This window comes from Novosphingobium sp. (assembly GCF_024642085.1).
GTDB lineage: Bacteria > Pseudomonadota > Alphaproteobacteria > Sphingomonadales > Sphingomonadaceae > Novosphingobium.
The window spans coordinates 1-54,583 of record NZ_JAHEBV010000001.1; the positions used below are offsets into that span (position 1 = coordinate 1).

General features: G+C 62.8%; 56 protein-coding genes, 2 tRNA genes and 1 pseudogene (1 of these 59 cut by a window edge). 27 read left to right on the top strand and 32 right to left on the bottom strand.

What is annotated here, in order from left to right:
- Positions 1-44 precede the first annotated feature (44 nt).
- Positions 45-120: transfer RNA gene (locus Q0L62_RS00005), tRNA-Lys, on the top strand.
- Positions 121-184: 64 nt separating this feature from the next.
- Here Q0L62_RS00005 and Q0L62_RS00010 read toward each other — a convergent pair.
- Entirely contained in the window at positions 185-571 is a 387-nt protein-coding gene (locus Q0L62_RS00010) for a response regulator (protein WP_296674601.1), read from the bottom strand.
- 27 nt (positions 572-598) lie between these two features.
- Positions 599-1,252: a sigma-70 family RNA polymerase sigma factor gene (locus Q0L62_RS00015; protein ID WP_296674603.1), complete on the bottom strand. Its 654-nt coding sequence runs from the start codon at positions 1,250-1,252 to the stop codon at positions 599-601.
- Positions 1,253-1,683: 431 nt separating this feature from the next.
- Here Q0L62_RS00015 and Q0L62_RS00020 point away from each other — a divergent pair, with 431 nt between their 5' ends.
- Positions 1,684-2,478 (top strand): response regulator, encoded by a 795-nt coding sequence (locus tag Q0L62_RS00020; RefSeq protein WP_296674605.1) that lies wholly within the window; start codon positions 1,684-1,686, stop codon positions 2,476-2,478.
- 5 nt (positions 2,479-2,483) lie between these two features.
- Here the strand turns inward: Q0L62_RS00020 and Q0L62_RS00025 are convergent, their stop codons facing one another.
- Positions 2,484-4,166: a CHASE domain-containing protein gene (locus Q0L62_RS00025; protein WP_296674608.1), complete on the bottom strand. Its 1,683-nt coding sequence runs from the start codon at positions 4,164-4,166 to the stop codon at positions 2,484-2,486.
- 176 nt (positions 4,167-4,342) lie between these two features.
- Between Q0L62_RS00025 and Q0L62_RS00030 the strand changes: the two genes are divergently transcribed.
- Both Q0L62_RS00030 and Q0L62_RS00035 read left to right on the top strand, forming a co-directional pair.
- Positions 4,343-4,531, top strand: coding sequence for a NepR family anti-sigma factor (locus tag Q0L62_RS00030; protein WP_296675098.1), 189 nt, complete (start codon positions 4,343-4,345; stop codon positions 4,529-4,531).
- A complete protein-coding gene (locus tag Q0L62_RS00035; RefSeq protein WP_296674610.1) occupies positions 4,524-5,072 on the top strand; it encodes a sigma-70 family RNA polymerase sigma factor in 549 nt (182 codons plus the stop codon). Before Q0L62_RS00030 ends, Q0L62_RS00035 begins: the two co-directional genes overlap by 8 nt.
- 49 nt (positions 5,073-5,121) lie before the next feature.
- Here Q0L62_RS00035 and Q0L62_RS00040 read toward each other — a convergent pair whose 3' ends face one another.
- Both Q0L62_RS00040 and Q0L62_RS00045 read right to left on the bottom strand, forming a co-directional pair.
- A complete protein-coding gene (locus Q0L62_RS00040; RefSeq protein WP_296674613.1) occupies positions 5,122-5,733 on the bottom strand; it encodes a superoxide dismutase in 612 nt (203 codons plus the stop codon).
- Positions 5,734-5,864: 131 nt separating this feature from the next.
- Complete coding sequence (locus tag Q0L62_RS00045) at positions 5,865-6,134, bottom strand: GlsB/YeaQ/YmgE family stress response membrane protein (protein ID WP_296674616.1); 270 nt, start codon at positions 6,132-6,134, stop codon at positions 5,865-5,867.
- Positions 6,135-6,731: 597 nt separating this feature from the next.
- Here Q0L62_RS00045 and Q0L62_RS00050 point away from each other — a divergent pair.
- Together Q0L62_RS00050 and Q0L62_RS00055 are read left to right on the top strand one after the other, a co-directional pair.
- Complete coding sequence (locus Q0L62_RS00050) at positions 6,732-7,037, top strand: hypothetical protein (protein WP_296674618.1); 306 nt, start codon at positions 6,732-6,734, stop codon at positions 7,035-7,037.
- Positions 7,038-7,058: 21 nt separating this feature from the next.
- Positions 7,059-7,370: a hypothetical protein gene (locus Q0L62_RS00055; protein ID WP_296674620.1), complete on the top strand. Its 312-nt coding sequence runs from the start codon at positions 7,059-7,061 to the stop codon at positions 7,368-7,370.
- A gap of 326 nt (positions 7,371-7,696) precedes the next feature.
- Here Q0L62_RS00055 and acs read toward each other — a convergent pair whose 3' ends face one another.
- The 11 genes from acs to Q0L62_RS00110 form a co-directional block, all read right to left on the bottom strand.
- Entirely contained in the window at positions 7,697-9,637 is a 1,941-nt protein-coding gene (acs, locus tag Q0L62_RS00060) for an acetate--CoA ligase (protein ID WP_296675100.1), read from the bottom strand.
- Positions 9,638-9,703: 66 nt separating this feature from the next.
- A complete protein-coding gene (locus Q0L62_RS00065; protein ID WP_296674623.1) occupies positions 9,704-11,083 on the bottom strand; it encodes an aspartate aminotransferase family protein in 1,380 nt (459 codons plus the stop codon).
- 107 nt (positions 11,084-11,190) lie between these two features.
- Positions 11,191-11,931, bottom strand: coding sequence for a gamma-glutamyl-gamma-aminobutyrate hydrolase family protein (locus tag Q0L62_RS00070; RefSeq protein WP_296674626.1), 741 nt, complete (start codon positions 11,929-11,931; stop codon positions 11,191-11,193).
- Position 11,932: 1 nt separating this feature from the next.
- Positions 11,933-13,063: an ABC transporter ATP-binding protein gene (locus Q0L62_RS00075; protein ID WP_296674629.1), complete on the bottom strand. Its 1,131-nt coding sequence runs from the start codon at positions 13,061-13,063 to the stop codon at positions 11,933-11,935.
- Entirely contained in the window at positions 13,063-13,905 is an 843-nt protein-coding gene (locus Q0L62_RS00080; RefSeq protein ID WP_296674631.1) for an ABC transporter permease, read from the bottom strand. The genes Q0L62_RS00075 and Q0L62_RS00080 overlap by 1 nt, the downstream gene beginning before the upstream one ends.
- On the bottom strand, positions 13,905-14,816 hold the full coding sequence (locus Q0L62_RS00085) for an ABC transporter permease (RefSeq protein WP_296674634.1): 912 nt from the start codon (positions 14,814-14,816) through the stop codon (positions 13,905-13,907). The genes Q0L62_RS00080 and Q0L62_RS00085 overlap by 1 nt, the downstream gene beginning before the upstream one ends.
- A 9-nt stretch (positions 14,817-14,825) precedes the next feature.
- Positions 14,826-15,950: a spermidine/putrescine ABC transporter substrate-binding protein gene (locus Q0L62_RS00090; protein WP_296674638.1), complete on the bottom strand. Its 1,125-nt coding sequence runs from the start codon at positions 15,948-15,950 to the stop codon at positions 14,826-14,828.
- Between the two features lie 88 nt (positions 15,951-16,038).
- Positions 16,039-17,427, bottom strand: a complete 1,389-nt coding sequence (locus Q0L62_RS00095) for a glutamine synthetase family protein (RefSeq protein WP_296674641.1) — start codon at positions 17,425-17,427, stop codon at positions 16,039-16,041.
- Positions 17,424-18,779, bottom strand: coding sequence for an aspartate aminotransferase family protein (locus Q0L62_RS00100; protein ID WP_296674644.1), 1,356 nt, complete (start codon positions 18,777-18,779; stop codon positions 17,424-17,426). Before Q0L62_RS00100 ends, Q0L62_RS00095 begins: the two co-directional genes overlap by 4 nt.
- Positions 18,776-20,047, bottom strand: coding sequence for an FAD-binding oxidoreductase (locus Q0L62_RS00105; protein ID WP_296674648.1), 1,272 nt, complete (start codon positions 20,045-20,047; stop codon positions 18,776-18,778). Before Q0L62_RS00105 ends, Q0L62_RS00100 begins: the two co-directional genes overlap by 4 nt.
- A 1-nt stretch (position 20,048) precedes the next feature.
- Positions 20,049-21,398, bottom strand: a complete 1,350-nt coding sequence (locus Q0L62_RS00110; RefSeq protein ID WP_296674651.1) for a glutamine synthetase family protein — start codon at positions 21,396-21,398, stop codon at positions 20,049-20,051.
- A gap of 165 nt (positions 21,399-21,563) precedes the next feature.
- Here Q0L62_RS00110 and Q0L62_RS00115 point away from each other — a divergent pair, with 165 nt between their 5' ends.
- The 5 genes from Q0L62_RS00115 to Q0L62_RS00135 all read left to right on the top strand — a co-directional run bounded on the left by Q0L62_RS00115 (position 21,564) and on the right by Q0L62_RS00135 (position 27,297).
- Complete coding sequence (locus Q0L62_RS00115; RefSeq protein ID WP_296674654.1) at positions 21,564-22,883, top strand: aspartate aminotransferase family protein; 1,320 nt, start codon at positions 21,564-21,566, stop codon at positions 22,881-22,883.
- Between the two features lie 77 nt (positions 22,884-22,960).
- A complete protein-coding gene (gene cysD, locus Q0L62_RS00120; RefSeq protein ID WP_296674656.1) occupies positions 22,961-23,866 on the top strand; it encodes a sulfate adenylyltransferase subunit CysD in 906 nt (301 codons plus the stop codon).
- A gap of 2 nt (positions 23,867-23,868) precedes the next feature.
- Positions 23,869-25,800, top strand: coding sequence for a sulfate adenylyltransferase subunit CysN (cysN, locus tag Q0L62_RS00125; RefSeq protein ID WP_296674659.1), 1,932 nt, complete (start codon positions 23,869-23,871; stop codon positions 25,798-25,800).
- On the top strand, positions 25,797-26,525 hold the full coding sequence (locus Q0L62_RS00130) for a 3'(2'),5'-bisphosphate nucleotidase CysQ (protein WP_296674662.1): 729 nt from the start codon (positions 25,797-25,799) through the stop codon (positions 26,523-26,525). The genes cysN and Q0L62_RS00130 overlap by 4 nt, the downstream gene beginning before the upstream one ends.
- Positions 26,526-26,562: 37 nt before the next feature.
- Positions 26,563-27,297 (top strand): hypothetical protein, encoded by a 735-nt coding sequence (locus tag Q0L62_RS00135; protein WP_296674666.1) that lies wholly within the window; start codon positions 26,563-26,565, stop codon positions 27,295-27,297.
- A gap of 6 nt (positions 27,298-27,303) precedes the next feature.
- Here the strand turns inward: Q0L62_RS00135 and Q0L62_RS00140 are convergent, their stop codons facing one another.
- Positions 27,304-27,855: a lipocalin family protein gene (locus Q0L62_RS00140; protein WP_296674668.1), complete on the bottom strand. Its 552-nt coding sequence runs from the start codon at positions 27,853-27,855 to the stop codon at positions 27,304-27,306.
- A 75-nt stretch (positions 27,856-27,930) separates the two neighbouring features.
- Between Q0L62_RS00140 and Q0L62_RS00145 the strand changes: the two genes are divergently transcribed.
- The gene (locus tag Q0L62_RS00145; RefSeq protein ID WP_296674670.1) at positions 27,931-28,371 is read left to right on the top strand and encodes a DUF2721 domain-containing protein; all 441 of its coding nucleotides are present in this window, start codon (positions 27,931-27,933) and stop codon (positions 28,369-28,371) included.
- Positions 28,372-28,382: 11 nt separating this feature from the next.
- Here Q0L62_RS00145 and Q0L62_RS00150 read toward each other — a convergent pair whose 3' ends face one another.
- From Q0L62_RS00150 to Q0L62_RS00170, 5 genes are all read right to left on the bottom strand, one after another.
- Positions 28,383-28,679, bottom strand: coding sequence for a polyhydroxyalkanoic acid system family protein (locus Q0L62_RS00150; protein ID WP_296674673.1), 297 nt, complete (start codon positions 28,677-28,679; stop codon positions 28,383-28,385).
- On the bottom strand, positions 28,679-29,422 hold the full coding sequence (locus tag Q0L62_RS00155) for a hypothetical protein (RefSeq protein ID WP_296674676.1): 744 nt from the start codon (positions 29,420-29,422) through the stop codon (positions 28,679-28,681). The genes Q0L62_RS00150 and Q0L62_RS00155 overlap by 1 nt, the downstream gene beginning before the upstream one ends.
- A gap of 7 nt (positions 29,423-29,429) precedes the next feature.
- The gene (locus Q0L62_RS00160) at positions 29,430-30,638 is read right to left on the bottom strand and encodes a toxic anion resistance protein (RefSeq protein WP_296674679.1); all 1,209 of its coding nucleotides are present in this window, start codon (positions 30,636-30,638) and stop codon (positions 29,430-29,432) included.
- Between the two features lie 103 nt (positions 30,639-30,741).
- A complete protein-coding gene (locus Q0L62_RS00165; protein ID WP_296674683.1) occupies positions 30,742-30,987 on the bottom strand; it encodes a hypothetical protein in 246 nt (81 codons plus the stop codon).
- Positions 30,988-31,095: 108 nt separating this feature from the next.
- Positions 31,096-32,856 carry a fatty acyl-AMP ligase gene (locus tag Q0L62_RS00170; RefSeq protein ID WP_296674685.1) on the bottom strand — a complete coding sequence of 587 codons (1,761 nt, stop codon included), beginning with the start codon at positions 32,854-32,856 and terminating at the stop codon, positions 31,096-31,098.
- Positions 32,857-33,009: 153 nt separating this feature from the next.
- Between Q0L62_RS00170 and Q0L62_RS00175 the strand changes: the two genes are divergently transcribed.
- The 4 genes and pseudogenes from Q0L62_RS00175 to Q0L62_RS00190 all read left to right on the top strand — a co-directional run.
- The gene (locus tag Q0L62_RS00175) at positions 33,010-33,558 is read left to right on the top strand and encodes a regulatory protein RecX (RefSeq protein ID WP_296674687.1); all 549 of its coding nucleotides are present in this window, start codon (positions 33,010-33,012) and stop codon (positions 33,556-33,558) included.
- Positions 33,558-34,037 (top strand): DUF192 domain-containing protein, encoded by a 480-nt coding sequence (locus Q0L62_RS00180; protein WP_296674691.1) that lies wholly within the window; start codon positions 33,558-33,560, stop codon positions 34,035-34,037. Before Q0L62_RS00175 ends, Q0L62_RS00180 begins: the two co-directional genes overlap by 1 nt.
- Before the next feature lie 50 nt (positions 34,038-34,087).
- On the top strand, positions 34,088-34,501 hold the full coding sequence (locus Q0L62_RS00185) for an NADH:ubiquinone oxidoreductase subunit NDUFA12 (RefSeq protein WP_296674694.1): 414 nt from the start codon (positions 34,088-34,090) through the stop codon (positions 34,499-34,501).
- A gap of 140 nt (positions 34,502-34,641) precedes the next feature.
- Positions 34,642-34,914, top strand: a pseudogene (locus tag Q0L62_RS00190) (DUF2155 domain-containing protein); the annotation flags it as partial.
- Between the two features lie 35 nt (positions 34,915-34,949).
- Here the strand turns inward: Q0L62_RS00190 and aat are convergent.
- Positions 34,950-35,738 (bottom strand): leucyl/phenylalanyl-tRNA--protein transferase, encoded by a 789-nt coding sequence (gene aat / locus Q0L62_RS00195; protein ID WP_296675102.1) that lies wholly within the window; start codon positions 35,736-35,738, stop codon positions 34,950-34,952.
- Between the two features lie 88 nt (positions 35,739-35,826).
- Between aat and Q0L62_RS00200 the strand changes: the two genes are divergently transcribed.
- The 5 genes from Q0L62_RS00200 (at position 35,827) to Q0L62_RS00220 (ending at position 39,482) form a co-directional block, all read left to right on the top strand.
- A tRNA-Trp gene (locus tag Q0L62_RS00200) sits at positions 35,827-35,902 on the top strand.
- A gap of 36 nt (positions 35,903-35,938) precedes the next feature.
- The gene (locus Q0L62_RS00205; protein WP_296674697.1) at positions 35,939-37,447 is read left to right on the top strand and encodes a hypothetical protein; all 1,509 of its coding nucleotides are present in this window, start codon (positions 35,939-35,941) and stop codon (positions 37,445-37,447) included.
- 138 nt (positions 37,448-37,585) lie between these two features.
- Positions 37,586-37,780, top strand: a complete 195-nt coding sequence (gene secE, locus Q0L62_RS00210; protein ID WP_296674701.1) for a preprotein translocase subunit SecE — start codon at positions 37,586-37,588, stop codon at positions 37,778-37,780.
- Between the two features lie 24 nt (positions 37,781-37,804).
- The gene (gene nusG, locus Q0L62_RS00215) at positions 37,805-38,341 is read left to right on the top strand and encodes a transcription termination/antitermination protein NusG (protein ID WP_296674705.1); all 537 of its coding nucleotides are present in this window, start codon (positions 37,805-37,807) and stop codon (positions 38,339-38,341) included.
- 64 nt (positions 38,342-38,405) lie between these two features.
- On the top strand, positions 38,406-39,482 hold the full coding sequence (locus Q0L62_RS00220) for an acyltransferase (RefSeq protein ID WP_296674709.1): 1,077 nt from the start codon (positions 38,406-38,408) through the stop codon (positions 39,480-39,482).
- 59 nt (positions 39,483-39,541) lie between these two features.
- Here the strand turns inward: Q0L62_RS00220 and Q0L62_RS00225 are convergent, their stop codons facing one another.
- Positions 39,542-40,585: a retroviral-like aspartic protease family protein gene (locus Q0L62_RS00225; RefSeq protein ID WP_296674712.1), complete on the bottom strand. Its 1,044-nt coding sequence runs from the start codon at positions 40,583-40,585 to the stop codon at positions 39,542-39,544.
- A 225-nt stretch (positions 40,586-40,810) separates the two neighbouring features.
- Here Q0L62_RS00225 and rplK point away from each other — a divergent pair, with 225 nt between their 5' ends.
- From rplK to Q0L62_RS00240, 3 genes are all read left to right on the top strand, one after another.
- A complete protein-coding gene (gene rplK / locus Q0L62_RS00230; protein ID WP_296674716.1) occupies positions 40,811-41,242 on the top strand; it encodes a 50S ribosomal protein L11 in 432 nt (143 codons plus the stop codon).
- Positions 41,243-41,246: 4 nt separating this feature from the next.
- Positions 41,247-41,945 carry a 50S ribosomal protein L1 gene (gene rplA, locus Q0L62_RS00235; RefSeq protein ID WP_296674720.1) on the top strand — a complete coding sequence of 233 codons (699 nt, stop codon included), beginning with the start codon at positions 41,247-41,249 and terminating at the stop codon, positions 41,943-41,945.
- Positions 41,946-42,048: 103 nt separating this feature from the next.
- On the top strand, positions 42,049-42,699 hold the full coding sequence (locus Q0L62_RS00240) for a hypothetical protein (protein WP_296674724.1): 651 nt from the start codon (positions 42,049-42,051) through the stop codon (positions 42,697-42,699).
- A 1-nt stretch (position 42,700) separates the two neighbouring features.
- Here Q0L62_RS00240 and Q0L62_RS00245 read toward each other — a convergent pair whose 3' ends face one another.
- Genes Q0L62_RS00245 through Q0L62_RS00255 form a run of 3 tightly spaced genes read right to left on the bottom strand, consistent with a single transcriptional unit; the run spans position 42,701 to position 45,541 of the window.
- Positions 42,701-43,240, bottom strand: coding sequence for a hypothetical protein (locus tag Q0L62_RS00245; protein WP_296674728.1), 540 nt, complete (start codon positions 43,238-43,240; stop codon positions 42,701-42,703).
- A gap of 10 nt (positions 43,241-43,250) precedes the next feature.
- Complete coding sequence (locus Q0L62_RS00250) at positions 43,251-44,012, bottom strand: molybdopterin-binding protein (protein WP_296674730.1); 762 nt, start codon at positions 44,010-44,012, stop codon at positions 43,251-43,253.
- A gap of 38 nt (positions 44,013-44,050) precedes the next feature.
- The gene (locus Q0L62_RS00255; protein WP_296674733.1) at positions 44,051-45,541 is read right to left on the bottom strand and encodes an NAD(P)/FAD-dependent oxidoreductase; all 1,491 of its coding nucleotides are present in this window, start codon (positions 45,539-45,541) and stop codon (positions 44,051-44,053) included.
- Positions 45,542-45,640: 99 nt separating this feature from the next.
- On the opposite strand from Q0L62_RS00255, the gene Q0L62_RS00260 reads away from it, so the two are divergent.
- Positions 45,641-46,615, top strand: coding sequence for a magnesium and cobalt transport protein CorA (locus Q0L62_RS00260; RefSeq protein ID WP_296674737.1), 975 nt, complete (start codon positions 45,641-45,643; stop codon positions 46,613-46,615).
- Between the two features lies 1 nt (position 46,616).
- Here the strand turns inward: Q0L62_RS00260 and Q0L62_RS00265 are convergent, their stop codons facing one another.
- Entirely contained in the window at positions 46,617-48,014 is a 1,398-nt protein-coding gene (locus Q0L62_RS00265) for a serine hydrolase (protein WP_296674740.1), read from the bottom strand.
- A gap of 163 nt (positions 48,015-48,177) precedes the next feature.
- Here Q0L62_RS00265 and Q0L62_RS00270 point away from each other — a divergent pair, with 163 nt between their 5' ends.
- Positions 48,178-49,116, top strand: coding sequence for a cation diffusion facilitator family transporter (locus tag Q0L62_RS00270; protein ID WP_296674742.1), 939 nt, complete (start codon positions 48,178-48,180; stop codon positions 49,114-49,116).
- Positions 49,117-49,162: 46 nt separating this feature from the next.
- Here the strand turns inward: Q0L62_RS00270 and Q0L62_RS00275 are convergent, their stop codons facing one another.
- Positions 49,163-50,830: a DEAD/DEAH box helicase gene (locus Q0L62_RS00275; protein WP_296674745.1), complete on the bottom strand. Its 1,668-nt coding sequence runs from the start codon at positions 50,828-50,830 to the stop codon at positions 49,163-49,165.
- Between the two features lie 621 nt (positions 50,831-51,451).
- Positions 51,452-52,834 (bottom strand): 30S ribosomal protein S12 methylthiotransferase RimO, encoded by a 1,383-nt coding sequence (gene rimO / locus Q0L62_RS00280; RefSeq protein ID WP_296674749.1) that lies wholly within the window; start codon positions 52,832-52,834, stop codon positions 51,452-51,454.
- A 74-nt stretch (positions 52,835-52,908) separates the two neighbouring features.
- On the opposite strand from rimO, the gene Q0L62_RS00285 reads away from it, so the two are divergent.
- A complete protein-coding gene (locus Q0L62_RS00285; RefSeq protein ID WP_296674752.1) occupies positions 52,909-53,304 on the top strand; it encodes a DUF1761 domain-containing protein in 396 nt (131 codons plus the stop codon).
- Positions 53,305-53,331: 27 nt separating this feature from the next.
- Here Q0L62_RS00285 and Q0L62_RS00290 read toward each other — a convergent pair whose 3' ends face one another.
- Both Q0L62_RS00290 and Q0L62_RS00295 read right to left on the bottom strand, forming a co-directional pair.
- The gene (locus Q0L62_RS00290; protein WP_296674756.1) at positions 53,332-54,357 is read right to left on the bottom strand and encodes a TrkA family potassium uptake protein; all 1,026 of its coding nucleotides are present in this window, start codon (positions 54,355-54,357) and stop codon (positions 53,332-53,334) included.
- Positions 54,354-54,583 carry the 3' portion of a M23 family metallopeptidase gene (locus tag Q0L62_RS00295; RefSeq protein WP_296674761.1) on the bottom strand. 625 nt of this gene lie beyond the right edge of the window, so the window shows 230 of its 855 coding nt (coding positions 626-855); the start codon falls outside the window, past its right edge — the gene reads right to left on this strand; its stop codon occupies positions 54,354-54,356. The genes Q0L62_RS00290 and Q0L62_RS00295 overlap by 4 nt, the downstream gene beginning before the upstream one ends.

The following is a 54,583-nucleotide window of genomic DNA, read 5'->3' on the forward strand; positions in this document are numbered from 1 at the left end:
CCTTGACCGCGCCCGCCGCGCCGCTTAGGGCACGGCGCGTGGTCGGGCCCTTAGCTCAGTCGGTAGAGCAACTGACTTTTAATCAGTAGGTCGCTGGTTCGAACCCAGCAGGGCTCACCACGTTTTCATTGGCAATTTGCGCCGCCCGCTTGATCGGGCAGCCCAGGCCCTACTGGCTCAGGTGCTACTGGATAGAGTGCAGACCCTTGGGCCGCACTGCGGCGCCTTCGCCCATTGCCAATTTCACCGCGCCGACAATGTCGTCTGGCTGAAACGGTTTGCGAATATAGCCGATCGCGGTTTCCGGGGGACTGTCGATCTGATCGGGATTGGCAGTCACGAATATGATCGTGGTTCCGTACCGTTCCGCCAATCGCCGCGCGATTTCAGGTCCGGTCGGGCCGTCACGCAGATTGAGGTCCACCAAAGCAACCTTTGGTGCGCGCTCTATCCCGTCAATCCCGCCGCGATCAGCAACTATACCGACAAGGTCGTGCCCTGCCTGGAGAATAATATCCTCCAGATCCAGAGCGACGAGAAACTCGTCTTCGACAATAAGAACCCCTGACATGACTTTTTACCCGTATGAAGGTTGGCTTCAGGCGGCAGCGCGCTGCGCGCTGTTATTGTTTGAAACGCGGCGCAATTCGCTGAACATCAGTTCGATTGCATCGCCTTCCATGACGAAATCGTGCCGCGCGTCCGGCAGCTGGCCGCTTTCCAGTACGTTGGCAAGCATGGCGCGCGCCCGGCAAATGCGGCTTTTTACGGTGCCCAAGGCAATACCGCACACATCTGCGATCGATTCGTATGACATGTCACCGATTGCCACCAGGATGAGCGCGTCCCGGTGCGTATCGGGCAAGGTTTGCAATGCACGCGCCACGTCGGCAAGTTCAAGCGAGTCTTCCTGATTGCCAAAGGTCTTGAGCGTGCGTTCAGCCATGTCCTGGTCGTATTCGCCGGTGAACCGGGCGCGGCGCGCTTCGCTGTAGAAATGGTTGCGCAGGATAGTGAAGGTCCAGGCCTTGAAATTGGTGCCCGCGCGGTAGCTTTCGCGCGCCGACCAGGCCTTCAGCAACGTCTCCTGGGCCAGATCGTCAGCACGTTCGCGGCATCCGGAAAGGGTGCGGGCAAACGCGCGCAGATGCGGGGTGACGGAGCTGAGCGCTGCGTGAAAGTCTGCATCGTTCAACGTCTCATACGGCTCACGCAGGTCGGCAGTGGCGGTGACGGTTTCAGGCTTGTTCACGGATGTTCCAATCGGCAGTAATGTTCACAAGTGGAACACCGCTCGATTGCCAACAGTTCCCCAATTGTGTGCTGCTCTGACCACTTTTTGCGTTTTATGTGCATTTTCATGCACTTCTCAACGCACCTTTTTGACGTACAGGGCCGGAACAAGCCTGTCGTCACCGCGTTTTACGTAGTGGATTTAAGTGCAGGGGCCATTGTCGCAGTAATGCCGAACCTTCCAAGCTTTTCTGCGGGATCCGCCCTTCGGTGCGTCCGTGGTCAATCTGCGCCGCCCATGCACGGCAGCATAATCGCCAAATCATCACCGCCCACCGCGCCGCGTCCACGCTGCCCTGACTGGGCCGAGGGCGGTTGCTCTTGTGCGCTGGACGCATTACCAATCCACCTGCCGATGGCCCTGGGCCGTCCTATCTAGCGAGAACACCAATGGACTTCAGACAAGCTCTTTCCGAAAGGCTGCCTTTGCTGCGCCGTTATGCGCGTGCGCTGTCGGGATCACAGCATTCGGGCGATGCCTATGTGCGCGAGCTGCTGGAAGCTGCAATTGCGGACAACGACCTGCGTAACGAGATTGCCGATGGCCGCGTGGCGCTGTATCGCGCTTTCACGCGAGTATGGTCACTAGGCCACGTTGAACTGGCGCATCAGGGCGGCCCCGCCGACGCCACCGATGCCGAGGCGACCGCCCAGGCGCGGCTTGACCGGATTCCGCCCGAACACCGGCAGGCGCTGCTGCTGACCACGATGGAAGAGTTTTCCGAACGCGAAGCCGGAGAAATCCTTGGTCTTGAGGCCGAAGAAGTCGCCGCGCTGGTCGCCCGCGCAGTTTCTGAAATTGACGAAGAAACGGCAACTCAGGTCCTGATCATCGAGGATGAGCCCCTGATTGCGATGCAGCTGGAAGCCTTGGTCAGCGATCTTGGCCATACGGTTGTGGCCACTGCTTCGACCCGCACCCAGGCGGTCGATGCCTTTGCGCGCACTTCGCCCGGTCTGGTGCTGGCAGATATTCAGCTCGCTGATCAGAGCAGCGGAATCGATGCGGTCGAAGATATCCTCAAGATGGGTGCGGTGCCCGTCGTATTTGTGACCGCCTATCCCGAACGGCTGCTGACCGGCGAACGGCCCGAACCGACTTACCTGGTGACCAAGCCGTTTCGCGAAGACACGCTGCGCGCGGCAATCAGCCAGGCGCTGTTCTTCGGTTCAACAGCGCAATAAGTCAGTCAAGCGCCGGTGGTGGCCGAGCCCCTGAGCGAGAACTCGCTCAGGGTGCGCACCGGCACTTTGAGAATGCAAGTCACCCCTTCTGCATTGAACTTCAGATCGACGGGTGACCGCAGTTCGTGGCTGACGATCTTTTCGATCAGGTCCAGGCCAAAGCCGCGCCGCTTGGGCTCGGCAACAGGCGGCCCGCCATGCTCGCGCCAGGAAACTTCGCAGATTTCGGGCGTTAGCAGCTGCCATGTGATCGAAACGCGGCCCTGCGGCACACTGAGCGCACCGTACTTGGCGGCATTGGTCGCCAGTTCGTGCAAGGCCAGACCCAAGGACATCGCATCGTTGGGACCCAAGGCTGTATCCGGGCCTTCAACGGTGACGTGGGTATCGGCAACATCGAGATAGGGGGCCAGTTCCGAGGTCACGACTTCGCGTACCGGCGCATCTTTCCAGTCCCGCTGCGACAGCAAATCGTGCGTTGCCGACAGCGCGCGCAGGCGGCCGTTGAGCCCTTCGGCAAAATCATCAAGCGACTGTGACCGCCGGCGCGTGAGCGCGACGATTGACAGCACATTGGCCAGCGTATTCTTGACCCGGTGGTTAAGCTCGCGCGTAAGCGAGTTGCGGATCGCTTCCTGCGAAGCCAATGACTCCAGCACTTTGCGATCATCAGCGGCGCGGTTGATTATCAGCGTGGCGATGATCAGCAGCAGAAGACTAACCACCGTGCCGGCGATCAGAACGCTGACCGACGCAAGCGTCAGCCCGGGCCGTTCATTGGACGTTGCAACCAGGGTCCAGGTATGATCGCCAAAAGTGACATTGCGTTCCATCCGGGCGCGTTCGCGGAAGGTTCGGTCTACTTTTGCCAGGATATTTTCGGGTGTCGGAGGACCATCGTAAAGCGCGATGGCAGCGCGCCCGCTGTAAAAGCTGGTCTCAACCGCATCAAGGAACTCTTGTGCGCGGATCGGAGAGTAGACAAACCCCTTGAGCTGATCGCGCAGTTCTTCACCATCCGCGCCCCGGGCAAAAACAGGGACATAGATCAGAACCCCGGCACTATCAGCGCGGCCCTCGTCCTGGATCAGGTGGACTTTGCCAGTCACGGTGGGCCGCCCAGTCTTGAACGCTTTCAGCAATGCAGTGCGCCGAACCGGTTCTGAAGCCATGTCGAAACCTACAGCGCGCATGTTCGCAGCCGTCTGCGGCTCGATTAGTCCGATGATTGCCATATCGGTTTGCGGGCTGGCCGGTGCAGGCCGTACCGCTACCTTCGCGCGCGGAAACCGGACCCGCAAGTCCTTGGCGACACGAGACGCGTCGCTGCCTTTGGCCCACTGTGCCCAGCCCATGCCCAAGGTACCCTTGGATTGGTTGTCCGCACTCATATCTTCGACGAACTGGGCAAAATCACCGTCGTTGACAGACGAACGCACCGACAGCACCGATGCGGCAGCGCTGAGGTAGGCGATGTTCTCGTTCGCTTTGCGGCGCAGTTCGCTGGCCAGCGTGGTGGTGTCGCGATCAAGCTCGAGACGCCGCGCCTCGCTGTCGGCCATCTCTATGTTGAACACAAATAGCAGCGTGATCACGATCCCCAGCCCGAACAAGGCGAACGGAAGACCGCGCGGATAGCGCAGAAACCATGCCTGACCCTGAACCCGTTTTTCGAGCTGCTGTTCCATATTCCCAAACCGGCAGCCGCTGGGCCGCCTAATCACCAAAAATCACGAATGAGGCAGCCAAGATGATCCCCACGAGATGGAACCATAGCCCAGATCGATTGTTCCCTGTCTAGGACATTGCGAGCAAGCATTTTAATCAAACCGGTGCTAAGGAGGCACAACGCCTCGTGGAGTTGATGTTGACACAGCGAAAACCAGGATCGGCCATTCCCGGCACCGAAGGCTTTTCTTCGCGCGGCCCGGACAATCGGCCGCCGGGTTGGGCAGACGGTCTGCGCAAACTTTATGACAGCGTCGTGAGCGAACCTTTGCCTGACAGCTTCGACGACCTGTTGAAGAAGCTTGATCAGGCCGACGATGCCTGATCGGCAGTCCCGCGCACCAGGCGCAGCACCCGTCGCCGATGCTTTCCGCAGCGATCTTCTGGCCCTGCTGCCGCATATGCGCGCCTTTGCGCGCGGGTTGTGCGGCCGGCCCGAGCAGGCCGACGATCTGGTCCAGGAAACCGTGATGCGGGCGTGGACCGCGCGCGATAGCTTCACCCCCGGCACATCGATGAAGGCGTGGACTTTTACAATCATGCGCAACCATTTTCTGAATGACCTGCGCAAGAATCGCCGGCAGACCCAGCTCGATCCCGAGGTGGCAGAAACAACGTTGATCGCCAGGGCCACGCAGGAAGAAGGTGTCCATATAAACGATCTTCAACGCGCGTTGGACAAACTGCCCGATGAACGGCGCGAGGCGCTTCTGCTGGTTGGGGCAGGCGGCTTTTCCTATGAAGAAGCAGCCAACATCTGCGGCGTTCCCATTGGCACGATGAAAAGCCGGGTCGCACGCGGCCGCTCACAACTTTACGCCATACTTGAACCGGAAGAAGGCAGCCCGGCTTACAGCATTGCCTGATCAGCAGAAGTGATCGGGCCCGAGCGGTAGTCCGCCCGGACCCGGCCTGTTATTCCGGATAAACCCAGAAATCAGGGTCGGCGAACCGTTCATCGGCAAAGTTCCAGTTCAGCAGCCCGGCCGCGGCGGTCAGATAGGCTTTGCGATCGTTCTGCCGGTCCAGATAATAGGCATGCTCCCACACGTCGACCACCAGCAACGGGCGCGCTGTTCCGGTGAGCGGGCAACCGGCATCGTGCGTTGTTGCGATGCTGAGGGCATCGCCGTCCGCTAGTAGCCAGGCCCAGCCGGATCCAAAGTGCCCTTCAGCTTCGGTCAGCAATTTCTCTGTCATGGCGGCGAAAGACCCGAATGATGCGTCGATCGCTGCGGCAAGCGCGGAACCTGGTTTGCCGCTTTGGGGGGTCAGGCTATGCCAGTAAAAGCCGTGGTTCCACGCTTGGGCTGCCGCGTTGAACAGCTTTTGATCCTTGCTGGACGCCGCATCCTTCACCACCGCGTTAAGGTTGGCATCGTCCAGCGGCGTTCCCTTGATCGCGGCGTTAGCCTTGTCGACGTAGCCTTTATGATGCTTGCCGTAATGAAAGCCGATCGTTTCAGCTGAAATCGCAGGTTCGAGGGCGTCTTGCGCATAAGGCAACGGAAGAAGCGTAATGGCCATGGAAGATCTCCGGTTTTGAAAAGCAGCACAGGCTGCAAACGTGACTTGGGGGCGTCAGCAAAAGCTGTCCGCCCCCAAGCCTGGTTCCAGATCCGGTGACGACGGGGCGCCTCCGGATGGGTGTGAAATGCTTAGCGAACCGAACCGCGACGGAAGAGGTTCACAATGGCGAGCAGAATGACCGCGCCGATGAACGACGAAACCAGCGACATTACGTCAAACGAACCGCTGGTGATTGGCGCGCCGCCGATCAGCGGGGTAACCAGGAAACCGGCGATCAGCGCGCCTACGATACCGACCACGACGTTAAGAATGATGCCCTGCTGGCCATCGGTGCGCATGACCATGCTGGCCAGCCAGCCGATGATGCCGCCAACGATAAGTAGAATGATAAGTCCCATGTTGAAATGTCCTTTGCCTGCTGTTCCTGCCTTCCAAAACGGACCATCGCGGCAAAGGTTCCTTGCGGTTGCGACGGCGCCGATTTCGCCATCGAAAAGGTCGCCCGGCGCATGGCATGGGCCATGGCCCGCTTTTCAAGATAAGCGTTGGGCGTTCCTGCCAGTTCCGGCGCAAGTTTCCCCCCCTTAGTGCGGATTATGGAATCCCGCGCGCGAGGATTGACGCCGATGCGGCAGCAGGCCGGGGAACGCTTTTAGTTGCGCCGTGTTCTTACAAGCAGAACGGCTGCCCTGCGGCCCTAATCCTGAATGATGCGGAGCTTGCTTCGATGGCCGGTCCACTTTTCGCCCTTATTCTGCTTGGCTGCACAGATGCCGGGGATGGATGCACGCGCCTTGATGCGCCGGTGCAGACCTTTGACAGCCGCGCACAATGCGAAAGCGGGCAGGAAGCGGCGCTGGCTTCTGAGGTGTCGCTCCGTGCGGATTACCCCACAGTAACCGCGCATTGCCGCGTGCAACTGGCAACGCGAAAAATAGACCGGCAACCGCGCCGATTAGCCATGAGCGCGTCGCGCTGAAAATTGGAGTGAGATCATGAAGTCATTTACCTCATTGCTGCTTTCGGGCCAGATTGCTGACACGATTGAGCGTTTAGTGCCTGACAATCCGTTGCTCCGCTCTGGCGCAACCGCGATTGCGGCGCGCTGGGCGGTGCGATCGGTCCCCGCCGCCCTGGCTATCGTAGCGGCTGGCGCGGCCTATCGTTATTTGACCAAGGATAACGCCGCGCCAAAGCGCAAGATTTCGGCACGGACTGCCCGGACCGGCGCTGCAAAGAGCGTGCGAACCAAGGCCCGAGCCGCTCGTTCCAAACCTGTGGCCGTTTCCGCCGCAGCTTGATCCGGATTTAGGAGAACTTTAATGGCATCGACCCTTTCAGGAAGCCCTGCGGACTGCGTGCAAAGCGATGCAGCCGCCGAGCGGGCACCAAATCCCCGGCGTCATTATTCCGGTCCGGAAGATCTGATGGATGACGTTGAACTGGACCGCGGCGCGCGCGAACAGCTCCTCCTGCAATGGAAGGACGAGGTCAACGCCGAGCTTGCCGCAGAAGCTGAAGGGATGAGCGCATCCGATCCCATCCGTGCCGAGGCAGAAGCGCGCCTGGCCAGCGAGGCAAGGCGGGTGTCGGACGCGCTAGCTGCGCTTCAGGCTGAACGTTCCAGCATCTGAAGCGCGATCAGCACTTATCGAAAACGCCCGGTCGGTTGGCCGGGCGTTTTTTCGCGTCTGGCAAAACGGGTGAAAAAATTGAGGCCTCCGGCACAAAGTGCAGGAGGCCTCTAAACGCACCGCCGGCTGGGTTCGGGGGGAGGGGGATCGCCAGCTGGTGTTACTGACAGAACCCGTCCACGGCCATTTGGTTCCAGCCAGACGAGAAACAAACCAATTTTTTTGCGATCTTGGCCAAGGCTGCTTTTAAGACGCTGATCTGCATCGCTTTAAAAAAGAGGCTTTGTCCGGGTCGGGCGATGCCAAGCGCGCAACGTGAGACCGGCTTATACCTTGGGACGGCCCGCCACCAGGTGATCGACTACGGACGGATCGGCCAAGGTCGATGTATCGCCAAGGTTCGTCACGTCATTTTCCCCGATCTTGCGCAGGATCCGGCGCATGATCTTGCCGCTGCGGGTCTTGGGCAGACCGGGTGCGAACTGGATCACGTCAGGCGTGGCGATCGGGCCGATCTCGCGCCGGACCCATGCGACCAGCTCCTTGCGCAGCGCCTCGTCCGGATCGACGTTGGCGTTGGTCGTGACGAAGGCATAGATGCCCTGGCCCTTGATTTCGTGCGGCATGCCAACCACCGCGGCTTCGGCGACCTGGGGGTGGGCGACCAGCGCGCTTTCTACCTCGGCCGTGCCCATCCGGTGGCCCGAAACGTTTATCACATCATCGATCCGCCCGGTGATCCAGTAGTATCCATCCTCATCACGGCGGCACCCATCGCCAGTGAAGTACAGCCCTTTGAACGTCGAAAAATAGGTTTGGAAGAATCGATCATGATCGCCCCAAACGGTGCGCATCTGGCCGGGCCAGCTGTCGGTGATTACCAGACAGCCTTCGCCCGCACCCTCGATCGGTACGCCTTCACCGGTGACCAGCATGGGTTTGACCCCGAACAGCGGTTTTGTTGCCGAGCCCGGCTTGAGCGGGGTCGCGCCGGGCAGCGGGCTTATCAATGTCGCGCCGGTTTCGGTCTGCCACCAGGTATCGACAATCGGGCAGCGCCGTTCGCCGACCACGCGGTGATACCAGTCCCACGCTTCGGGATTGATAGGTTCGCCGACCGAGCCGAGCAGCTTGAGGCTGGACCGGCTGGTCCCAAGCACCCAGTCATCGCCTTCGCGCATCAGCGCGCGCAGCGCGGTGGGGGCGGTGTAGAATATCTCGACCTGGTGTTTGTCGATCACTTGCCAGAACCGGCTGGGGTCGGGGTAGTTGGGCACCCCTTCGAACATCAGCGTGGTCGCGCCGTTCATCAGCGGGCCGTAAACGATATAGCTGTGGCCGGTAACCCAGCCGACATCGGCGCTGCACCAGTAGACCTGGCCCGGACGGTAATCGAACACGTATTCGTGGGTCATCGATGCCCACAGTCCATAGCCGCCGGTGGTGTGAAGCACGCCCTTGGGCTTGCCGGTGCTGCCGCTGGTGTAAAGGATGAACAGCGGATCCTCTGCGCCCAATTCCGCAGGCGGGCAATCGGCCGACTGCGCGGCGGCGCCCGCGTGCCAATCGATGTCGCGGCCATCCTGCATCGGCACGGCGGCGCCGGTGCGCTGCAGCATGATCACCGTATGGACCGAAGGCAGATCTGCCAGCGCTGCATCGACATTGGCCTTCAATGGCACCGCTTTGCCCCCGCGCAGGCCTTCGTCGGCGGTCAGGACGACGGTGCTGTCGCAGTCCTCGATCCGGCTGCGGAGCGAATCCGGGCTGAATCCGCCGAACACCACGGAATGGATCGCGCCGATCCGTGCGCAGGCCAGCATTGCGACGGCCGCTTCGGGGACCATCGGCAAATAGATCGTAACGCGGTCACCCTTCTGAACCCCGCGCGCTTTCAGCAAATTGGCAAAGCGGCAGACTTCGGTATGAAGTTCGCGGTACGTGATATGGCGCGCGGAATCGTCCGGACTGTCCGGCTCCCAGATGATGGCCACCACATCACCGCGCGCGTCCAGGTGCCGGTCGAGCGCATTGGCCGATAGGTTGAGCGTGCCGTCAGCGAACCACTTGATCCCGAAATCAGCTTCATCAAAGCTGGTTTCCTGAACCCGGGTGAACGGCCTGATCCAGTCAAGTCGCTGCGCCTCTCCCCGCCAGAACGCGTCGCCATCTTCCACCGACGCGCGGTACATGGAATCGTAGCGCGCCGCGTTGACCTTCGCCTTGGCGGCCCATTCGGCCGGCACCGGCCAGACTGTTTCGCCCATTGTCGCGCTTCCTCTCAAACCGGTCATTTGCGTGCAGTCTGTCGGCTGGCGCCGCGCCGCGCAAGCCTAGAAGGTCGCGGTCTGCAAGATCGGCAAAGACTCGTCCAGCGACGTGGCGATGATCCCCACCATGTCGTCGATCTGGCTGCGTTCGATGATCAGGGGTGGGCACATTACGATGGTATCGCGGATGCCGCGCACCATCAGGCCGTTTGCGATGCAGCGATCGCGCACAACCGGGCCGGCATTGCCTTCGGCCCCGCCCCAGCGCGCGTTGGTGCCAGGCTCCGCCACGATTTCGACCGCGCCAAGCAGGCCGATGGAGCGCGTTTCGCCGACCAGCGGATGGCCGCCGAGCCGCTTCAGCGCCGCGGCCAGATAGGGGCCAACGTCGTCCCTGACCCGGCCCGGCAGATTCTCGCGCTCCATGATCTCGATGTTGCGCAGCGCCACTGCGGCGGCGACGGGGTGGCCCGAATAGGTGAAGCCGTGGACGAAATCGCCCCCGGTTTTAAGCACGTCGACGATATCGCTCGACACGGCATTGGCGCTGATCGGGAGGTAACCCGATGACAGGCCCTTGGCCATCGACACAATGTCAGGGGTGAAGCCCAGCGTCTGATGGCCAAACCATTCGCCGGTGCGGCCAAACCCGGTGATCACCTCGTCCGCCACCAGCAGGATGCCGTATTTGCGGCAGATCGCCTCAACCGCTTGCCAGTAGCCCGGTGGCGGGATGATCACGCCGCCCGCGCCCTGCGCAGGTTCACCGATGAAGGCGGCGACATTTTCAGGGCCGACAGCCAGGATGCGTTCTTCGATGGAAGCGGCGCAGTCCTGCCCGAACTGGACCGGGTCCTGGCCAAAGCCTTCGCCGAACCAGTAAGGCTGGCGGACATGCTCAACCCCCGGCACCGGCAGATCGCCCTGCGCGTGCATACCCTTCATCCCGCCCAGGCTGACCCCCGCCACTGTGCTGCCGTGGTAGGCGTTCCAGCGGCTGATGAAGACCTTGCGCTTGGGCTCGCCCTTCAGCTTCCAGTAGTGGCGCACCATGCGGAACACGGTGTCGTTGGCTTCGCTGCCCGATGCATTGAAGAAAACGTGTTGCAGCTTGCCGCCGGTCAGGCTGGCGATCTTGGCGGCTAGCTGGACCGTGGGCGGAGTGACTGTCTTGAAAAAAGTATTGTAGAACGGCAGTTCCATCATCTGCTCGTAAGCAACGTCGGCCAGTTCCTTGCGGCCATAGCCGACATTGACGCACCACAGCCCGGCCATGCCATCAAGGATGCGGTTGCCGTCGCCGTCGTGAATGTAGCAGCCTTCGGCATGGGTAATGATGCGGCTGCCGCCCATGTCCGCGATCAGCTTGTAATCCTGCTGGGCGGGAAGGTGGTGCGCAACATCAAGGCGCTTCAATTCGGCGATATCGTAATTGCGGGGCATGTCTGGGTACTCCCTGAAAAGGTTATCGATCGGCGGGATGGGCGCCGATCGTCAGGGAGAGAAGCCGATCCTTGCCAGAAACCGGTTGGTGCGGGTGACGCGCCTGTTCATGCCTCACCCCTAAGCGCTTTGCCCAGCAGATGGAAGTAGGCGGCGCTGTCGGGATTGCTGTCGGCGTCCCATTCCGGGTGCCACTGCACCGCGACAAGCGGTGCGCCGTTGGGCCTGGCGGAGTAGGCTTCGACCAATCCGTCGGGCGCGGTTGCTTCGGTGACAAGGCCGGGGGCTAGCCTTCCGATCCCCTGATAATGAACCGAGTTGACGGTAGCATCGGCTTTGCCAAGGGCGCGGGCGATCATCCCGCCCTCGCTCAGGTGGACCGGGTGAAGGTGATCGAACATCGCGTCAAACGCTGCGCCATCGGGGGCATGGTGCCGGATCAGATCGTCATTGGCCGACGTATCGCGGCGCAAGGTGCCGCCCAGCGCCACATTGATTTCCTGAAATCCTCGGCAAATCCCGAAAACCGGGCGGGCCAGGTCGATCATCCGCCCGACAAGGTCCAGCGCAATTTCATCCCGCCCCGGATCGAACGGGCCTTCGCCCCCATCATCTTCGTAACGCACGGGTTCGACGTTCGATGGACTGCCGGTAAGCAGAATCCCGTCCAGCCGCGGGGCGATTTCAGCCGCGCTCATCAGATCGGCAAGCGACGGCACAATCAGTGCAGCGACATCGGCGTGGCGCATCGCGGCACGGATGTACCGTTCCATGACTGCCTGGGCTGGCTCGGTCCCGACCTGGCGGGTGCAGGCGATCACGCCCAGGACAGGGCGCGCGGCGGCCATGTCAGTTCAGCAGGACTACCGGGCTGTCGGCGCGCCAATGCATCGAAACGCGGTCATCCCAGGTGAAGTGTTCCTGATCGCGGCGCGACAGGTTAGGGCGCGACACGCGGATCATCGGTCCGCCATCCAGCTTGATTTCATACAAGGTGATGTCGCCCAGATAGCTCATCCCCTTGATCTGCCCGCGTGCCAGATTGTAGCCATCGGGGGCATCCTGCGCAGCGGCGCGGATCGCCTTTCCTTCGCCCGGAACGTGGAGGTAGATTTTTTCGGGGCGCAGCGCGATCCACACATCGGCGCCGTGCGGGCCGGTGACCCCGTGGTTAAGGTAGACCCGGCCCAGCCCGGGGCAATCGACCGCCGCCTTGTCTGCCTCGTCCAGGGTCAGCTTGCCTTCGAACAGGTTCACCGATCCCACAAAGTCGGCAACAAACCGGTTGGCGGGATATTCGTACAAGTCAGACGGCGCGGCCAGCTGCGCGACTTCACCCTTGTTGATCACCGCGATACGGCCTGCCATCGACAGCGCCTCGTCCTGATCGTGCGTGACAGTGACGAAGGTGATCCCGACCTGGTCCTGCAGCTCGGACAGTTCGAATTGCATCTGCGCGCGCAGCTTGGCGTCCAGCGCGGAGAGCGGCTCATCCAACAGCAGCACCTTTGGCCGCATTACCAGGCTGCGGGCGAGCGCCACGCGCTGGCGTTGGCCGCCCGACATCTGATCGGGCATCCGGTCTGCAAAGCCGTGCAGCTTGACCAGTTCGAGTGCCTCGCGCACCCGCTCGTCTCGCTCGGCCCGGCCGGTGCCTGCGATTTTGAGGCCATAGCCGACATTGTCCGCCACGCTCATGTGCGGGAACACGGCATAGGACTGGAACACCATGTTGACCGGGCGCTTGTTGGGCGGGATCCCGGCCATGTCCTGCCCGTCGATCAGGATCTGGCCTTCGGTCGGCAATTCAAACCCGGCGATCATGCGCAGCAAGGTGGTCTTGCCGCAGCCCGAAGGGCCAAGCAGCACAAAAAACTCGCCCGCCAGGATATCCAGGCTGACATTGTCGACCGCAGTCACCTTGCCAAAGCGCTTGGTCACGTTGCGGATCTGGATGATCGGCTGGGCTGGATCAGGCATCAATGGGCGTCCGCTATAGCCTTTACGCCCTGCAATTTCAGTGCAACGGCGGTCAGGGCGATGGTCAAAAGGATCAGGATGGTCGAAGCGGCGTTGACTTCCGGTGTGACCGAAAAACGGACCATCGAATAGACCTTGACCGGGAAGGTCACGGTGTCAGGCCCGCTGGTGAAGAAAGTGATGACGAAATCATCGAGGCTGAGGGTGAAAGCCAGCAGCGCGCCTGCGATCAGCCCCGGCTTCATGTGCGGCAGCAGGATGTCGCGGAAGGTGGCCCATTCGCTGGCGCCCAGGTCCTTCGCCGCTTCCTCCTGTTCGCGGTTAAAGCTGGCCATGCGGCTGCGCACCACCAGCGCGACGAAGGGAAAACAGAAGGTGATGTGGGCGATGGTGATCGCCGAAAGGTTGAGCGGCCAGGGCAGGCCGACCGGCCACTGCACCTTGGCAAAGAAGATCAGCATGGCAACGCCCATGCAGATTTCGGGAACAATGATTGGCAAGGACAAGGCCCCTTCAACCGCACCCTTGAACGGGAAGCGGAAGCGCCACAGCATAAGGCCAGCCATCGCGCCCAGAACCACGCTGAACACGGTCGCCAATGCAGCGATGGTCAGCGAATTGACCAGCGCTTCGATCAATCCGTCGTTGTTGAGCGCTTTTTCGTAGTATTTGAGCGTGAAGCCCCGCCACACGACATTGCGTTTGGAATCGTTGAAGCTGAACACCATCAGCACCAGCAGCGGGGCGTAGAGGAACACCATAACCCCCGCGATCCACAGCCGCATCCACGCCTTGCGCGTGTATTCCAGCGGAGCGACCGGGCGGCGGCTGAGCAAGGCCATCAGTGGACCTGCGCCGGTTTGCGTCTGCCGCGAAGCGATTGCAGCGCAACAAGCGCAAACATCGCATAGATCAGCATGAACGACAGCGCTGCGCCAAATGGCCAGTCGTTTGCCCTTTTGAACTGGCGTTCGATCACATTGGCGATCATCTGGCTATCGGTTCCCCCCATCAGGTCGGGGGTCAGATAAGCGCCCAGGGCAGGGATCAGCGTGATCATTATCCCGGCAAAGATGCCCGGCGCCGCCAGCGGCATGACGATACGCGACAAGGTGCGCAAATGACCCGCGCCCAGATCGAGGCTCGCCTCGATCAGCGAGCGGTCAAGCCGGTCAAGCGCGGAATAAAGCGGCAGAACCATGAAGGGCAGGTGGACATAGACCAGCCCCAGCACCACCGCGAAATTGTTGTAAAGCAGCTGGACCGGGGTCCACACCTCAAGCGGCTGGAGCCCGACCAGCGTGCGCAGCCAGCTTGCCGATCCCCACAGCGCGCCCAGCGCCTTGTTGGCATAACCGTTCCCGCCCAGCACCGTCATCAGCGCATAGGTGCGGATGAGGAGGTTGGTCCAGAATGGTAGCATCACTCCCAAAAGCAGCCAGGGGCGCCACTTGTCTGACGCAAAGGTGATTGCCATCGCTACAGGGAACCCGACGATCAGGCAGATCAGCGTGACCAGCGCCGCGACCGCCAGGCTTTTGAAGAAGATCGACAGGTAGAGAGCTTCGATCGCGCGCTTGTAATTGTGCAGCGTGCCCGAAATGACGATGTCAGCTGCGCCCGAGTTCTCGCCAAAACTGTAAGCCCAGACAATCGCCATCGGCACGATGAAAAACAGCGCCAGCCACAGGATCGGCGCCCCCGCGATTGCGGCGAAGGGGCGCTTGTGTTCCTGCCAGTTTTGCAGCGACATGGGTTTGGCCTAGCTGGCGCGGACCCGGGTAAAGGCCTCTTCATAAAGTGGCTGCATGTCGGGCCGGTACTTGGCGTATTCGCACTTGGCGAGCTGGTCTGCTGATGGGAAGATCACCGGATTGTTCTTGTAGTCATCCGGCATCAGCGCTTTCGCCGCGGCATTGGGAGTAGGATAAAGGATCGTTTCGGTGATCTTCTTGTCGACTTCTGCGTCGAGCAGATAGTTGATCAGCGCATGGGCGTTCTTGGGATGCGGCGCGCCTTTGGGAATGCACAGTGTGTCGGAATTGAGCTGGCTGCCCTCTTTGGGCAGGACGAAGTCAATATCCTCATCCTCGGCCATGATCTGGGCGATGTCGCCGTTGTATTCCAGCACCAGATCGACCTCGCCCTTCAGCAGCAGGTCCTGGCCGTTATCTTCATGGAAGGCCTTGATGAAGGGCTTCTGCTTTTCCATCAAAGCCGAAATCGTCTGGATATCTGCCGGGGTCAGAGCGTTGACCGATTTGCCCAGATATTTGCCGTAAAGGCGGAACATGTCGCCGGCTTCGGACAGCACGGCGATGCGGCCCTTGTATTCGTCGCTGTCGAACAGCACCTTCCAGCTGTCGGGCTTGGCTTTCACTTTCGACTTGCGATAGCCGATCCCCAGCGTCAGCCAGGTATAGGGCATCGAGAACTTGCGGCCCGGATCGTAAGCGACATCGATAAAGCTTTGATCGATGTTCTTCATGTTGGGGATCTGCGCATGATCAAGCGGCACGATCATGTCGGCCGCGCTCATCCGTTCGACGAAATCGTTAGACGGGACAATCACGTCATAGCCCGGATTGCCGGCGCGCAGTTTGGCGAACAATTCATCGTTGCTGGCAAACAGCGTCATGTTGACGTCGATTCCGCTGGCGCCCTTGAAATCGCCCAGCGTGGTTTCACCGATGTAGGTATCCCAATTGTAGAAGTTAAGCTTGGGCTCTTCCCCTGTCGCGGCGATCTTGCCGGCCGCGCCGCTTTCGGTCTTGCCGCATCCGGCCAGGCCCGCAAAGCTGATCCCGACCGCGGCTACGCCCATTGACTGGAGGAGCGAGCGGCGGCCCATGCGTAGGCTGCTGCTGCTGCGTTTGATGTCGGTCATGACTCACCCCTTCGCCCATGTTGCACTGCGACACGATGCTACCCGTGATTGGGCGCGCCGCAAGGGGGTAATTTGGCTAGTGCGGGGCTCACGCATTGCGCAGATACCAGGTGAAGTCGATTTCCGGCACTTCGGCCATGAACCGGGCCATTTCGACGCCTTTGACCACGGCATAATTGCGCACGAAGCGCGCGCCCAGATAGCGTTTCATCAGCTCCGACTGCTCGAACGCCTCGATCGCCGCGCCCCAGTGGTTGGGCAGGCGGACTTTGGCTTCTTCTGCCTCATAGCCGTTGCCGACCACGGCCGGGCCGGGATCGGTCTGCTGGCGCATCCCTTCACACATTGCCGCCAGTACCGCGGCCATCGCCAGATAGGGGTTGGCATCGGCCCCGCAGACGCGGTGCTCGACGTGGCGCGAGGCGGGCGATCCGGCGGGAACCCGCAGGCTGACCGTGCGGTTGTTGACCCCCCAGGTCGGCGCCACCGGGGCATAGGAATTGGCCTTGAAGCGGCGGTACGAATTGGCGTTGGGGGCAAACACCGCCATCGAATCCGCCAGCGCCGCCTTCATCCCGCCGATCGCGTGGCGCAGCAGCGGCGTGCCGGCGGGATCCTCGCTGGCGAAGGCGTTCTTGCCGCCCGCGTCGTTCATGGAGATGTGCAGGTGCATGCCGCTGCCCGCCGCCTCGGCAAAAGGCTTGGCCATGAAGGTTGCTTCCAGGCCGTGCTTGACCGCCACGCCTTTGACCACGCGCTTGTACATGATCGCATCGTCGGTGGCGCGAAGGGCGTCGGCCTTGTGGCGCAGGGTGAACTCGAACTGGCCTGGGGCATATTCGGAGATCCCGCTTTCCAGCGGCAGGTTCTGCGCATCGCAAGCGGCGTACAGATCGTCGAAGAACGGTTTGAAATCTTCCATTTCGCGCAGCCCGTAGACCTGGATATCGCTGGAACGATGACCGGTGACCGCACTTTTGGCAGGGACCGGGCGGCCATGTGAAATGTCGACCAGATAGAACTCCAGCTCAACCGCGACCACGGGGGTCAGCCCGTCGTTTTCCAGCTCGTCGATCACCGCGCCAAGGACGTGGCGGGGATCAAGATCGCTGGGCGTTCCGTCCAGCTCGTAAAAGCTGGTCAGGAACTGGGCGGCGCCGTCCCCCAGCCAAGGCGCGCGCACCAGCGTTCCCGGGACGGGATAGACATAGCGGTCGGCATCGCCGTCTTCCCAGACCAGCCCGGTCTCCTCGGTGTCGCGTCCGACGATATCGACCACCAGCACCGATCCGGGCAGGAAACGGCCGCTTTCGTAGACCGCGATAACCTCGTGCGCGCGCAGCCGCTTGCCGCGCGGGACGCCGCACATGTTGGTAAAGATGATGTCGATCGCGTCGATATCCGGATTAGCGGCGAAAAAGGCGCGAGCTTCTTGCGCGGAGGCGCGATGGTTTGAACTGCGGGGCGGCTTGGTCATGATGCACTTCCGGTCAGAGTCTTGAGGCACTGGTCGAGCACTTCGGCCAGCCGGTCAACCTGGCTTGGCACGGTTGCCGGGCTGACCAGGGTCATGTTGTGGAACGGCGCGATCAGCACGCCGCGGTTGATCAGGAACAAGTGAAGCGCGTGTTCCAGCGGGCCCTGCATCGCCGCGCGTGCCTGGGTGCCGTTGCGCGGCGCGGTGTCGGTACACAAAAACTCGCCTCGCGCGCCAACGTGGGCAACGTGCCAGTTCAGGTTGTTGGCGGCCATGACAGCGCGCACCTTGCCGGCCAGTTGCTCCGCCAATGGCAGCATATGGTCATAGGCGGCAGGCGTCATCACTTCGGTCAGGCAGGCACGCATTGCCGCCAGTGCCAAGGCGTTCGCGGACAGCGTTGTCCCGATCCCCGAATGCCCGGTTTCCCCGGCCGCCCGGACTCGCTCCATCCGCGCCGCCACTTCAGCGGAAAAGCCATAGACCGCGGAAGGTACGCCGCCGGCCACCGGCTTGCCCAGCACGAACATGTCGGGCAGCGGCCCGTGCGTACCGGTGTAGCCGCCATAGCCAGTCGAGATCGTGTGGGTTTCATCGAACACCAGCAGCACATCATGGCGGGCGGTAAGCTGGCGCAGCGCGGTAAGATAACCTGCATCGGGCAGAACCATGCCGACATTGGTCATTGCCGGTTCGGCCAGCACGCAGGCCACGTCGCCTTTGTTCAAAGCGGCTTCCAGAGCAGCCAGGTCATTGAACTCGATCACCACGGTATGGTCGCGTACGTCATAGACCTGGCCGATCAGGCTGGCGCGCAGTTCGGGTACGCCGCCGCGCAGGTCAACAAACACATCGTCGACCGCGCCGTGATAGCAGCCGTTGAATACCAGCACCTTGTCCCGCCGGGTGACGGCGCGGGCCCAGCGGATTACCGCGCGGTTGGCCTCGCTTGCGCTTGATGTGACTTGCCAGAACGGCAGAAGGAAACGCGCGGCCAGTTCATCTGCCACTACTACGGCGTCTTCGGTAGGCAGCATGAAGGTCAGCCCCCTGGCTGCCTGATCGGCTATTGCGCGGGCCACCGGCTGGGGCGAATGGCCGAACATCGATCCGGTATCGCCAAGGCAGAAATCATCATAGCGGTGGCCGTCGGCATCCCACAGCTCTGCGCCATGCGCACGGGCCGCGAACAATGGAAAAGGCGTCCCCCAGTCGAGCATCCAGTGGAACGGCACACCGCAGTGCCAATGGCGCGCCGCATCCTGCGCCAGCGCAGCGGAACGCGGGTTGGCCTTGGCAAAGTGCGCGCGCTCGGCGGTCAGCATCGTCTGGATGGCGGCAGGGCTGATCATAGCCGGTCCCTTAGCGCATACCACAGCATCCCTGCCACATAGAGCGGATGGCGCAGCAGCGGACCGCCGGGAAATGGCGTGCCGGGAAGGTTGGCAAACAGATCGAACCGCTCTGCCGTGCCGCGCATCGCTTCGGCGATCAGGCTGCCCGCCAAGGTGGTCAACAGCGCCCCGTGGCCGGAATAGCCATGCGCAAAAAAAGTATCTTCGACCCGCCCGAAATGCGGCAGGCGGTTGAAAGTCACGCCAACCAGCCCGCCCCAGGCATGGTCGATTTGCGTGCCCTGCAACTGCGGGAACACCTTTTCCAGATAGGGCCGGACAAAGCCGGCGATGTCAGCCGGCGGGCGCGGGGTGTACTTTTCTCCGCCGCCGAAGATCAGCCGGTTGTCGGCGCTGATGCGGTAGTAATTGAGGACGAACTTGCTGTCGGAAACTGCGGCGCCGGTTGGGATCAGCGCGCGGGCTTGTTCTGCGCCAAGGGGCGCGGTGGCGATGTTGTAGTTGGCAACGGGCATGGTCCAGCGGCCCAGACGCGGCTCCAGATCGCCCATGAATGCGTCGCATGCCATGACACCATATCTGGCCGTTACCCTGCCGGCCGGCGTCCGGGCCTGTACCGGCGCGCCCTGGCGCAGCGCAGTAACCGGGCTTTCCTCGAAAATCCGTACCCCTGCGGCAAGCGCCGCCTGCGCCAGTCCCAACGCGTAGTTCAACGGATGAAAATGCCCGCCCGCACGGTCGAACATTCCGCCGTGATACAGCGGGCTGGCGACCTGATCGGGCAGATCGGCCTGTTCGATAACCTGCACGCTGTCATAATCCAGCAGGCGTTGCAGCAGTTCAACCTCGCGCCGCATATGGTCCAGATGCGCAGGCTTGGCGGCAGCGTGAAAATGACCGGGCCTTAGATCGCAGGCAATCGCGTGGCGGGCGATCCGGCCCTTGACCATGCCGGTCGCTTCGTTGGCCAGGCGGACAAGCCGCGCGGCGTGATCCTCGCCAAAACGGGCAACCAGATCGGCCGCGCCCCAGCGCATCCCGGGGATCAACTGTCCCCCGTTGCGCCCCGAAGCGCCCCAGCCGATCCGCTTCCCTTCAAGCAGCACCACGGAAAAGCCGGCCTCTGCCGCATGCAGCGCTGCCGACAGCCCGGTGAACCCGCCTCCGATTACGACAACATCGGCCTGCTCGTCCCCGGCCATGCGCGGATAGGCGGCAGATGCATTGGCGGTAGCGGCGTAATAGGACGGCGCGTGCTGGATCATCCTAGACCTTCAGCAGAAGGTGTTCGCGTTCCCACGAGCTGATGACCGATTGATAGGCGTAAAGCTCGGCATCCTTAATCGCCCAGAAGATTTCGAAGAACTCCTCGCCCAGTTCGCGCTTTACCGGCTTGCAGTTGTAGAACCGGTCGAGCGCCGCTTCCAGCGTGCGGGGCAAGGTGCGGGCGCGGTTATAGGCGTTGCCGGCCATGATCTTGGGCGGGATCATCCGTTCGACCATGCCGATGTATCCGCAGATCAGCGAGGCTGCGATCGCAAGGTAGGGATTGCTGTCCGCGCCGGGCAGGCGGTTTTCGATCCGGCGGTCCTTGGCTTCCGATACCGGGACCCGGAACCCGCAAGAACGGTTATCGGTGCCCCAGTGGACGTTTATCGGGGCTGCCGTATCGGGGCGCATCCGGCGGAACGAGTTCACGTTGGGTGCGACCAGCGGCAGCACCTGCGGCATCAGCCGGACAAGACCCGCGATATGGCTGCGGAACAGCGCCGAATCGCGGCCATTACCGGTCGAAAATACGTTCTTGCCGGTTTCAGCGTTAAGCACCGACTGGTGGATATGCATGGCGCTGCCCGGCTGGTCTGACATCGGCTTGGCCATGAAGGTGGCATAGACGTCGTGTTCCAGTGCGACCTGACGCACTATCCGCTTGAACAGCAGCACCTGGTCGGCCAGCAGCAGCGGGTCACCGTGAACAAAGTTCACTTCCAGCTGGGCAGCACCGGCTTCATGGATCATCGTGTCGATGTTCAGTGAAGCCTTTTCGCACCAGTCATAGATCTGTTCGATAATGTCCTCGAACTCGCCCAGCGCTTCCAGCCCGAATGCTTCGCTGGCGGTTTCGGCGCGGCCCGAACGGCCCGGCGGCGGACTTAACGGAAAATCGGCGTCAAGATTCTTTGAGACGAGATAGAACTCCGCCTCGGGCGCGATCACGGGCTGCCAGCCCTTGGCCTCGTACAAGGCCAGAACCTTTTTCAGGATCTGGCGCGGCGCGATTTCAACCGGCTTGCCATTACCGTGATAGCTGTCGCAGATCACATAGGCGGTCGGCGTCTTGTAGCCGGGCGCCTCGCGGATCGTGCTGACATCGGGGGCCAGGATCAGGTCGGGATCGAAATCCGGGACGATGTGGTGGACGTCTTCCGGGTAACCGCCGGTCACCGTGACGATATAGACACTGCCGGGAATGCGCAGGGTCTTGTCGCTCATCGATTTGATGAACTTGGCGGCGGGCAAGACCTTGCCCCGCTGGATGCCGTTCATGTCGGGGACAATGCATTCGACTTCGCTGATCCCTCGTTCGCGGATCCAGGCGGCAATGTCGGATGTCATGGATTGTCTTCTTGGTTTGGTTGCAGGGGCCCGCACCGGCGGCACGTTTTTCCCCTGTGCCCAGCCTAGAGAGCCAAATGCGTGCCGCCAACCCCCCAAAAATCGGCGCTTGGCTCGTGCCGGTTTGCCCGGCTATCGTCATGGCGACAGTAAGGACAAGACCCGATGAGCAGCCGCGAACCCAACGATCTTTCGGCCTTCTGGATGCCGTTTACCGACAACCGCGGGTTCAAGGCCAATCCGCGCATGTTCGTCGCGGCAGAGGGGATGCACTATACGGCAGCGGCCGGACACCAGGTACTGGACGCCACGGGGGGCCTGTGGTGCGTGAATGCCGGACACAACCGCACGCCGATTGTCGAGGCGGTGCGCAAGGCGGCGGGCGAGCTTGATTTTGCACCGACCTTCCAGCTCGCTCACCCCCGCGCGTTCGAGGCTGCTTCGCGCCTTGCGATGCTGATGCCCGAAGGGTTGGGCCGCATATTCTTTGCCAATTCGGGATCGGAAAGCGTCGATACCGCGCTGAAGATCGCGCTCGCCTATCAGCGTGCGATTGGCCAGGGTAGCCGCACCCGCCTGATCGGGCGCGAGCGCGGCTATCACGGAGTGGGTTTTGGCGGCATTTCGGTGGGCGGAATTGTCGGTAACCGGCGCCAGTTCGGAACGCTGCTGACAGGGGTGGATCATATGCGCCACACCCATGATCTGGCGCGCAACGCTTACAGTCGGGGCCAGCCGGCCAATGGCGTTGATCTGGCCGATGATCTGGAGCGGATCGCCGCGCTGCACGGCGCGGAAACCATTGCGGCTGTGATTGTCGAGCCGGTGGCCGGATCAACCGGGGTGCTGGTGCCGCCCGCAGGCTATCTCCAGCGGCTGCGACAGCTGTGTGATACCCACGGTATCCTGCTGATCTTTGACGAAGTGATCACCGCTTTCGGGCGTGTTGGCGGTGCCACGGCGTCAGAACGTTTCGGGGTCACGCCTGACCTGATCGTGATGGCCAAAGGCCTGACCAACGCTGCGGTGCCGATGGGCGCGGTGGCGGCGCGGCGCGAAGTGCACGATGCGATTGTCGATGGTGCGGCGCCGGGGATCGAACTGTTCCACGGCTATACCTATTCAGGCCATCCGCTGGCCTGCGCAGCGGCCATCGCCACGCTTGACCTCTATGCGGCCGAGGGTCTGTTTGAAAAAGCGATCGAACTGGAAGATTACTGGGCGGACGGTGTCCATTCACTGCGCGGCAAACGGCACGTCATCGATTGCCGCAACATGGGGCTGATCGGAGGGATCGAACTGGAACCGCGGCCCGGCGCGCCGACCAAGCGGGCGATGGAACTGTTCCACCGGGCCTTCGATACCGGTCTGCTGATCCGCGTGACCGGGGATATTATCGCCCTGTCCCCGCCCCTGATTCTGGAGAAGGCCCACATCGACGAGATTTTCGGCAAGCTGGCCGATCTGCTGGGCCAGGTGGATTGATGGCTGACAGCGCGGCTTGACGGGGCGCAACGAATGCTAGGTCGCATTCGCGCCTGCCTGCCTTTAGGTGGGCGGTCATGACAACCCAGCTAACCCACCTGCAAAGGCTTGAGGCTGAGGCAATCCACATCCTGCGCGAAGTGGTGGCCGAGGCGGAGCGACCGGTCATGCTCTATTCTGTGGGCAAGGACAGTGCAGTGATGCTGCATCTGGCGCGCAAGGCATTTTATCCGGCCCCGCCGCCATTTCCCCTGCTCCATGTCGATACCACGTGGAAGTTTCGCGAAATGTACACGCTGCGCGACAAGATGGCGCAGAAATCCGGGATGGAGCTGCTGGTCTGGCAAAATGAAGAGGCAAAGGCCCGCGGGATCAACCCGTTCGATCACGGCGCGCTGCACACCGACATGTGGAAGACCGAGGGGCTGAAGCAGGCGCTGGATCACTTCGCGTTCGACGCAGCCTTTGGCGGCGCGCGGCGCGACGAGGAAAAGAGCCGGGCCAAGGAACGGATATTTTCGTTCCGCACCGCCAGCCACGGCTGGGACCCCAAGAACCAGCGGCCCGAACTGTGGAACCTTTACAACGCCAAGAAGCACAAGGGCGAAAGCATTCGGGTTTTCCCGATCAGCAACTGGACCGAACTGGACGTGTGGCAGTACATCCAGCTGGAAGGCATTCCGATCGTGCCGCTGTATTTTGCCGCGCCGCGCCCCACGGTAGAACGGGACGGGATGCTGCTGATGGTCGATGATGACCGCTTTGCGCTGCTGGCGGGCGAAGTGCCGGTGGACCGCTCGATCCGCTTTCGCACGCTGGGCTGTTATCCCCTGACCGGCGCGGTCGAAAGCACCGCCGCGACGCTATCCCAAGTGATCCAGGAAACCTTGCTTACCACCACCAGCGAACGCCAGGGCCGCGCCATCGACAAGGACGCCGGCGGCACGGGGATGGAAGTCAAGAAGCAGCAGGGGTATTTCTGACCATGGCTGAACCGGTCTATGTAACCGACGCCCTGATCGCCGAGGATATTGACGCCTATCTGGCGCGCCACCAGCACAAGACCATGCTGCGCTTCATTACCTGCGGCAGCGTTGACGATGGCAAGTCGACCCTGATCGGGCGGCTGCTTTACGACAGCAAGATGATTTTCGAGGATCAGCTGGCCGCGCTGGAAACCGACAGCAAAAAGGTCGGCACGCAGGGGCAGGAGATAGACTTCGCCCTGCTGGTCGACGGGCTGGCGGCAGAGCGCGAACAGGGCATCACCATCGATGTCGCTTACCGCTTTTTCAGCACCGAGAGCCGCAAGTTCATCGTTGCCGATTGCCCGGGCCACGAACAGTACACCCGTAACATGGTGACCGGGGCGAGCACCGCCGATCTCGCCGTCATCCTGATTGATGCGCGCAAGGGCGTGCTGACCCAGACACGGCGGCACAGCTACCTGTGCAACCTGATCGGCATCCGCCACATTGTGCTGGCAGTGAACAAGATGGACCTGGTCGGCTACGATCAGGCCGCGTTCGATGCCATTGTCGACGATTACAGGCACTTCGCCGCATCGATCGGGATCGGCGAGTTTACCGCAATTCCCATTTCGGGCTTCAAAGGCGACAACATCACCGGGCCATCGGGCAACACACCGTGGTATCGCGGCGCGAGCCTGATCGAGCATCTGGAAGGCGTTGCGCTGGACAGCAGCGCCGACCAGTCCAGACCGTTCCGCATGCCGGTGCAATGGGTCAACCGGCCCAACCTTGATTTCCGGGGTTTTGCCGGATTGGTCAGCGCGGGCACGCTGCGCCCCGGCGATGCTGTGCGGGTGCTGCCATCGGGCAAGACCAGCACTGTCGCGCGGATCGTCACGCTGGACGGTGATCTGGACGTTGCCGTGGCGGGACAGGCCGTGACCTTGACCCTGGCAGATGAGGTCGACTGTTCGCGCGGCGATGTGCTGGCCGCAGCCGACCAGCCCCCCGAGGCTGCCGACCAGTTCGAGGCGACGCTGGTATGGCTGGCTGACGAGCCGCTCCATGTCGGGCGCGGATACTGGTTGAAACTGGGCACCCAGACCGTCTCGGCTACGGTCCAGCAGCCAAAGTACACTGTCAACGTCAACACACTGGATCAGCTGGCGGCCAAGACGCTGGAACTGAACGCGATCGGGGTTGCCGAACTGGCGACTGACAGGCCGCTGGTGTTCGAACCTTATGCCGAAAGCCGGACACTGGGCGGGTTTATCCTGATCGACAAGCTGACCAACGCCACCGTCGGCGCAGGAATGCTCAACTTTGCCTTGCGCCGGGCACAGAACGTCCATTGGCAGGCGCTGGATGTAACGCGTGAGGCGCACGCCGCGCTGAAAAGTCAGAAATCCGCCGTGCTGTGGTTCACCGGGCTGTCGGGTTCGGGCAAATCGACCATTGCCAATCTGGTCGAGAAAAAGCTGCACGCGCTGGGTCATCATACTTTTCTGCTCGATGGCGATAACGTCCGTCATGGCCTCAACAAGGATCTGGGGTTTACCGAGGCCGACCGGATCGAAAACATTCGGCGCGTCGGGGAAGTGGCCAAGCTCATGGCTGACGCCGGATTGATTGTGCTGACCGCTTTCATCAGCCCGTTCCGCGCCGAACGCGATATGGTTCGATCGATGCTGCCGGCGGGGGAGTTTGTCGAAGTGTTCGTCGATACCCCGCTGGAGGTTGCCGAAGCGCGCGACGTCAAGGGCCTCTACAAGAAGGCGCGCAGCGGGCAGCTCAAGAACTTCACCGGGATCGATAGCCCGTACGAAGTGCCGCACATGCCCGAACTGAGAGTCGAAACCGTGCGTGAGGACAGCGAAATGGCGGCGGAACGGATTGTTGACTATATCCTTGGTAAACGTAGCGACATGTGGATGCCGACCATATGACCGATGCCGAACTGGCCGCTTCGGTTGCCGAACAGGCCGGACGCCTGCTGATGGACCTGCGCGCACGCGGTGACCTTGCGGGGAAGGATCTGGGCGCCGAGGGTGACCGGATCGCCAATCGCTTTTTGTGCGATGCGCTGCGCCGCGCGCGGCCTGACGATGCGATCCTGTCGGAAGAAGAACAGGATAACCTGCGGCGGATGGACAACGCGCGCTGCTGGATCGTCGATCCGCTGGACGGCACGCGCGAATACAGCGAAGGCCGCAATGACTGGGCGGTCCATGTCGCACTGACCCTGGACAAGACCCCTGCGGTCGGTGCAGTCGGCTTGCCAGCGCTGGGCGAGGTCTTCAGGTCGGACCAGCCGCTGCCGCTGCCGCCTGGACAGAACCCGCCGCGCATGGTTGTCAGCCGATCACGCCCCGCGCCCGAGGCCGAGGCGGTTGCTGCCCGCCTGGGCGCGGAACTGGTCGCCATGGGCAGCGCCGGAGCCAAGGCGATGGCCGTGGTTCGCGGGGATGTAGAGATTTACCTCCACACTGGCGGGCAGTACGAGTGGGACAATTGCGCGCCCGCCGCCGTGGCGCTGGCGGCAGGGCTGCATGTCAGCCGGGCCGATGGCACGCGGCTGCTGTACAACAACAAGACCACCTATCTGCCCGACCTGCTGATCTGCCGCAAAGAATGGGCAAAACCGGTGCTCGACGCCTTCCTGGCCCTGTGATTTGCGGACCCCGTCGGGCCGTGGCATAGCCTTGGTCATGGAAGAACCGGACGGCCTCGACATTTCATCGCCGCGGCGCGTCAAGGTGGGCATAGCTATTGCCACAGCGCTGCTTCAGGTCGCCGTCGTACTGGGCCTGATCCGCGCCTTCGCGCCGGATTTCGCGGCCAAGGCGGTCCAATCGGTGGTGTCAACCTTTTCGGTGGAGGTAACAGCGCCGCCGCCGCCCAAGCCGCCTGAACCCAAAAAGCCGGACAAGGCCGCGGGAGCATCGGGCGAAGTGGGCAAGAAGGCCGTCCCGCGCGAAGCCAAGGCGCCCGCGCCCAAGATTTCGATCAGCAAGACGCCCGCACCCAAGGCTTCCAGCACCGGCAGCGCCGACACTTCTGGCACCAAGGATAGTGGCAACGGCACTGGTGCTGGCGGACAAGGCAACGGGACCGGCAGCGGCAACGGCGGCAATGGCCAGGGCGGCGGGATCGCAGAAAAACCATCAGTCCGCTCAGGTGAAATCAACGATTCGCGTGATTTTCCGGTTCCTCCCGGCGGTAGGCAGAGCCGGTTTGGCAAATCGGTAACGGTGTTTTTCACGGTAACGTCCGATGGCCGCGCGCGCGATTGTTCGGTCTCGCGCAGTTCGGTCGATGCTGACACCACCGCACGGGTCTGCCCACTGGTGATGCAGAAGATCCGGTTCAATCCGGCCAGACGGGCCGATGGCACGGCCGTTGAATCGCGCTATGGCTACCGCGTTGATTTTACCGCGCGCTGAAGCCGTTTACGGCTGCTTGGTGATCCGCAGCATCGAAACATCATAGCCCAGCGCCCGCGCGCGGGCGATCTGCTCGTCAAGCGCAGTCTGCCCCGGCACCGCCTGACGGTTCAGCAGCCACAGATAGCGCCCAGACGGTTCGCCAACGATGGCCCAGCTGTAATCGTCGGCGTGATCCAGCACCCAGTAATCGCCATAGAACGGGCCAAAAAAACTGACTTTCAGCTTGGCGTTGGTGGCCGTATCGACAATCTTGGCCGTGCCTTTGGCATCGTCGATTGAACCATCGGGCTTGCGGCAGCGGTTAAGGACGGAAATCTTGCCGTCTTCCTTGAGCGCGTATTCGGCCGTAACGCCGTCGCAATCCTTTTGGAAGCCTTGCTCATAGCGCGCCAGTTCGTACCATTTGCCCAGATAGCGCTGCAGCTCTACCGCCTTGGCGGGTTCGGGCACGGCGCCGTTGCCAACAGGGTGCCGCGAAAACAGCGTGGCGCAGCCGCCCAGCAGCAGAGCCGATCCGGCGACGAAAGCGATTGCAAGGGTGCGGGTCTTGTTCATGGATCAATCAACATTCGAATGCGGTCCCGGTTCCTGGCTTGATCGCCGCCGATCATGGGGGATAGAGCATAGCCCATGATTGCCCAGACCATCCAGCTCGCGCTTGCCCCGGTTTTTGTGCTGGTCGCAATGGGCAACATCCTGAACCTTCTGTCCAGCCGATTGGGGCGAGTGGTTGACCGGGCACGGTCGCTTCAGGACCGACATACGGCCACCAAGGGGCCGGATCATGATGAAGTGGTCGCCGAAATCCGGATGATCGACCAGCGCATCGGCCTGATCACCCGCGCAATACGCCTGATGGTGATCAGCGGGCTGATGGTGGGCTTCACGGTGGCGGTGCTGTTTCTGGAAGAACTGGCCGGGCTGAATGTCCAGCGTATCGCCGCTGCGACCTTCCTGTCGGCAATCGTGCTCTTGATGTGGGCACTGCTGCTGTTCCTGCGCGAAACGCAGATCTCAGCGCAGCAATTGCGCATCCCGCGCATGTACCTGGAGCTGGACCGCGATCTTTAGCCGCGCCGCCGTCAGCTCAACAGCTTGCGGCCCTTCGCTTCGACCTGGCCGCGCACCATGCCTTCGACAAAGGCCAGCGCAGGCGGAAAATCGACGTTGAATACCACCTGGCCATCCTCGATCTCGACCGTGCCGTTGATGGTCTTGCCCATCGCGCTGACGGTCAGGGCCAGGGTATCTTCGTTCGGCCAGCCGGTTGTCACATCGGCCATGCCGCCGGGGATGAAATTGGCGATTTCACCGCTGCGCGCGTGCAGCCGGCGGCGCACTTCTTCTTTTTCAAGGGTGTGGCTGATCGGAACGCGCATCAGTTCTGTTGCTCCGCGGTGTCCAGTCCTTCGCCGTACTTGTAATCAAGATAACGGGTCTGGATTGCCAGGTTGTCTATCGCACCTGCGGCGAGCTGGCGGGTTACGCTATCGATCTCGGTGCTGATCTTGCCGAGGCTTTCGGTCAACTGCTGATCGGGTGACCGGCCGGCCTGCTGTTCGGCGCGCAGGTGCCGGGGGATCGAAGTATAGGTTGAAACCAGGTTCGGCAGCGTCTCGCCCACCAGCTTGCGCACGTCGTGCGCTGCAGGCGTGTTGCTGTCCAGCCCGTCAAGCTGGAGGCCCAGCGCATCAAGCTGGCTGCCGATCTGGTCAACCAGCGACACCGCGGGCGCGGGCAGTGCCGGTCGCTGGCGTTCAAGCCACAACTCGGTCTGTCCGACCAGCGTTTTGGTATCGCCGCTGCTGAGCGAATCGATCGTGGGCACCTTTATCCGGGGGAAAGTTCCCAGCAGGCTTACCGCACCGACCATGGCCAGCATGGTCACGATGATCCCGGTCCAGCCGATTCCATCAAGGATGAGGCCGGCGACCATTGCTGCAACCACGATTCCGCCCACGGCAAGGGAAATGCGGACCAGCTTGCGAAACAGGTGGTCACGCTTGAGCGCGGCCGAACGCCGCCCGATCGAGCCTGCGCGCCGCCCGCCGGCCCGCTGTGTGACCAGCGACGTGCCCGCCGCGCGCATGATTTGCTGGTGCTGATGCGCCTCGCCCGCCATGGCCGCGTTACTCGGCCGTCAGCAGACTGGGCGCATCGTGGGCAGCCTGCGCCTGGGCGGCGCCTTCGGCCCGGGCGATATAGCCCTTGGACTTTTCCACTTCGGCGGTCAGAGTGGTGACGGTCTGCTTCATGTTTTCCAGCGCTTTCACCTTGAACGTGTCGATGTTGTCCATCGTGTCGTAAATGTTCTGGAAGGCGCGCTGCAACGTTTCGATCGGGATCGTGCTGCTGGCCGCCTGTTCGTGAATCTTGCCGGTCTGTTCGCGCAGCAATTTGCCGGTTGAATCGATCAGGTTGGACGTCGTGGTGTTAAGCGCGGTGATCTGCTGCAATACCAACCGCTGGTTCGACATCGCCTGGGCCACGGTCACCGCGGTGCGCAGCGCGCCAACGGTGGTGGTGCTGGCCCGGTCAACGCCTTTGACCAGTTCGACGTTGTTCTTCTTGACCAGGTCAAGCGCCAGATACCCCTGCACCGATACGGCCATCTGGGTGAGCAGGTCCTGGGTGCGCTGACGGACATAGAACAGCGCAGCCTCGCGGATCGCCTTGGCCTTGGCCGGATCGACCGAATCCAGATCGGCGGCCTTTTCTTCCAGCTTGGTGTCAAGCGTGCGGGAAATGTGGATCATCTGTTCCAGGCTGCCCATGGCTTCCCACAGCTTGGACCGTTCCACATCAATCGCGGCATTGTCCATCAGCAGCTCGTCCTTGCCCGATGACAGGTGGTTTAGCACCGACTGGATGTGGCCCTGCGCCGATTGATAGCTGGTGAAGTAGCGCTTCACCGAATTGCCGAAGGGAATGATGCCCAGGATCTTGCGCCCGGTGGACAGCTTGCCCGCGCGGCCTGGATCGAGTTCCTCGACCGTGCGGCGCAGTTCGGCCAGATTGGCGCCGACGCCGGAATCCTTGTCCATCGCCCGCACCGGCCGGTCCAGAAAGCGATTTGACATGGCCGCCGCCGCCATGATTTCCTTGCGCCCCATGTTGGTCAGCTGATCGACCTTTTTGCCGAATTCGGGCGAATTGGCATCGGATGAAATCAGATCGGCGACAAAGGCATCGACTTTTGAATCGAGCTTGGATTTGTTGTCATCCGATACCGGAACCAGACCCACCGCAGCTTCGGGCGCAATCACCGGCACGGGATCGGGCGGGGTCAGCGTGATGGTCGGTGCAGCAGTCTCGGTCGTGTTCGGCGTAGTGGCCATGCGCAGTTCCCGTGTCGTAACGTGTCTCGCCAAGATGGGACAGGCAGGGATTTTTCGCAAGCTGTATTAGACAAATAAAACGCCTGCTTCGATCACAGGGCGGTCAGGAAAACCAGCGTGACAGCCGCCCACGCTGCTTTGGCGGGGTCTGCCCGCTGACCCTGAACAGGTAATTGGCCAGCACGGCGGCTTGTTCGCGGGTCATCACGATGTGGTGATCGTCCACCTCGCGCCGGTTGTTGCAGCGTGTCGACTGGGTGCACTGCAGGGTCAGATCCAGCTTCGGCCCGACCGCATGATGCGCCCAGCCGACCAGTACGCCGAAGCTTTCGTTATCAGCCTGTGCCATGGCCCTGTTCCCCCAAACGGTGTTTTGCGACCCCTTGGCTGTCATCCTATCGCCGCTGGCGCGCCGTGCAATGAACAATTCAGCAGGTCGGCGCCCGGGTTTTCGGGGTTATGCGGCCAGCTTGAACGGCTCTATTTCACCTGACAGGTACAGCTTCTTGGCCTTGGCGCGGCTGAGTTTGCCTGAACTGGTGCGCGGCAAGGTGCGCGGCGGGACCAATTCGATCACGCAGTTCATGCCGGTGATCGAACGGACCTTGTCGCGGATCTGGTCGTGCAGGCGCTGGCGTTCGGCCGGATCGGAGACGCGGCAATGGACCAGCACGGCGGGCACTTCTTCACCGCTGTCGTTTTCGACCGAGAATGCGGCGATATCGCCCTGGTGAAAGCCGGGCAGCTGTTCCACTGCCCATTCGATGTCCTGCGGCCAGTGGTTCTTGCCATTGATGATGATCATGTCCTTGGCCCGGCCGACGATGAACAGGTAGCCATCGACCAGATAGCCCATGTCGCCGGTATCCAGCCAGCCATCGACCATGCACGCCGCGGTCGATTCCGGATCGCGGAAATAGCTGTGCATTACACTGGGGCCCTTGCACCAGACTTTGCCGATATGGTGATCGGGCAGGGCCGCGCCCTTTTCGCCGCGGATTTCGATGGCCATGTCCTTGACCGCCTTGCCGCAGTTGACAATCGCGCGGTAACGGGCCGGGCGGCTGAGATCGCGCGGCGTTCCCGATAAACGTTCTTCCTCGACCAGTTCGACGCGGATGCCTTCGCCCGGCGGCATGATGGTAACCGCCAGCGTCGCTTCCGCCAGGCCATAGCTGGGCAGGAAGGCGCTGGCCTTGAACCCGGCTTCGGCAAAGGCGTTGACGAAGCCCTGCATCACGTCGGGGCGGATCATGTCGGCGCCGTTGCCGGCAATCCGCCAGCGCGACAGGTCAAACCGCTCGGCCACATGGCTCTGGCTGGAAATGCGCCGGGCGCAGATGTCATATCCAAAGGTCGGCGAATAGCTGCACGAAGTGCCCGGATTGCGGCTGATCATGTCAAGCCAGGCCAGCGGACGGCGGGCAAAATCCTCGGTCTTGATGTAATCGGCCGAAACCTGGTTGGCGATCAGCGAAAGAAAGCAGCCGACCAGGCCCATGTCGTGATACCACGGCAGCCAGCTGATGCAGCGGTCGCTTTCCTGAAACTTCATCCCGTGGGCATGGCCCGACAGGTTGTTGAGCAGCGAAGCGTGGGTGACCGCAACGCCGTGCGGAAAGCGGGTCGATCCGCTGGAATACTGCAAATAGCAGATATCGTCCGGGCTTGCCTGCGGCAGGTCGCAATCAGGGGCGGGCTGAGCGGCAAACTGCTGCCAGGCGATACCTTGGCAACCTTGCCGGGCCGCCGCTGCACTGGCCATTTCGGCGATTTCTTCGGGATAGAACAGGACCAGCGGATCGCTGCTGGCCAATTGCACGGCCAGCTGGTCGATATAGCTTTCCTTGCCGCCAAAGCTGGTCGGCAGCGGCAACGGCACGGGCCAGGCACCGGCATAAATCGCGCCGCAGAACAGCGCCGCAAACTCTGGCCCGGTTTCGGCAACCAGGGCAATCCGGTCATCCTTTTTCACGCCGTGGGCGATCAGCCGGCGGGCCATGACCAGCGCATCGTCGCGCAGTTCGCTGTAACGATATACCCGGGCCAGATTTCCGCGCGGATCGTGAAAGTTCAGACCGCGGCGCCCTTTCGCAGCATAGTCCAGCGCTTCGCCAAAAGTGGCAAAATCGGAAAATCGGCGGGGAAGGTCGTCTTCGTTCGGCGTCGGCACCAATGTACCAAGGGTGCCCGTCACCAGCGTGGCGGCATCATTCATGCGCGAAAACCCGTTTTTAACCAACAGGATGCGCCGCTTTGCGACGTTACCTGCGGCCTGTGCAAAGTGGCGCGGGCGCCTCATACGCCCGCAGACTGGTCTCCCCATTTGCCGTAATGTGTGGCACGAATAAGGCCGATGGCGCACGCACGGATGAACAACAAAGGCGAACGGCGGCTGCCAAAGCCGCTCGATCAGCCCCGGCTGGAAGAACTGGCGCTGGCCTATGTTGCCCGCTTTGCGACCAGCGCGGCCAAGCTGGAAGGCTATCTCAAGCGCAAGCTGCGCGAACGCGGCTGGGATGGGGAAGGCCCCGCACCAGTCGCCGCAACGGTCGCCCGCTATGTCGATCTGGGCTATGTCGACGATACCGCCTTTGCCAAGGCGCGGACCGGCAGTCTGCTGCGCCGCGGGTACGGCCAGCGGCGGATCGGCCAGGCGCTGCACGCTGCCGGGATCGCCGAGGAGGTGCGCGAAGACGTGCGCGCCGGCGCAGCCGATCAGCGCCAGGCCGCGCTGGCGCTGGCCCGCAAGCGGCGGCTTGGCCCCTATGGCGCGGCGCCGGCAGACCGGGCGGCGCGCGAAAAGCAGATCGGCGCGCTGCTGCGGGCCGGGCACCCGCTGGACAGCGCGCGCTTTCTGGTCGATGCCGCCACCATCGAGGCGGCCGAGGAATGGGCCGATTTCAACGAGGACTATTGATGCGCCACACCGTTTTTGCCGCCCTGTGCCTTGCTCTTGCAGCCTGTTCGCCCAGTTCCGGCGATGCTGCCCCCCAATCGACCCAGACCCCGGCCGGGGTGCATCCGGTATCCGGACTTGCGGTAATCCCGCTGACTATCACTCATAACGGCAAAGCGCACAGCTTCCGGGTCGAGGTTGCCGCATCAACGCAGGAACAGGCGCGCGGCCTGATGTTCCGTACCGAACTGGGCCCGGACGAAGGGATGATCTTCCCGATGGACCCGCCGCGTAACGCCAGCTTCTGGATGAAGAACACGGTGATCCCGCTCGACATCATCTACATCGGCACCGACGGCCGCATCCTGAACATCGCGGACGCCAAACCCTATGACGAAACCCCGCTGCCCAGTGCCGGTACGGTCAAGGGCGTGCTGGAACTGGCTGCGGGCCGATCAAAGGAACTGGGCATCGGCCCGGGGGACATGGCAGCGTGGTGATGCGTCCTATCCCCTTGCCCACCATGCCCCAGTTCCGCTAGGCGCGGCGCATGGGTTTGCTTGGCAAGATTTTCACCTGGTGGAACGGCGCGACCGTGGGCACCGCGTTCAATTCAGCCATGACCGGCGAGAAGGTCGGCACGGACGTGTTCGGCAATGCCTATTTTCGCGCGAAAAAGGCTTATCCCAAGGGGCATCCCTTTGCCGGAAAGGAACGGCGCTGGGTAATCTATGCCGGCGCCAATGATGCCAGCAACGTACCGGCGGAATGGCACGGCTGGCTGCATGGCAGCCTGGCCGGGATCCCCGAATCGAACCTGCCGCCAGCGCGCATCTGGGAGTCCGAATATACTCCCAACGCCACCGGTACTTTGGGCGCCTATCGCCCGGCCGGTGCGCTGGAACGCGGCGGCAAGCGCGCGGCTGCCACCGGCGATTACGAAGCCTGGTCGCCCGAGGGCTGACGCGGGTGAGGCGGGCGCTGGCCCTATCCCTGCTGTCGGCTCTGGCTCTGACGGCCTGCACCAAGAGCGGTGACGAGGCGGAAGCGGTAGCCACCGAAGTGCCCAAGGATGTTGTCGCACAGGCTTCGGGCGCGCCGGTGGTGGAAAGCGAATACGGCACCCCGGTCAAGGACCGCGTTGCCACGCTGGGCCTGCTCAACAAGCGCAACAACCTGGAACAGGATCTGACGCTGAAACCCGGCGAAGCGCGCCGCGTGGGCAACGTGGTGGTCAAGCTGGCCAGTTGCGAGCGTACCCTGCCGTGGGAAAGTCCGGCTGAAACCGGCGCTTTTGTCCAGGTGTTTGTCGAGGAACGCGCCGCTGCCGACAAGCCATTGGCCTGGCGCACGGTGTTTTCAGGCTGGCTCTACAAGAACTCGCCCAGCCTCAACGTGGTCGAACACCCGGTCTACGATGTCTGGGTGAAGGATTGCGCGATGAAGTTCCCGGGAGAGGAGGACAGTCCGGCCGCATCGTCCAGCAGCGCGGCAAAGCCAGCGGGCAGCGCCAGCGGCAAACCGGGTTCAGCGCCTGCTGCCAAACCCAGCGCTGCGCCATCCGCAGCGCCTTCGCCCCCGCCCGGTCCCGAACTTGATACCTGAGCAGCGCGCAGCCGTTCCAGATAATCTGCTTCGTCGATTTCCAGCGCCCCCATCGTGGCCAGGTGCGGGGTCATGAACTGGCAATCAAGCAGCACGCACCCGGCACGGCGCAGTGCCGCCACCAGCCAGGCCAGAGCGACTTTGGATGCATCGGGCATCCGGCTGAACATCGATTCGCCGCAGAACACCCGGTCAAATCCCACCCCGTAGAGCCCGCCGACCAGTTTGCCGCCCACATCCCCGGCACGCCAGCATTCGATCGAGTGGGCGTGGCCTTCCTCGTGCAGCGTGACGTAGCTGCGTTCGATCCGGTCTGAAATCCACGTATCGCCGCCATCCCGGCGCGGTCCGGCACAGGCCTCGATCACCGCCGGGAAGGCCGCGTTGCAGGTGACCTCGAACGTGCCGCGGCGCAGCACCCTGGTCAGCGAATGCGAACAATGAAAACCGTCCAGCGGCAGGATTGCGCGGCGGCGCGGCTCGACCCAGAAGACTTCGTGATCGCCGCGGGTGTCGGCCATCGGAAATATGCCGCTGCGATAGGCCAGCATCAGCAGGTCCGGGTCGATCGGTGGGGGCAAGGCAGGGGCGTGCATGGTGTGCGGCAACTGTTGCACGAAAGCGATGCGGCTGTCATGGCGCTTGTCTTCCGCGTAGTGCCCGTCTAAGGGCACCGGCGCCTGCAGGAGTGTAGCTCAGTTGGTAGAGCATCGGTCTCCAAAACCGAGGGCCGTGGGTTCGAGTCCCTCCACTCCTGCCAGTTTTTCCGTTTCGCCGCCGATTGGTCTTGCCCGCAATGTCAGCCGAGCCTCCAATTGAGCCATCCGGCCTGCGCGGGCCCCGGCCTGCCGCCTGGTTGAAGGCGGAGCCTGGCGAGCGCGAAAGCCTGGTTTTGGGCCTGCTCCTGGCGCTGGTGTCAATCGTCCCGGTGCTGGTCGCAGCCTATCCCCAGATGGTCGATTATCCGGCCCATCTGGCCCGCTTCCACATCATGCTGGAACGCGATTCTTCGCCGTTCCTGCAGCAATACTACGGCTTCAAATGGCGCTGGATGGGCAATCTGGGCGCCGATCTGCTGATCCGGCCGCTGGCGCATTACTTTCCGCTGGAAACTGCCGGGCGGATCATCGTTGCGCTGATCCCGCCGTTGACCGGGCTGGGCATCGTCGCGGTCGAATGGGCGCTGCGACGCCGGATCGGGGTGGGCGCGGTGCTGGCCATGGCCTTTATTTGGTCGCCCGCGCTGCTGCTCGGTTTCCTCAACTTCGGGTTGTCGCTGGTCGCCGCGCTGTTTGTGTTCGCGCTGTGGGTCCTGCTGGAGGGCAAGCGATGGCGCCCCGCGGTAATGGTACCGGCCGGCTTCGTGGTTTGGGTGTGCCATGTATCGGGCTGGGGGGCACTGGGCCTGATGGTGTTCGGCTATGAATGGAGCCGCGACAAAAGCTGGCGCGCCTGCCTTGCGCCCTGGCCGCTGGCCTTTCCGCTGCTGGCGCTGGTGTTCGGCGCGGGAACCAAGGGGCTGGCTTCTTATGGCTACGGCGAATCGGTCGCGGTCTACAAATGGGCGATCTGGCGCCAGGCTATGCGCGATGTAGTCCAATGGCTTGATTACGCCAGCCTGGCCCTTGTGCTGGGCGTCCTGGCCCTGGCGGCGTGGCTGCGGCGGATCGATCCGCGGCTGGGCTGGGGCACAGTGATCCTGCTGCTCAGTTCCTTTGCCTTGCCGCGCCATATCTTTGCCGGCGATCTGGTCGATGCGCGGATGGTTTCGACCGGGCTGATGGTCGGCTGCCTGGCGCTGTCCTGGCGCGCGCCGCGCTGGGTCATGCTGGCCGCGTCGCTGCTGTTTCTGGGGCGGCTGGGGCTGACCACCGAAAACTGGCAGCGCAACTCGCGCGAAACCGCGCATCTCCTGGAAACGATTGACCGCCTGCCAATGGGGGCAAAACTGGCCACCGTGGTCATTACCGAACGGCGTGATTGGCCCTATAATCCGCAGGAGCATATCTGCGGCTATGCGCTGGTCCGCCGCGATGCACTGGTAAACTGCAATTTTGCCCTGCCGATGGTCCACATGATGACCATCAACGAGGGCGGCCCTTATTTCCGCGATCCGTACCACCGGCTGTATCACCGCGCCGGAGCGACGATAAACCTGCTGAGTTATGATCCGGCCAAGTATGCCGACTGGTTCTGGTATGTCGGGGTTAACCGGCCCGACAAGCTGCCGCTGCGGGCCAAGGTGATCGAGGCGGACCGCCACACGCTGCTGGCACGGCTTGCAAAACGCAAATCCGGTAGCTAAGTGCGGCGGTGTCTTCCGACATCGGGAACACAGGGTTCACCCGGACGCGCTGCCTGCAGCCGCCGGGAGCGGCCCTGTACCCGAAAGGCCGGCAGGCAATTTGGTTTCAACCGTTCAGGCAGCAAAGACTAGACAGCCATGGCCAAGATCTCTCCCGGCGAATTCATGCGTCAGGTCCAGACGGAAGCTCGCAAAGTGGTGTGGCCCAGCCGTCAGGAAACCGTGACCACCGCGATCTTCGTCGGGGTCATGATGGTCATCCTGGCGCTGTTTTTCCTGGGCATCGACACATTGTTCGGCAAAGCGGTCCAATGGCTGCTGTCGCTCGCCTGATACGGGATTTAGCAAGGTAACATCATGGCCCGCTGGTACATCATCCACGCCTATTCCGGCTTCGAGAACAAGGTTCGCGAATCGATCCTCGCCGAAGCTGAGCGCATGGGCCTTGAAGCTCTGGTCGAAGCGGTCGAAGTGCCGCATGAAACCGTGACCGAGGTGAAGCGCGGCAAGAAGGTCCAGGTCGAACGCAAGACCATGCCCGGCTATGTCCTGGCCAAGATGACGATGAACGACGATGTCTATCACCTGGTCAAGAACACCCCCAAAGTGACCGGGTTCCTGGGCAACAACAGCAAGCCGCAACCAATTTCCGACCGCGAAGCTGCGCGCTATTTCGGCGCCCGCGATGCCGCTGCCGCCGAACCCAAGAAGCACATCAGCGTCGATTACGAAATCGGCGATTCGGTCAAGGTGCTGGACGGCCCGTTCAATTCGTTCACCGGAATCGTGGAAGAACTCGACTTCGACAAGAACCGGGTCAAGGTTTCGGTTTCGATCTTCGGCCGCGCCACGCCGGTCGAGCTGGACTTCGAACACGTCGAACTGTCTAAGTAGCGAAGCGTCCGTTCGCGGGCGCGGATTTACCCCATCCTAACGCTGCACGGTTACAAGCCCCGCCATGACGGGGATTGTTTCCGCACAACCTGCAACCGGCGAACGCCTGGCGGGGCTTGATGCCCTGCGCGGGGTTGCAGCCTGCGTGGTCGCCTTCGGGTTTCACGCGCAGTATCTGTTTGCCCCGGGAACATTTGCGCCAGGCTGGGGCGGGCCGGTCATCAGCTGGCTTCAGACCCTGGGGTGGACGGCGGTAGACCTGTTTTTCGTGTTGTCGGGCTATGTCTTTGCCCATGTTTACCTGCGCGGCGCAGACCTTGCGTCACGCGATGGGCAGGGTGCGTTCTGGATCGCGCGGATCGCCCGACTCTATCCGTTGCATCTGGCGCTGCTACTGGTCTGCGCTTGTCTGTTCGGGTCCGAACCGGACAACACAGTCGCGGCTTTGGCCGCGCATCTGGTATTTGCCCAGGCACTGGTTGCCCCGGTCGGTCATACGTTCGACGGGCCAACCTGGTCGCTGTCCGTGGAAATGCTGTGCTATGCGGTGTTTGCGCTGGCCGCAGCGCGCGGGGCAAAAACCCTGGCGCTGATCACGGCTGCGGCATGCCTGATCGGGCTGACGGGAATCGCGGTTTTCGGCGCCTCGGCAGAACTGACCACTGCCAGCGTGGGTGCGCGCGGGCTGCTGGGCTTTTTTGGCGGCCAGCTGCTGTGGCGCGGGCGCGAACACTTGGCCCGCATTCCCCTTGCTGCATTGGCGGCAGGCATGATGGCGGGCCTGTGGCTCAGCATGACCGGGCCGTTCGGGCCGGTGCTGCCGCTGACGCTGCTGGCCTGGCCGGCGCTGCTGCTGATCGGCCTGCGTCTGCCGCTGCTGTCGGCACGGCCGCTGACCTGGCTGGGGGACCGGTCCTATGCCGTCTATCTGCTGCATATCCCGATGATCGATTTCGTGGCGTTCAGCACCGGTGGCCTCGGCGACAGCGGATGGATGATCGCCGCCGGCCATTTGGGTCTGGCCGCAGCGACGCTGGCCGCCGCCGATCTGGTCTATCGCCGTTTCGAACTGCCTGCCCGCAATGCGGTCCGCGGATTATGGCGCCGCCGCCAAAGCGCGGCCGTTCCCCGTCCGGCCTGACCTGGCTGAACGGGTACGGTGCTGCTCTGCGGGCTGATGTCACGCGATAGCCGTTTGCCTCAGCGCTTGCAGACGCCGGAGTCGGCACGTTCGCTGATCAGGATGGTCGGCTGTTCGTAGGAAACATAGACCCCTTCGGGTCGGCAATTGCGCAATTGAAAGCGCACTTTTCGCGCACGAAAATCGAGGCTGACCCGGCGAAAGTTCTCCATCAGGTCGGTGCCGAGCAGCAGAGCGGGCTTCTTTTCAAGTTCGAACACTTCAAACGGCGGAACATCGGCAAACGCGATCGGGACATTGCGTAATGTGATCGTGCCGATCTTCAGTTCCTCGACATAGACCAGATCGACCTCCTCGACCTTGCCGGTTACTCCGGTGATCTCAGCCTTGATGATCCTGGCGTTCTTGCGCTTGGCGATCCGTGCCCGCAGCGCCGAATTGCCGATGGTGACTTCCGATCCGGTATCGACAACCGCGTCGAGTGACAGGTCCTTGGAACGCACGTGGGTCAGGATCAGCTGGCCCTTCTTGAGCTTGGCGGTCACCACGATTTCGCCATCCCACTTCGGTGCCGGGCGACTGGCATCCTCAACCGCGATGCGGCGGCGTTCGAAATCCAGCATCAGGCGCTGATCGACCAGAGCATCCAGCCCGATCATGCCATTTGCGCCGATGAAGCGTTCTTCCAGCCGGGGAAGTTCCATGTCGCGAAACTGGTTTGGTCCGACCTGAAGGGCATTCACCAGAACGCGGTTGACCGTGCGCGTTTCCGTAATTGCGTTGAGCAGAACGGGGCGACCTTCGCGCAGCGCCAGTGCATTTGCCAGCCGCCGGCCGATAACCGACGTATCTGCACCGCTGTCGACGACGAAGCGGTAGGGCCCGGTGCCATTCACGCCGACATCGACCGTCAGGCGGGACCGCAGCTTGCGCGCGTCGATTTCCTTTCCGTCGATCACCAGCGTATCGTCAATTACCGCCGGTGTAAGCGGCGGCATGCGGCTGCGCGGCTTTTGCGGATTTTCCGCCATTGCGGCGGTTGCGGCAATTATCATGATACCCGCCAGGGCGATTCCGGTCGGGCCTTTGGCCAGGGTCTTCATCGCGATCCTCCCGCAACGGGGATTAAACCAATTGCCGGGAAGGCGCCAACGCCAGTCGATGAAAGTTGCATTCGCTCCGACTTTCGCCTAACCGCGCGCCTTCGCCTGGGCTTGCCCGGGTGATTCCGTGCGGGAGAAGCGCTTTCGGGCGCTTTGCTTGACCGCTCACTCTGCGGATCGCGGCTGAAACAGCGCCGCGGCCAACAGGAAGAAAGGAGGCCCACCGTGGCCAAGAAAATCGAAGGCTATATCAAGCTGCAGGTTCCTGCAGGCAAGGCCACTCCGTCCCCGCCGATCGGTCCGGCCCTGGGCCAGCGCGGCGTGAACATCATGGAGTTCTGCAAGGCGTTCAACGCCGCCACGCAGGAACTCGAAGCGTCGATGCCGATCCCGACCATCATCACGGTCTATGCCGATCGCAGCTTCACCTTCGTCACCAAGACGCCGCCAGCCAGCTTTCTGATCAAGAAGGCCGCTAACCTCAAGTCAGGCTCGAAAGAGCCGGGCAAGGTTTCGGCCGGAACGATCAAGCGTTCGGCGCTGGCTGAAATCGCCCAGACCAAGTTCAAGGATCTGAACGCGAACGATATCGAACAGGCAACCAAGATCATCGAAGGCTCTGCCCGTTCGATGGGCCTCGACGTGGTGGAGGGCTAAGGACATGGCACAGACCAAGAAGCAGAAGTCGCTGGCCGAAAAGCTGGGTGACAACCAGAAACTGTACGGCGTCGATGAAGCCATCCAGCTGCTCAAGGACCTCAAGACAACCAAGTTCGACGAGAGCCTGGAAGTCGCGATGAACCTGGGCGTCGATCCGCGCCACGCCGACCAGATGGTCCGCGGCATGGTCGTGCTGCCTTCAGGCACCGGCAAGGACGTCAAGGTTGCGGTCTTTGCGCGCGGTGACAACGCCGAAAAGGCACTGGCCGCCGGAGCGGACAAGGTTGGCGCCGAAGACCTGCTGGAAGACATGCAGAACGGCAACCTGGACTATGGCCGGGTCATCGCGACGCCCGACATGATGGGTATCGTCGGCCGCCTGGGCAAGGTGCTGGGCCCCAAGGGCCTGATGCCCAACCCCAAGCTGGGCACCGTTACCCCCAACGTGGCCGAAGCCGTCAAGGCGGCCAAGGGCGGCCAGGTTGAATACCGCGTCGAAAAGGCCGGGATCATCCACGGCGGGATCGGCAAGCTGTCGTTCTCGAACGAGGCGCTGCGTGCCAACTTCGACGCATTCGTGGATGCCGTGGTCAAGGCCAAGCCGGCCGGCGCCAAGGGCAAGTACCTGCGCAAGATCGGCCTGTCTTCGTCGATGGGTCCGGGCATCAAGGTTGACGTGGGCGAAATCCACGGCGGCTGATCCAGCCCTGCATAAAGCTCTTGCGGGCCGGGAAGCACAGGCTTTCCGGCCCGTTTGCTTTGGCCTAGACTGCATTTCCGGTTGAACAGTCGGAGAGCCGGTCATGGCCGTTTCGATCCAGACCCGCACGCTTGGCCTGTGGGGCGCAGGTGCAAGTGCGCTGTGCAGCGCCGCCTATACCATCGCGCAACTGGGCGAATGGCTGGGCTGGCTGGGTTCGGCCGGTGGCCCGGGCGCGCAAAGTACCCCGCTGGGGATCATGGTGCTGCTGCTGCCATCGCTGATTCTTGGTCCGGCCTGGGTCGCAACCCTTGCAGCAATAGCGGCGGCCGTTCCGCGCGGCGCGAAAGGGGTGGCCCTTGCCGCTCTGGCGCTGGGCTCGATGTATGCCGCGCTAACGGGGCTGGTCTATTTCGTCCAGATCACCTTTGTTGCGCCGCGCCTTGCCGGCGGCGCAGTCACCGGGATCGAACTGTTGCTGTTCGTGCCGTACAGGTCATTCCTGTTTGCCATCGACCTTTATGGTTACAGCCTGATGTGCGCATCGGCGGCGCTGGCCGGGTGGGCGGTGCACGGGCATGCCGCGCTTGGCAGGGCGCGCCTGTGGTTGTGGCTGACGGGTCTGTTAACCCCCGCACTGGCCCTGCAGATGACCTTTCCCTGGCTGATCTGGGCGGGTAGCCTGTGGGGCGTGTCCTTTCCGCTCGCCAGCCTGCTGCTGTGGCGCAGCTTTGCCGAACTGAAACCCGGTTAACCTACCGGGCGATTGCCGCGCGGGTGTAGCATTCGGTGACGAGGGCCAGCGGCTGGCCGCCTGGCAGGCGCAGCAGGGCAATCTGCGACAAGACGGTGCCGGGCGGGCAGCCCGGTTCCTCGCCGCGGCGGCTGTCGATGGTTTCGCGGGTGAAACCCAGCGGGCCGGCGACTTTGCCGAACGGCGTGTCGCTGGTGTCCAGCACGGTGTTCATCTGCGCTGTCAGAAGCTCGCGGCGATACCAGTTGTGAGCGACCGACAAAACCCGATCTCCGCACAGCAGTTCGACATGGCGGTAGCCCAGCGGGGCATCGGCGCTGACCGCCAGTCGGCGGCGCAGGTCGGCTGGTTCCGGGCCAGCTTCCCCCTTGAGGCGCCGGGCAAGCACGACCGGATGGTCTGCAATGCCCCGCGCGGCGCACCACTTCTCCAGCGCACGGGTGGCACTGGGGCTGGCGGCCAGCGTGCGTTCCAGCGCGGCGGTTTGTGCAGGGTCGGCGGCGCAGGCGGACAGCAGTGTTGCCGCTGCCATGGTGGTCATCGCAGCAGCCCTAAATCCCACCCGGAAAAGCCTCGCGGCCCATCGCCCTGATGCCGGTCAGCAAGGCTTCGGCGCATTCGGCCAGTACCGCGGGATCGACCGCACGGATGACAAAGTTGGCGCCGGTGCGGCCTTCGCGGAAAAACGGGTAAGAGCCGATGGCGCTGCCTTCGTGGGCCTGTTCGGTTACGCGCAGCAGATCGGCGATCTCGCTTTCCATGACCCAAGATCCGATCGTCTCGCTCAATACCGGAAGGCCGCCTTCCAGCGTGCCGGTGAGCGCATCAAGCATGCCCGCCGTGATCGACGGGACGCCGGCCATCAGGAACACGTTGCCGACGCGAATGCCCGGTGCGCCCGACATCCGGTTGGGGATCAGATCGGCCCCGGCTGGCACGCGGGCCATGCGCAGCCGTCCTTCGTTCAGCCCGCCGCGGGTCTCGTAATAGCGTTCCAGAATGGCGCGCGCGCCGGGATGGATTTCGACTTCGACGCCCAGGGCAGCGGCAATCGCATCGACGGTGATGTCATCGTGCGTCGGGCCGATCCCGCCGGTGGTGAACAGGTAATCATTGCGCGCCCGCAGCGCGTTCACCGCCTCGACAATTGCGCCCTGATCATCGCCGACCACGCGTACTTCGGCCAGGCGGATGCCCTGGACGTTAAGCCATGTGGCAACCTGGGCGACGTTCTTGTCCTGGGTGCGGCCGGACAGGATTTCATCGCCGATGACCAGCAGCGCGGCGGTCCAGATGCGGGTGGTGTCGGTCATGTCCTCAGCGTTAGGCGGGCGCGCGGCTCGGGGCAAGGTCAGCCGGGCACCTTCTCGCGCACGCGGCGGAATTGCATCACCCCGTCATCGATCGGGGCCTGGCGCATGTCCTTGCGGTCACGCCGGTAATCCTGGTTGAGCCGCCACGGCAGGCTTGCAGCATTGCGCGGCATAAGATGCTTGCCGCGCTGGATGTATCCGGAGGAGAAATCGAAGATGTCATCCTCGTCCGGTTCGTGCCCTGCTTCCAGCACCGGCACGGCCACCTGCATCTTGAAAGCATCCAGCTGTTTCAGCAGACGGGTGATGTACTGCGCGACGATGTCGACCCGCAGGGTCCAGCTGGCGTTCAGATACCCGAACACGCCCGCCATGTTGGGCACGTTGGAAAACATGCAGTTGCGGTAAAAGAACTTCTTGCCGAAATCGACCGGCTCGCCATCGACGCTGACCGCGATCTTGCCGGCAAAGGTCATGGTCAGACCGGTTGCGGTGACGATGATGTCGGCGTCCAGATGCTTGCCCGATTTGAGCAAAATGCCGGTTTCATCGAAACGGTCGATGTGATCGGTGACGATGGCTGCCTTGCCGGCATTGACCGCTTCGAAAAAGTCCGCGTCGGGAACCAGGCACAGGCGCTGCTCCCACGGATTGTAGGGCGGCAGATAGTCTTCAGCCGTGTAATTGTCGCCCAGGTGCTGCTTGATCTGCGTGGTCAGGAAATCCTTGACCTTTTCGGGCGCGGTCCGGGCGCGTTTGAACACCAGATCCTGCATGAAGATGTTTTTGGCCCGGGTCAGGCTGTATGCCGCCTTTTCGGGCAGAACCTTGCGCAGGGCGTTGGCCAGGCCGTCCTTGGCAGGGCGGGTCGCCATCCAGGTCGGCGTGCGCTGCAGCATGGTGACATGGCCCGCACCGCCCTGCGCCATGGCCGGTACGATGGTGACAGCCGTTGCCCCCGATCCGATCACCACCACCTTTTTGCCGGCATAGCCAAGATCTTCGGGCCAGAATTGCGGGTGGATGATGGTACCCTTGAATGTGTCACGCCCGGGGAACTGCGCGTCATAGGGGCTATCGTAATCGTAGTAACCCGATCCCAGGAACAGAAAGCGGCATTTGATCCGGGCCTGTCCGGCGCCTGCACTGTCAGTTACGACGGTCCACAAGCCTTCGCCGCTGTCCCAATCGGCGCTGATCACGGTCTGCCCCATGCGCAGCCTGGACCGCAGGCCGTATTTGTCGATGATCTTGTCGAGGTAGGAAAGGATCGAAGGCCCGTCGGCAATCGACTTTTCATGGGTCCACGGTTCGAACACGAAGCCCAGCGTGTGCATGTCGCTGTCCGAACGGATGCCGGGATAGCGGAACAGGTCCCAGGTCCCGCCATAGTTGTCGCGCCGGTCGACTATTGCAAAGCTTTTACCCGGGCAATCACGGGTCAGATGAACCGCCATGCCGATGCCGGACAGGCCCGCACCGACAATCAGCATATCCAGAACTTCGTCGATCTGGGTTACGGCGTTCATGGCGCGGCTCTCTCCTTGACTGCGTTTCAGTCTTAATCGGCCACTTAACAGAGCCGATGCGGGATTGCCAGCGCCTTGCCTCTTTGGCACTCCGCTGCAATGCCGATCATCGCCTCACGCCGCTACGAACATGGCAAGCCATCGCCAGTCAGTCCGCCGCTGGACGGCGCGGCGCGCGATACCCTGCCGCCGCACGTTTTTGACTGGACCGGGCTGTGCGATCCTTCTGCTCAGGAAATGGACACGGTGCGCCGCCAGTTTGGCCTGCATCCTCTGGCGGTGGAAGATGCGCTTTCCCCCACGCAAATGCCCAAAGTGGAAATCTATGGGCAGCAGCTGTTCATCGTCGCCCGGACCGTGGCCATGCCCGAAGGCGATAATCTGGACTATGGGCAAACGGCGATCTTTCTGGGCCGCGATTTTCTGGTTTCGGTGCGGCTGGGTTCAACCCGCAGCCACGATCAGCTGCGCGAACGGCTGGAAGGGGACTGTGACCGGCTGGCCGAAGGACCGGACTATGTCGCCCACGCCATCCTTGATTTCATTGTCGATGGCTATCAGCCGGTGCTGGAAAAGCTGGAAGAAGCTGTGGTGGCGATGGAAGAGCAGGCGATTTTCCGGTTTCCCGCCCCGTCGACCATTCGCCGCATCTTCCGTCTGCGCCGCCAGTTCCGCCGCTTTTCGCGGATAATCGGCCCGATGCAGGAGGTGTGCGAGCGGCTGGCCACGACCGAGCTGCCGGTGGTCGATCCCGGCGCGCGGATATGGTTTCGCGACGTGCTCGACCATGTCCGCCGTACTTTGAGCCGGACGGATGCCTTGCGCGAAACGCTGGCCAGCGTGGTCGAAACCGCAAGCCTGCTTGAACAGCACCGCCAGGGTGACATGACCCGCCAGCTGGCCGCATGGGCTGCGCTGCTGGCCGTGCCCACTGCGATTGCCGGGATCTATGGCATGAACTTCGATTATATGCCCGAACTGCACAGCAAGTGGGGCTATCCCGCAGTCTGGGCCGTGATCCTGACCATCTGCGGCGCATTGTGGCTGCGCTTCCGGCGGATCGGCTGGCTGTAGTTTAGCGCGGCATCACGATGAACTGTTCCCACCGACCCTTTTCGCCGGGTTCGGCATAGGTGATCAGGACCAGTTTCTGTCCGTCCTTATAATTCAGTGCAAAATTGCGATTGACGAAGCCGCCGCGCAGCCGGGGTTTGCCAAGCGCCTTTACCTCCTGCGGAACGCCAAGCGGTGACAGGCTTTGCGCATAGTCCGCCAAGGTCTGCGGTGTGAAATAGAACCGGGCATTGGCGGTGAAGCGCGCCGGATCAAGCTTGCTTGCAGTCAGTTCGGCCAGAGTCGCGCGGATGTCTTCATCGCGCGCAGCTTCGCCGATGTCAGCCTGCACTGCCTTGGGCAGCACGACGTCGGCAATCTGGTCGGTCAGCGTGTCAGGGACACCGGCAAAGTCGGCATTGGTCAGCACGACCACGGCCACCTTGTCATCAATCCAGGTGCTGCTTTGTGACAGGAAACCAACCGATTCGCCGCCGTGGTCAATCACGGTGCGGCCTTTGACCTGATGCTTCGATACCCCCAGGCCATAGCCGCTGGCCGTTCCGTCTGCCAGCCGCACCGGCGTTTCCATTTCCTCCCAATCCTCACGCGGAAGCAGGCTGCGGTTCATCCGCGCCACATCCCATCTGGCAAGTTCGGCGGCGGTCATCGACAGTTCGCCTGCGGCCCACAGCCAGCCGCGCGCCGGCGGCGTCGCTACGCGGACCGGCCCCAGTGCCGCGCGGTGATAGCCCTGGGGAAATGCGGCGCCGTTGGTTTCGTCCAGCTTGTAGGGCTTGATCCCCAGTGGTTTGAACAGACGCGCATCAAATTGCTGCCACAGCGGTTTGCCGCCGGCCTTCTCGGCGATCAGACCCGCAACGACATAGCCGGTGTTGGAATACTGCATCCGTGTGCCCGGCTGATAGTCAAGCGGCTTGCTGGCCCAGCGGTCAATGATCCCTTGCGGCAGGGTTGGCCTCGTCATGTCGGAAAACAGGTAATCCTGCGGCCAGAAATCCTGCAAACCCGACGTGTGCGACAGCAGCTGGCGCACGGTCATCCGATCGGCGCCGGATACCGCGGGCAGCCATTTGCTCACCGGATCATCAAGCCGCAACTTGCCGTCATCCTCTAGCAGCAGCAGCAGCGCGGCCAGGAACTGCTTGGAATTCGACGCGATCTGATAAGGCAGTTTTTCAGTCGCCACCGGGATCCGTTCCGAAGCCTTGCCCCATGCCTTGTCGAGCACGATCTGCCCGCCGCGCACCACGGCGACCTGCGCTGAAGGCACGCCCGTTTCCTTCAGCGTCCTGGTAACCGCCTGATCGATAGCGGTCTGTTCGGCGGGGGTCAGCGCCTGGGCCACAACGGGCAGGGGCAGGGTGAGTGCGACAAGCGCGAAAGCATGACGAAGCATCGCGCCACGCTAGACCAGCCTGCGCGGCGATCAACCCTGCCCTTTCGCCGCAATCGACGAACGGCTAGATCCACTCTACTGGCGAGCAGCAGGGGCCGGGCCGATGCTTGCCCGTTTCGGTGCACGGCACATACCGCCAGGCTGCGCTAGGCAAGCGAAGGACATGACCAGAATGGCCGCACAGGGCAGCAATACCACCATCTTCATCGCGCTGGCGGCCAATGTCGGAATCGCGGCAGCCAAGTTCGTTGCCGCGGCGATGACCGGGTCATCGGCAATGCTGACCGAAGGGGTTCACAGCCTGGTCGATTCGACCAACCAGCTGCTGCTGCTTTACGGGCGCAAGCGCGCGGGCAAGCCGCCCGATGCGCTGCATCCGTTCGGCTATGGGCGCGAGCTCTATTTCTGGAGCTTTGTCGTCGCGATCCTGGTCTTTGCGCTGGGCGCCGGGGTATCGATCTACGAAGGCGTGCTGCACATTCTTGATCCTGAACCGGCGGTCAGCCCGTTGATCGCCTTTGCCGTGCTGGGCATCGCCTTTGCCCTTGAAGGCTGGTCGACCCTGGCGGCGCTGCGCGATTTCAACGCGGCGCGGCGCGGCACGATCTGGCAGGAAATCCGCAACACCAAGGACGCGACCACGCTGGTTATCCTGCTGGAGAACTCGGGCGCGATGGTCGGGCTGGTGCTGGCGGCGATGGGTCTGGCGCTCAGCCTCGTTACCGGCAACCCGATGTGGGACGGCCTTGCCTCGGTGATTATCGGGCTTGTGCTGGGCGTGCTGGCGCTGGTGCTGCTGTTTGAGGCCAAAGGCCTGCTGATCGGCGAAGCGGCCGATCCCGAGCTGGTCGCCGGGATCCGTGATTGTGCGCAGTCCCACGCCGAAATAGAGGCGGTCTACGACGTGATGACCCTGCATTCATCGCCGACCATGGTCACGGTGATCATCAGCGCCAACTTCGACGATGCGATCACCGCGCGCGACGTGGAACGTACGGTCTGCGCGATCGAGACAGAGGTGGCACACCGGTTCCCGATCGTCGCGCGGGTCTATGTCCGCCCGTTTGATCGCGGGTCCGATACGCCGCAACTGGCGGGCTGATCGGGCACCGCGCCGGGACTACCCCCGCGCGGTGCCGATCAAGCGCTTAACCCCAGCGGCGCTGGCCGCCGCCGTTGGGCTTCTTGCCATTCCCGCTACCGCCGCCATTGCCGCGGCGCGGCTGGCCATCCCCGCGCGGCTGGCCGCCGGTGGCGGGGCGCACGGCATCGCGGTGGATCTTGACCGGACGGTCGCCGCGCTCACCCTGCGGGGCACTGCGCGGACGGTCATCGCGGCGCTGGCCGTGCGGGGTATCGCGGCGGGTATCACGGCGCGGTTCGCCCTGGGCACTGCGCGCGTCGCGTTCTTCGCCGGAAAGCGGGTTGAACACCGGACCACGCGGGGCCGACGCGCGGCGGGCATCGCCCATGCGCTCGTTGCGGATATACTGGTCGCGGCTTTGCCCGTCGCGGCCCTGGCCGCCGTTCGAACGGTTGTTGTTGGGCCGCGCACCGCGGCCCCCGCGGCCCTTGGCATCGCGCGCTTCGCGGCGGGCGTCCTGTTCGGCCTCGGCCGGCTTGCGGCTGGGGGCAGGCAGGCTAGCGGCATCCTTCTGGAAGTTGTCGGGCAGCGGAATGGTGGCCAGCTTTACGCCCGTCAGCTTTTCGATGTCGCGCAGATACGGCTTTTCGTCCGGCGCCACAAAGCTCAGCGCGGCACCGTCCGCCCCGGCGCGCGCAGTGCGGCCAATGCGGTGAACGTACTGTTCGGCCACGTTGGGCAGCTCATAGTTGAACACATGGCTGACCCCCGAAACGTCGATCCCGCGTGCGGCGATGTCGGTCGCGACCAGCACCGGCGTGCTGCCTTTGCGGAAAGCGGCCAGCGCGGCGGTGCGCTGGGCCTGGCTTTTGTTGCCGTGGATCGCGGCGGCGTTGACCCCGGCGGTCGACAGGTGGCGCACCACACGGTCGGCACCGTGCTTGGTCCGGGTGAACACCAGCGCGCGTTCAATCTCGGTGCTGCCATCGTCCTTGGCGGTCAGGCCCTTGCGCAGTGACAGGGTCAGCAGCGCCTGCTTTTCGGCCTGATTGATGAATACCGCGTACTGTTCCACCCGTTCGGCAGTGGTCGCCTGGGGGGTCACTTCGACGCGGACCGGGTTGGATATGAACTGGCGGCCCAGATCGGCGATTGCGCGCGGCATGGTGGCTGAAAAGAACAGGCTCTGCCGGTCCTTGGGCAGCATCGCCGAAACGCGCTTCAACGGCACGATAAAGCCCAGGTCCATCATCTGGTCCGCTTCGTCCAGCACGAAGATTTCGACATTGCGAAGGGTCAGCGCGCGCTGGTCGATCAGGTCGAGCAGGCGGCCCGGCGTAGCCACCAGCACATCGCAGCCCGGCACCAGGGCGCGGGCCTGCTTGCCCACGGGGATGCCGCCGAACACGCACTGGACCGACAGGTTGAGAAACTTTGCATAGCCGCGCATGTTCTCGGCAATCTGGGCGGCCAGTTCGCGCGTGGGGCTTAGCACCAGCATCCGGCACGAAGCGCTGGTGCGCCCCTTGGGATTGGCAGCCAGGCGGTGGAGCGAAGGAAGCGAGAACGCGGCGGTCTTGCCGGTGCCGGTCTGGGCAATGCCCAGCAGGTCGCGGCCTTCCAGCAGGGCGGGGATCGCCTGGCGCTGAATCGGGGTGGGATCGGCATAGCCCTTGGCATCAAGCGCACGGATCAGTGGCTCGGCCAGGCCAAGGTCGGAAAAATAGGTCATGAAAATCTTTCAAATTGAAGCAGCGCGCGCACGGGACATCCGCTCGACACGAAGCAAGGCCGAATGGCCCGTTGCGTTTCGATGCGACCCTGCGTGAAGAAGGTGGCTTCAGGTTCAGATCGACCGGGCATTCGGGGCGGCCATCCTTGGAAAAGGGGCCTCACGCTGCGCCGAACTGCCATGCGGGGGATACCCGCCGGACCGGTCGTGTTGCCGCGCCTATATGCTGCGTTGCGGAATAACGCAAGGAAATTGCGTGGGCCACGCGTTTGCCCGACTGCGCGGGTTTGATCCTGATCGCCGATTTTCCTACACCCGCTGCGCCTGCTAACTTTCGCGGGCCATGACTTGCAGCTTCTTCTGTCCAATCCCAGCGCGCGAAATCGGTGCGACACCTGCGCTATTCATGCCGGCATCCCTGGTCATGCCGCGTCCGGCTGGCTTTGGCAGTGCAGCGCATTTCGGCGCGCAGACCTAGCTTGGAACGCGTGCTGGACGCAAAAGTCCATTCTCCGCCATAGGTCGGCGGATTTCCTTGCATGAACCCTGTGATCTTGGTGTGAACTTCCGCGCCGGGCCGTGTGAACTTAGGCGTCCGCGCACCCCTGGGGAAAGCGCGTGTCAGGCTGGTTCGATGACGCCGAACAGGTCGTGGGCATCGGCATCTTCGATCCGGGCGTGGACGATCTGGCCGGGCTGGAGCGTTGCCGGCACATCGCGCAGGTATACGGCGCCGTCAATTTCGGGGGCATCGGCCTGGCTGCGCGCGGTGGCGCCCACGTCGCCGTCTTCGTCGGGCTCGCCAACCTCGTCGATGATCACCGGCAGCAGGCGGCCGACCTTGCCGGCCAGCTTGGCAGCGCTGATCGCTTCGGTTTTGGCCATGATCCGGGCGTAGCGTTCTTCCTTGACCGCTTCGGGCACAGGATCGGGCAAGCGGTTGGCGGCGGCGCCTTCGACCGGTTCGAACCGGAATGCGCCAACACGGTCAAGCTGGGCTTCATCGAGCCAGTCGAGCAGATACTGAAAATCGGCCTCGGTTTCACCAGGGAAGCCGACCACGAAGCTGGAGCGGATTGTCAGATCGGGGCAGATGGCGCGCCAGGCCTTGATCCGTTCCAGCACCTTGGCCTCATTCGCGGGGCGCTTCATTGCTTTGAGGACGCCAGGCGCGGCATGCTGGAAGGGAATGTCAAGGTAGGGGGTGATCAGCCCCTGGGCCATCAGCGGGATCACCGCATCGACGTGGGGGTAGGGGTAGACATAGTGCAGGCGGACCCACGGCGGCACGCCTTCCGGCGTGCGCAGGCCGCCCAGTTCGCGGGCCAGGTCGGTCATGTGGGTGCGGACGGCATTGCCTTTCCACAGCCGTTCCTCGTGCCGCACATCGACACCGTAGGCGCTGGTATCCTGGCTGATGACGAGAAGCTCGCGGGTGCCGGCGGCGACCAGCTTTTCCGCTTCGCGCAGCACGGCGTCGATGCGGCGGCTGGCCAGTTTGCCGCGCAGGCTGGGGATGATGCAAAAAGCGCAGGCGTGGTTACACCCCTCGCTGATCTTGAGATAACTGTAATGGCGCGGGGTCAGCTTGATGTCTGGTTGCGGGATCAGATCGATGTACGGGCCCTGGGTGGGGGGCGCAGCCTCGTGCACCGCTTCGACCACGGCTTCGTACTGGTGCGCGCCGGTAACGGCCAGAACGGCGGGGAACTTGGTCCGGATCAGCTCGGCCTCATTGCCCATGCAGCCGGTGACAATCACCCGGCCGTTCTCGGCAATCGCCTCGCCGATGGCGGCAAGACTTTCCTCTTTGGCGCTGTCAAGGAACCCGCAGGTGTTGACCAGCACCACATCGGCCCCCTGGTAATCGGGCGACATGGCGTATCCATCGGCGCGCAGCCGGGTAAGGATGCGTTCGCTGTCGACCAGTGCCTTGGGGCAACCAAGCGAGACCATGCCGATGCGCTTCTGATCGGGGATAGATGTGGGAGTTTGCAGGCTCATCGGGGGCGGCCCTTACACCCGCGCTGCACAAAGTGCTACCGCGTTGGTGCAACGATAAAAGCAGGAGAGTCGCAATGGGTCCGGTAAACTGGTTGGCGGTGGGGATCGGCACCGTGCTGTTCTTCCTGGTGGGGGCAGTATGGTATGGCGCGCTGTTTGCTGTGCCGTGGCAGCGCGAGGTTGGCGTGGGCGAAGCGCCGCGCGGCTCTGCCGTGGTCCGGGTGATGGGGCTGACCCTGTTGTGCGAGTTTCTGGTGGTGTCGACGCTGGGTCACCTGCTCGCCCGCACCCAACCCCAGCCGCATGTGGTGATGATGATGGCGCTGGGCCTGGCGCTGACCGTGATGGCCCCTGCGATCGGGATCAACTATGTCCACCAGCGCAAGTCGGTTGGTCTGTTCCTGATCGATGCGGGCCACTTTGTGGTTGGCATGGCGGTGGTGGGGGCGGTGTTCGTGCTGCTGGGATAATCCTTTCCCCGGAAGGGAAGGGGGCGGTCAGGCTGTGGGCATGATCGCAATGATCTGGTCGCCGGGCTCGATCTGCCCGGCCTCCGGTTCCCAATAGCCGAATTGCTGCCCGGCCCGGATCAGTCGCAGCCCGCGGGCGCGATCGGGCAGGTCGTCGAGCGAGCGGCCCACTTCCTGGGGCAAGGCCGGCCGCTCGACCAGCTGCACCCGCCCTTTGGCCGAAGCGAGATCGACCAGGTAATCGCTTGTCTGGGTGCCCTGGGCGGACCCCGCCAGCAGCAGGCCGGTGAACTTGACCGGGTTGATGACGGTGTCGGCGCCGGCTTGCTGGGCCAGAACCTCATTGTCCTCGGCGCGGACGACGACGCTGATCGGCACCCTGGGCGCCAGGTGCCGTACAGTCAGCACGATAAGGATAGAACTATCGTCACGCCCGGCGGAAACCAGCACGCTTTGAGCGGTATCGACATGAACCGCGCGCAGGTTTTCATCGCGGCTGGCATCCCCTTCAAGGACGTTGCAGCCCAGCTCCTCGGCCTCGTCAAGCCGTTCCGGGTCGGGGTCCATCACCACGATCCGGCCTGGTTCGGTCCCCCGCTCGATCAGTTCGCGCACCGCTTGCGATCCGCTGATGCCAAAGCCCAGGACGACCAGGTGCCCGGTCAGCGTTTGCTGGATGCGCTTCATGCGCCATGCCTCCCAACTGCGTTTGAAAAGGAAATTATAGGCCGTCCCGACAAAGATGAAGAGCACGGCGACCCGGATCGGCGTGACGATCACCGCTTCGATCATCCGCGCCCGGTCGCTGACCGGGGCGATATCGCCAAAGCCGGTCGTCGTGATCGATATCATGGTGAAATAGACGACGTCCAGGAAACTGGTATGACCATCGACCGTATCGCGCAGCCCGTCGCGGTCAAGCCAGTGGATCAGCACCACGAATGCGACCAGCGCCAGTGCAGCGGAAAGCCTGAGTGTAACATCGGCCCAGACCGGGACCGGGATACGCCGCCGCAAAGCACGAAAACGGGCCGATCGCGGTTGCCTGCTCATTTCCTCGTCGGGGACCTGGGCAGATACTTTGCCGGATCCAGCGGGACCCGGTCGTTGCGAACCTCGAAATGAAGCTGGGGCTGGCTGGCCAGTCCGGTCTGCCCATTAAGGCCGATCCGCTCACCCGCCCGCACGTCTTCGCCGTCCTTCACGGTGATCTGGTCGAGATAGGAATAGGTCGTGGTCCAGCGGCCGCTGTGGAACAGGATGACGGTCTTGCCGTATT

Bases quoted from the DNA above. Each gene is read 5' to 3' on its own strand.
- Q0L62_RS00095 (WP_296674641.1), bottom strand. From the start codon at position 17,427: ATGACCAAGCCGCCCCGCAGTTCAAACCATCGCGCCTCCGCGCAAGAA.
- Q0L62_RS00175 (WP_296674687.1), top strand. From the start codon at position 33,010: ATGAACAACAAAGGCGAACGGCGGCTGCCAAAGCCGCTCGATCAGCCC.
- Q0L62_RS00275 (WP_296674745.1), bottom strand. From the start codon at position 50,830: ATGACCTATTTTTCCGACCTTGGCCTGGCCGAGCCACTGATCCGTGCG.
- Q0L62_RS00225 (WP_296674712.1), bottom strand. From the start codon at position 40,585: ATGAAGACCCTGGCCAAAGGCCCGACCGGAATCGCCCTGGCGGGTATC.
- Q0L62_RS00205 (WP_296674697.1), top strand. From the start codon at position 35,939: ATGTCAGCCGAGCCTCCAATTGAGCCATCCGGCCTGCGCGGGCCCCGG.
- aat (WP_296675102.1), bottom strand. From the start codon at position 35,738: ATGCACGCCCCTGCCTTGCCCCCACCGATCGACCCGGACCTGCTGATG.
- Q0L62_RS00240 (WP_296674724.1), top strand. From the start codon at position 42,049: ATGGCCGTTTCGATCCAGACCCGCACGCTTGGCCTGTGGGGCGCAGGT.
- Q0L62_RS00075 (WP_296674629.1), bottom strand. From the start codon at position 13,063: ATGCCTGATCCAGCCCAGCCGATCATCCAGATCCGCAACGTGACCAAG.
- acs (WP_296675100.1), bottom strand. From the start codon at position 9,637: ATGGGCGAAACAGTCTGGCCGGTGCCGGCCGAATGGGCCGCCAAGGCG.
- Q0L62_RS00245 (WP_296674728.1), bottom strand. From the start codon at position 43,240: ATGACCACCATGGCAGCGGCAACACTGCTGTCCGCCTGCGCCGCCGAC.
- Q0L62_RS00020 (WP_296674605.1), top strand. From the start codon at position 1,684: ATGGACTTCAGACAAGCTCTTTCCGAAAGGCTGCCTTTGCTGCGCCGT.
- Q0L62_RS00185 (WP_296674694.1), top strand. From the start codon at position 34,088: ATGGGTTTGCTTGGCAAGATTTTCACCTGGTGGAACGGCGCGACCGTG.
- Q0L62_RS00065 (WP_296674623.1), bottom strand. From the start codon at position 11,083: ATGCCCCGCAATTACGATATCGCCGAATTGAAGCGCCTTGATGTTGCG.
- Q0L62_RS00160 (WP_296674679.1), bottom strand. From the start codon at position 30,638: ATGGCCACTACGCCGAACACGACCGAGACTGCTGCACCGACCATCACG.
- Q0L62_RS00145 (WP_296674670.1), top strand. From the start codon at position 27,931: ATGATTGCCCAGACCATCCAGCTCGCGCTTGCCCCGGTTTTTGTGCTG.
- Q0L62_RS00085 (WP_296674634.1), bottom strand. From the start codon at position 14,816: ATGTCGCTGCAAAACTGGCAGGAACACAAGCGCCCCTTCGCCGCAATC.
- secE (WP_296674701.1), top strand. From the start codon at position 37,586: ATGGCCAAGATCTCTCCCGGCGAATTCATGCGTCAGGTCCAGACGGAA.
- Q0L62_RS00110 (WP_296674651.1), bottom strand. From the start codon at position 21,398: ATGACATCCGACATTGCCGCCTGGATCCGCGAACGAGGGATCAGCGAA.
- Q0L62_RS00180 (WP_296674691.1), top strand. From the start codon at position 33,558: ATGCGCCACACCGTTTTTGCCGCCCTGTGCCTTGCTCTTGCAGCCTGT.
- Q0L62_RS00135 (WP_296674666.1), top strand. From the start codon at position 26,563: ATGGAAGAACCGGACGGCCTCGACATTTCATCGCCGCGGCGCGTCAAG.
- Q0L62_RS00010 (WP_296674601.1), bottom strand. From the start codon at position 571: ATGTCAGGGGTTCTTATTGTCGAAGACGAGTTTCTCGTCGCTCTGGAT.
- Q0L62_RS00265 (WP_296674740.1), bottom strand. From the start codon at position 48,014: ATGCTTCGTCATGCTTTCGCGCTTGTCGCACTCACCCTGCCCCTGCCC.
- Q0L62_RS00220 (WP_296674709.1), top strand. From the start codon at position 38,406: ATGACGGGGATTGTTTCCGCACAACCTGCAACCGGCGAACGCCTGGCG.
- Q0L62_RS00165 (WP_296674683.1), bottom strand. From the start codon at position 30,987: ATGGCACAGGCTGATAACGAAAGCTTCGGCGTACTGGTCGGCTGGGCG.
- Q0L62_RS00150 (WP_296674673.1), bottom strand. From the start codon at position 28,679: ATGCGCGTTCCGATCAGCCACACCCTTGAAAAAGAAGAAGTGCGCCGC.
- Q0L62_RS00035 (WP_296674610.1), top strand. From the start codon at position 4,524: ATGCCTGATCGGCAGTCCCGCGCACCAGGCGCAGCACCCGTCGCCGAT.
- Q0L62_RS00090 (WP_296674638.1), bottom strand. From the start codon at position 15,950: ATGACCGACATCAAACGCAGCAGCAGCAGCCTACGCATGGGCCGCCGC.
- Q0L62_RS00105 (WP_296674648.1), bottom strand. From the start codon at position 20,047: ATGATCCAGCACGCGCCGTCCTATTACGCCGCTACCGCCAATGCATCT.
- Q0L62_RS00285 (WP_296674752.1), top strand. From the start codon at position 52,909: ATGGGTCCGGTAAACTGGTTGGCGGTGGGGATCGGCACCGTGCTGTTC.
- Q0L62_RS00040 (WP_296674613.1), bottom strand. From the start codon at position 5,733: ATGGCCATTACGCTTCTTCCGTTGCCTTATGCGCAAGACGCCCTCGAA.
- Q0L62_RS00045 (WP_296674616.1), bottom strand. From the start codon at position 6,134: ATGGGACTTATCATTCTACTTATCGTTGGCGGCATCATCGGCTGGCTG.
- Q0L62_RS00080 (WP_296674631.1), bottom strand. From the start codon at position 13,905: ATGGCCTTGCTCAGCCGCCGCCCGGTCGCTCCGCTGGAATACACGCGC.
- Q0L62_RS00055 (WP_296674620.1), top strand. From the start codon at position 7,059: ATGGCATCGACCCTTTCAGGAAGCCCTGCGGACTGCGTGCAAAGCGAT.
- Q0L62_RS00260 (WP_296674737.1), top strand. From the start codon at position 45,641: ATGCCGATCATCGCCTCACGCCGCTACGAACATGGCAAGCCATCGCCA.
- Q0L62_RS00070 (WP_296674626.1), bottom strand. From the start codon at position 11,931: ATGGCCGCCGCGCGCCCTGTCCTGGGCGTGATCGCCTGCACCCGCCAG.
- Q0L62_RS00255 (WP_296674733.1), bottom strand. From the start codon at position 45,541: ATGAACGCCGTAACCCAGATCGACGAAGTTCTGGATATGCTGATTGTC.
- Q0L62_RS00130 (WP_296674662.1), top strand. From the start codon at position 25,797: ATGACCGATGCCGAACTGGCCGCTTCGGTTGCCGAACAGGCCGGACGC.
- Q0L62_RS00155 (WP_296674676.1), bottom strand. From the start codon at position 29,422: ATGGCGGGCGAGGCGCATCAGCACCAGCAAATCATGCGCGCGGCGGGC.
- Q0L62_RS00270 (WP_296674742.1), top strand. From the start codon at position 48,178: ATGACCAGAATGGCCGCACAGGGCAGCAATACCACCATCTTCATCGCG.
- Q0L62_RS00050 (WP_296674618.1), top strand. From the start codon at position 6,732: ATGAAGTCATTTACCTCATTGCTGCTTTCGGGCCAGATTGCTGACACG.
- Q0L62_RS00100 (WP_296674644.1), bottom strand. From the start codon at position 18,779: ATGATCAGCCCTGCCGCCATCCAGACGATGCTGACCGCCGAGCGCGCG.
- Q0L62_RS00250 (WP_296674730.1), bottom strand. From the start codon at position 44,012: ATGACCGACACCACCCGCATCTGGACCGCCGCGCTGCTGGTCATCGGC.
- nusG (WP_296674705.1), top strand. From the start codon at position 37,805: ATGGCCCGCTGGTACATCATCCACGCCTATTCCGGCTTCGAGAACAAG.
- Q0L62_RS00115 (WP_296674654.1), top strand. From the start codon at position 21,564: ATGAGCAGCCGCGAACCCAACGATCTTTCGGCCTTCTGGATGCCGTTT.
- Q0L62_RS00140 (WP_296674668.1), bottom strand. From the start codon at position 27,855: ATGAACAAGACCCGCACCCTTGCAATCGCTTTCGTCGCCGGATCGGCT.
- cysD (WP_296674656.1), top strand. From the start codon at position 22,961: ATGACAACCCAGCTAACCCACCTGCAAAGGCTTGAGGCTGAGGCAATC.
- cysN (WP_296674659.1), top strand. From the start codon at position 23,869: ATGGCTGAACCGGTCTATGTAACCGACGCCCTGATCGCCGAGGATATT.
- Q0L62_RS00170 (WP_296674685.1), bottom strand. From the start codon at position 32,856: ATGAATGATGCCGCCACGCTGGTGACGGGCACCCTTGGTACATTGGTG.
- Q0L62_RS00025 (WP_296674608.1), bottom strand. From the start codon at position 4,166: ATGGAACAGCAGCTCGAAAAACGGGTTCAGGGTCAGGCATGGTTTCTG.
- Q0L62_RS00030 (WP_296675098.1), top strand. From the start codon at position 4,343: ATGTTGACACAGCGAAAACCAGGATCGGCCATTCCCGGCACCGAAGGC.
- Q0L62_RS00290 (WP_296674756.1), bottom strand. From the start codon at position 54,357: ATGAGCAGGCAACCGCGATCGGCCCGTTTTCGTGCTTTGCGGCGGCGT.
- rimO (WP_296674749.1), bottom strand. From the start codon at position 52,834: ATGAGCCTGCAAACTCCCACATCTATCCCCGATCAGAAGCGCATCGGC.
- rplA (WP_296674720.1), top strand. From the start codon at position 41,247: ATGGCACAGACCAAGAAGCAGAAGTCGCTGGCCGAAAAGCTGGGTGAC.